This window comes from Candidatus Saccharimonadales bacterium, assembly GCA_035697325.1.
Lineage (GTDB): Bacteria > Patescibacteriota > Saccharimonadia > Saccharimonadales > Saccharimonadaceae > JALRBM01.
Window position 1 is genome coordinate 110,875 of record DASSDB010000002.1, and the last position, 57,096, is coordinate 167,970.

Consider the following 57,096-nt stretch of genomic DNA (forward strand, 5'->3'; position numbering starts at 1 on the left):
AAAGTACTTGCCGGTGTAACACAACAAGCCGATGAGGCAGCGACAACGCCTGCCCCTGATCCCGTGCCGGCGACCGAACCTCAGGAAGCTGATCAAGAAGTAGCGGAGACGCCCGCCCCAGCTGTGGCTCCAGAACCAGCCGCAGTGTCCTCTGCGCCTGCCGTAAGCCCCCTCCCTGCCGCGACAGGGCTGGACTCAATCAAACAAGATGCTTTAAGCGAGCTCCGACCGCTGGTCGACAAGCTTAATGTTGCTCCTGAAGAAAAGTTTGACACATATCTTCTTCTGATTCGCTCTACGGATGACCAATCTCTTATTGGTCCCGCCCACGAAGCCGCTCGAGCCATAACCGACGAGGCACGCCGCGCCCAAGCCCTGCTTGATATCATTAAAGAAATTGACTACCTGGCAGGCCCACAACAATCAGCCGCTTAAGCTTCCTGAAGATAAAATGGCGTAGCAAAAAGGCCACATGAAAATCATATGGCCACCCCGGACGATCCGAGGATTTAGGGTGTTGCCCCCTTGGTATTGCTGCTAGCCTAGTTGCACGAGCTTTCGCCTACTACGAGGTCACGCGACCCGGGCCAAATTTGGCGATGAGCGCGTCAGCCTTGGAGTCGGCGGTGCTTCGCTGAGCGAGTTGCTCCCTAAGCTGACTAATCTGCCCCTGCAACCGGTTAACCTCGCTCTGATGGGCGGCTTCGTTCTCGTGGATCTGCCGCTTCAGCTTTTCCTTGTCGCCGGCGAGTTCCTCGACGATCGCCACCAAAGACGCGATACGATCATTCGCAGGCGTGTCCGGCGCTGCCGCACTTGTCGGATTGTTGGTGGTCTCCTGGCGCGACGGAACTGGTGTCGGCACCGGTGCCTTGGCGCTTCCCTCGGTCAGCGATGCCGGTTTCGAGTCAACCTTCCTTGTCTCCACCGGACCGGCTTGAGTCGACCGGTACTCACCGGCATCGTCGCAGGGGTGCTCCTCGATCACGCGCTTCAGCGCATCGACATCCAGCTCACGCGTTTCGACCGTCCACCACCAGAGGTGATTATCCTCATCCACTTTCATGTGGGAGCGAATGAGGCCCAGTCGCTTCAAGTAGTAGCGAACCTGCTTCTGCTCCACCCCAAGCATCCCCGTAGCTTTGAGAATGCCCTTGACGTTGAGAGCGACCATGTTGCCCATACGACGAACCGTCGGCTTGGCCGCATACGTCTGAAGTTCCAGATACGCCAGCTGGCAGGTCTCGATCAGTGACTCCATTTCCGACTTGTCGTCCTTCACCACCGACGAGACAGTGAACAACAGCTTACGAACCTCTTCGACGCTCAGGAGAGTCGCCACCTCATCAGGAGTCAAATCTCGAGAAAGCGAAATCGAGTAGGTTCTGGTGCGCTGTTCGTTCATGTCGCGGTTGATGCTGCCGTCCTTCTCCATCAGGAGGAGGGTGTTGCTGACGCAGGCACCGATCGCTTTGGTGTCCGGCAGCCCACAGAGCTCACGTAGCCGCGAAGCTATGCGACCTGTGGAATCCGATAGAACACCTCCTTTACGGTGCAATGCGAGCTTGATCAGGTCGCAGAGTGCGGCCTGTTTCACCGAGTAGGAGTTGCTACCTTCGGTCATGGTCCTCTCCTTCCTCTAGGGATCTGAACCAGTTAATATTATAACATCTAGGTGAACATCTGTAAATGTATGCTTTTATGCAGCATATAAAAATACTTCGGCAATATCCCGAAGTATTTTTCTACATTTTACAACTTGTTACATCATCCCCATACCAGGCATGCCACCGCCTGGAGCAGCAGCTTCCTTTTCAGGAATTTCAACCACGAGTGCCCCCATGGTCGCAGCTGTTGATGCGATAGAAACGGCGTTCTGTACGGCTTCTTTGGTAACTTTTACAGGATCGATAACACCGGCTTTCTTTACGTCGACCAAGCCTGCTGTAGGTTTCATTACATTAACACCAAAACCTGGCTTGCCAGCTTCAACTTGAGCCAGAAGCGCTTCACTATTGAGACCGGCATTCGCAGTAATCTGAAGGAACGGCTGCTTCAAAGCGTTCTTTAAGATCTGACGACCTGCGGTCACACTGTCTGCTCCGTCAGCGGTAATACCAGTAGAGAGATTGACTAGCGTTACGCCACCTCCGGCAACGATACCTTCGGCAAGCGCCGCCTTGGTTGCCGCCACTGCATCATCAACGCGAAACTTCTTTTCATCAATTTCAGTCTCGGTCGCGCCGCCCACCTTAATAACGGCAACTTTGCCACTGAGGGCCGCTGCGCGCTTTTCAAGCTGCTCTTTATCGTATTCGCTCGAAGCGTTGTCGGCTTGAGTATGAATTTGAGTAATACGTGCTTTTACATCGCTTTGCTTACCGGCACCTTCAATAATGGTCGACTCGTCTTTTGTCACGATAACCTTGCGTGCTGTTCCAAGCACATCCAGATCCACATTTTCGAACGTCATACCCTGATCGTCACTAATGACAGTCGCACCAGTAAGGATGGCGATGTCTTCAAGGATTTCTTTGCGACGGTCACCGAACGCAGGTGCCTTAATGGCGACGGTATTAAAGACGCCCTTTAATTTATTAAGGACAAGGATGCTGAGCGCCTCTCCCTCAACCTCATCGGCAATCAAAACAACGTCTTTTTTGCCGGCTTGGGCCAGTTTTTCAAGCATTGGAAGGAACTCTTGGACACTGGATATCTTCTTATCGGTAATAACGATGGCCGGCTTTTCGTATACAGCCTCTTGACGATTCACATCAGTTACAAAGAAGGTACTGACAAATCCACGGTCAAGCGAGAAACCTTCTACTACTTCTGATTCCATCTCCAAGCCCTGCCCGGCCTCTACCGTAACGACACCTTCCTTACCAACCTTCTCTATAACATTGGCAATAAGCTTCCCGATGCTTTGATCACCGGCGCTAATTGTGGCTACTTCGGCAACACGATCTTTCTTGCCTTCAATGCTTTCAGCAAGCTTGTCAAGTTGGTTTATGACTTCGGCGCCCGCTTCTTCAATACCTTTACGGAGTTCCTGAGGATTATGGCCGGCCGCAATAAGACGGTGAGCCTCCTTCAGAACATTGTAAGTAAGCACAGTTACTGTCGTCGTGCCGTCTCCGGCTGCTTTATTAAGATTTTTGGCAGCTTGCTTAATGAGCTCGGCGCCTTCTTTCTGGCCAAGAAGTGCGTCATCGTCATCTGGTAGTTCAATGCTTTCAGCAACCGTCACACCATCATGCGTTACTGTCGGACCGCCGAAACCCTTGGCAATAACCACGTTACGGCCCTTTGGTCCATAGGTTACCTTTACTGCGTCGTAGAGGGCTTTCGCCCCTGTTAGCACACGCTCGCGTGCGTCGTCATCATAAAATACTTTTTTTGCCATTTGCGTACTCCTCACTAAACGGTCGCTAAAATGTCTTCTTCTTTAATAATGAGGTATTCAGTACCATCAATAGTAAGTTCGGTCGTTGAATACTCTTTATAGATGATTTTATCGCCCTTTTTGATCCCTTTTACTTCAGGACCAGTAGCGACAACTTCAGCTAAAACAGGCTTTTCTTTTGCATTGTCTGGCAAATAGATACCGCTCGCGGTCTGAGTTTTTACAGCTTCTCGTACCGCAACAACTCGGTCCGCCAGAGGCTTGATAGGTGTACTCATAGAATTCCTCCGTTTGTTTTATTTGTGTTTTCCATTGTAGATAAAAAAATTAGCACTTGCAAGTCACGAGTGCTAATTTAGAAAAAATACTTAGGCAGATTGAAGGAGTTCACCCTTTACGGCTGCTGGGACGAAGTTTCCCGCTTGCACAAGCTCGTGGATCTCACGAAGACCCGTATCGCTACCAAGTAGTTTACCATCTTCGCCATAAAGCTCGATGGTTGCCGTCTTCTCAAGGTCATCAAATCCCACTACGACACCCCCGGCAAGCTTACTCGTAGAAATACGAGACCCCACAGCATCTTTGTCGCCATGACCGCCATCGATGACGTCCCTTCCCTGCAACCGTAGACCTTCGATGATAGCGTTGGCAATATGATGATGCGTCGGCACATACACCACTGCTACGGCTCCGCCCATAGGCAGCCAATCGGCAAGCGCTTTACCGACATTCCACGCGACATCCACAGTTAAATCGGCATCTCCTTTGCCACGAATATCAAATGCGCCAATTAATTCTTCGCTCATTGTTTCAATTGTAGCACTTATGGTTTTTGAGAGCGAAGAATCCCGGTTATCTTGTACAATAATGATTATGAATGTACGCTTTGCCGACGATACTGAAATAAAAAACTGGAATAAGCATATTCTTCTCAATCCAGATGGAGGAAATGTCGTTCAGGGATACGAGTTTGCCCAACAAAAAAAAGCGGCCGGCTGGACGATTCGTTATATCATGCTTGATTCGCTTGCTATGACCATTATGGAAAAACGCATTCCCTACCTTGGTAAGGTGTGGTACGCACCCAAAGGTCCTGGCGTGTCCACTTTGGCACAGTTGAAACAACTAAGAGAACCGCTGATCGAGTTCGCCCGAAAAGAGGGTGTTTTTACCATAAAAATCGAACCGGAACTTCCTCATACTGCATCGCTTGATGCACTTGACTTTACAAAAACTCGTCCTGTCCAGCAAAATTACGCAACTGTGCTCGTTGACATATCGCCTGATCTTGAAACCATAATAAAAAACTTTCCGCAAAAAGGCCGTCACGCCATTCGTCGGGCCGAACGCGATGGAGTAACAGTCAAAAAAGTACCAGCAACAGATGAAAACTGTCTTACTATGTACATGCTTTTAAAAGAAACTGCTACCGATGCACAGTTTGGTATCCGCCCATCCGAGTACTATAAAACATTCTATCAACGCTATGAAGCCGCCAACTTAGGCCAACTTTTCTTTGCCGAATATGAGGGTCAGGTAGTAGCCGGTGCCTTCGCAATTCATTTTGGCAAAAAAAGTATGTACAAAGACGGGGCTTCGATTCGCAAACGAACCGCCTATGGCGCAAGCCATCTCCTTCAGTGGCATGTTATTACCTGGGCTAAAGAGCACGGTGCTAAAATCCATGATCTTTGCGGTGCGCCGCCAATCGCGCGCAGCAAAGACCCGAGCCACCCCTATTATGGTATTGGCCTTTTCAAAACGAGTTTCAATAAGGAAATTACCGAGTATGTAGGTGCTTACGAAATTCCTGTCCAACATGCAAAATCAAAATTATGGACAAAATACATCGAGAAGATTATCCGACGCCTATACTATAAAAAACATCATGAGTCATATTATTAATGAATACATTCAACCGTACCGTGCTGATGTCAGACGCTCAGCACTTTAGCACGAAGCAGCCCATTAACCCCTACTATAGCGATGACGATCTCAATAATAGCGGTGCGATCCACGAGCACGAAACCATCGCGGCCATGTTCGAATCTGCCGACATCAACGTTCTACGAGTTCCCTCCCCTGTCAGCTCACAAGACGGCGTTTATACGGCAAACTGGGCACTCGTACGTGGGGATATAGCTATCCTCGCACGTCTTCCCAATGTCCGAAAAGCAGAGGAAGATCATGCTGAAAAAATCCTCACTCAGCTTGGCAAAAAAGTTATCCGAGTACCAGAATCGTATCGTTTCAGCGGCCAAGGCGATGCACTTCCCTTTGGCGATTATCTCTTTTGCGGCACAGGATATCGCTCAGATGTCGAAGCACAGGAATTCGCCGCCCAGAAGTTGGGTTATACACGCATTCAACTACAAACCATTCCTGAATTGGATAGTAAAAACAAGCCAGTTGTCAATAAAATTACTGGTTGGCCAGACAGTTTCTTTTATGATATCGATCTTGCTCTCTCTATTATCCGACCTCCCGAAGCGGGTAAAAAGGGGCTCATTGCATACTGCGAAGAAGCCTTTACCCCTGAAAGCCAAGCTCTCCTGGCAACATTCGATGCTGCTGAAAAAATCAAAATATCGCTTGAGGAAGCGACCGTGGGGTTCGCTGCTAACCTCGTTTCTACCGGCAAAACGGTCATTATGAGTGACAAAGCGCCCAAACTTGCAGCTGCCTTAAGGAAGTATGGTCTTAAAATCATGACGCCTCATATCAAAGAGCTTGTAAAAGGCGGTGGCTATATCCGTTGCACCAGCCTTAGCTTTAATTAAAAACACGCACTAGTGAAAAGATTGCCCCTAGACGATAGTCGTTGTATAGTCTCCAAAAAGATGATTAAATACTTTCGTTCACGTGCCGCATCCTACATTTAGGAGAGTAGAGTGACTAGTAAGCGGAAATTAAGGAACGAGGCCATCGAGGCAATGGCGAATCTGGCCAAAAGACGTCCCAATCTTACCTCACAGGCGATAGCTCTCGGAGAGGTTGTCTGGTTCATTCTCCGGCAAAACGGTTTCCAGCGTGAAAGCTCACTGAGACCGGAGGGAGGCTTCAGGCTCTGGCTCGATCGAAGTGACACATTTGCCCCAAACCTAGCCTTGCTGGAATATTACATCAGGGTGAACAAGGATCGTGAGGACGCACAGAAGGAGAAACTTCGAATTGAAGCCATAGAAAGAGAGACTCTTCGGCTTCATGCCTGTCTCGTTCACGCCTTCCTCCCCATACTCGGCGCAAGCAATACCGAGCTGTGCCTCCATCTCAAGCGATCCAGCTGGAGCTCAGAGGACAAGAATTCGCCTGTGGAGTCAATCCACATCACCTTTCCGCCGGAGAACCTGCTTCGGCAGCTGCGTGAAGCCGTGCTACCGTAACCGCGTGCAATCAGCACCGCCCATTGTCTTTTCGAAGCCGGCATAAATCCCGAACCTTCTCTCTCAAAAGAGTGAAGGCTCGGGATTTTTACTTGGCTAATGCCTGTAACGCCTTTCGTGCTTCTTCTGCTTCGCTCCATGGCACAGATATAACTCGCTCCGGGTCACCATCATCCTGCTTCAAGTGGCGAAGTTCAGCCGCGCGTGGTCCGGGGCGAAGGATATCTTTCTCGTGACCCTTACCTAAAAGAATAACTGTGTCTTCTTTTTTCGATACTCGCGAAAATGCAAAGATGATTGCTTCTCTGCGATCATGTACCAAAAATAAATCTCTTTCGCGCGTTTTTCCCACTTTTTCCGCACCCAAAGCGATTTCATCCATAATTTCCTGACCATCGATGTCACGATCATCTTCTTCAGTTAGGACCACCTCGTCGGCATACTTAGCCGCAATCTCTCCTTGGACGGCTCTTTTTTCTTCATCCCTTCGGCCAGCCGAACCAAATACCACAACCAGCTTGCCCTTAACAACCGGCCGCAGATCATGCAGTAACTTTTCAAAGCTATCGGGCGTATGGGCGTAGTCGATAATAACACCGAACGGCTGCCCTTCATCTATCACCGTCATGCGACCCTCCACTCCTTCAAGACTTTTGATGCCATCCTCAATTTGCTGCTTTGAAAGACCAATTTTACGACCTACGGCTACCGCGGCGAGGCTATTATATACATTAAATTCTCCAGGAATCCGGCAACGAATCGCATACGAATCTCCACCGACTTCCGCAGTATACTCACTCCCTTCGGCGGTTAATGAAATATCGTTTGCGGTTAGTTCGCCCGTTTTTATGCCATAGGCCAGCGAGTTAGGCGTAGCGGAAAGAAAGGTAGCCGCATGTTCGTCATCCGCATTTACGATTCCGAGTCGCATTCCGTGCCGTGCGGCAATTTGGAAAAGTCGTCGCTTTGCCGCAACATATCTCGCGAAAGTCTTGTGATAATCAAGATGCTCATGAGTAATATTCGTCATGACGGCAATTTCATACGGAACCCCCCATACACGGTGCTGCACAAGGGCATGGCTGGTGGTTTCAAGCACAACCCACTCTACCCCTTGAGCCTTAAACTCCGCCAAGCGTTTTTGCAATAATGGTGCCGACACGGTCGTCATATGAGCGATCTGCGGGTGGATATCGTCATTTACTCCATAGGCTACCGTCGTCAATAGCCCTACCTTCAGCCCAGCCTTTGAAAGCATCTTATGGATCATAAACGAGGTAGTCGTTTTGCCATTCGTGCCAGTTACCCCAATAACATGCATCGATTTTGACGGAAATCCATAACGAATATTCGCTGCGATCGCCTCAATAAGATGACCCATAGGCTCAATTCGTTCAAACAGGCCGATCGGTATTGCTTTTTTTACAATGCTACGAAAAGACATCTATTGATTCTCTTTTTCACCTAAAATGCCCAACTGATCTTTTTGTGAGGCGAACTCTTTTCCAATAAGCAACACTGTATCATCAAGCTTAGCTGCCCGGCCCACAATACGCCACGCTTCTTCAGGAGAAGCTACTACTTCCGCTCCTGGGAGCGCTCTCTCGTCGGCTAAGACCAATACGAGTCGATCGGCAACTTTTTTAACATACCGGATAGTTGCGTCATCACACTTAGCTGCTTCGAGAGCAACAAGAAGTCGGCGCTTACTGAGTTCTGCCGCAGAATCAACTACCATTTTTATCGAAACATCGGTGCTAGCTTTATCTACTACAACCGAATAAGGACGATCTCCCTTCAAATATTCGTAGTTATCTTCTACCGCCTCTACCGCAGCTGCGCCTTCTTCGACGGTATTAAAAGGGATGCCCAAAACATACGCCGACGCAATTGCTGCGGTTAGATTGTAAGCATTAGCCTTCCCCACCAAATGTGTTGCTGCCGTGAGGGAAGTATGATGGTCAATGGTCAAATCGACCTCTGTGCCCTTACGATATAATGTCAATTTATTAATGCGGGCTTCGGCTGTTTCTTGCTCACCATACGTAATCACCTGATGGTCAGCTATTTCCAGCAAACCCGCCTGATACGTATCTGGAATGACCGCATAATTCAGGTCTCCCGCCAGAAGTTCATCAGCCTCAGGCGATTTGCTTGTCGCTATTACTGTATCGATACCCAGAGCCATCAGCCCCCCCGACCCCATAAGCTCAGGAGTCACCTCAACGATAAAAAACTCAGCCGCGTTACGCTTTGCATCTTTCAATTGTCGTTGTAAATCCGATACTACATCCTCTGAACCTGGCACGTAGGTGACAACCACTCGTCCAGTCTCTTTTAAAATAGCCAGGAGCAATTGTGTCGTGGACGTCTTACCGTACTCGCCTACCACTACGATGACTCGCACTGTACTTGCCGGGTTTCCGTAGCGGGCACTTACCAGCTTCGCCCTTCCCTTACGGTAAAGCCCGAGTACTCGGCCGGCTAGTCCACCGGAAGCCGTCTTCTCCATATCCCCCAAAAATTCTTTCATGTCCCTATTTTACCACTCTGATCATCACTACAAAATACAGCCTATTAATGATATGATAACGGGCATTATGCACCACAAATCATTTCAAACAATATCCAGGGAAGAAGTAGTCGATCACCTTCTTAGAGGTGAGGTAGGTGTCATGCCAACCGATACGGTATACGGACTTGTCGCACGCGCCTCAGACCCGAAGGCAGTAGCCAAGTTATACGCCTTAAAAAACCGGGACCATAAACCGGGTACGGTTATCGCGGCCTCAACAGACCAACTTCTTGCACTTGGTGTCAATAAACACCATATCGACCGCGTTAAGCAGTGGTGGCCTAATCCTCTTAGCGTTGAGACCCCGCTTGGTCCCGAGCTCAATTACATGCACCAAGAGACCGGCCGACAAGGATTTCGAGTGGTGGCAGACGAAGCCGTAAGAGCCATCCTTGAAAAAACAGGGCCGCTTGTTACCTCAAGCGCTAATCATCCGGGAGCCCCAGGTTCTACCAATGTAGACGAAGCATGGGAATATTTTGGAGATCGTGTTGATTTTTATGTTGATGGCGGCGACCTCTCAAACAGACCCCCATCAACTATCGTTAAGCTTCACCAAAATGGCACGATAGAGGTCATTCGTGAAGGTGCGGTAAAACTCTCTTAGCTCCAAAAACTTTTCCATAATATTGTTACTAAAGCAATGTTATGTTTAAATTAGGCAGTACTCTCTCCCCTAGGAGGAACTGTGAGAAAAATACTCTGGTTCGTTGTACTGGGCGCAGCGGCCTTGGCACTTCTTGTATCGGGGTGTAGCGGCTCGCCCGTGCATCAATCACGCGCCGAGTACCAGGCCAAGCTCGATGCCAGTCCCATCCGTTTCGACGCCAGCACGCAGGTTATCGGTAAAGGTGGCCGGCTGTACATCAAGAAGGGCGCTTCAGCCACACAGAGCTGCCTGAAGCTCTGTGGCACAATCGAACCCAAGGATTCGGCCGATCCGCAGAGTGGGTTCAAAGTAGCGCTCCCCATCGGATTCAGAGTGGCAATGAACACACCGCAAACCCTGGCCGACGGCCTAGTCACCGAACTGACGTACTGGAATCCACTCACCCAAGCGGAAGAAGGTGTTCCTTACGAGCGCGACCGGGCTATCGAGGTGCCTTCGTCGCTCATCAGCAAGACAGTCAATGACCTGGCAGAGGTGAAGGAAGGCTTCATCCAAGGAGCCTATGTTCACCCCACGCACGATGGCAGCTGGGTAGTCGACCGCGATATCCCGCTCTGGCGTGAACCGTTAGGACTTGACTACGGCATGACCGTCACGGTGAGAATCACCGAGAACGATGGCAAGCCTTCCGTCTGTGTCCCTTCGGGTACAGTACTGAGTTCGACCGTGACGGATGACGGGATCCAGGTTTCGAGATCCTGCTAGCAGGGAGTACGGGGCAGCGGTTCGTTCGCTGCCCCACTCTCAAAACTTATGCATTCTTTTTTGCTATCCACATGCACCAGTACAAAGTTACGAGTACCGCAAAGTAGCTTAACGTCACCGAGATTAACCCAGGGTGCGCAGAAGGGTGAGCCACTATCGACCAAACGTCTCCAAAGAGACCAACCGGGTTACTCACCACATCCCAGCTATTCCACCTCAATTCTCTACCCAAATAAATTGCAAAGCTGCTCAGCAATAGCACCACCCCTACAAGTGGTGTTATTATTTTTGCCCTCAAGTGGCGTAGGTAGGCCGTATGAAGAAGCCACAGACTCGCGAAGCCCATCACAAACCCGACGATACTAAACTGCGCCAGCATTATCACATCCTGTACAATATCCACACGTTGCACCTCCGGCAAGTGAATGTAATCTGTAAAAATATAAAAACTATTTGGCAAAAACAGAAGCCAAATAATCAAAAGAGCCACCGTACGCCAGTTCTTCCAGTTATAGGTATTAAGCAGCTTCCGCAAGCCTACAGCAAGAGCAAGCGGAATTGCACCGAGAAAAAGATTGTATGGCAAATACCAATAGTCGAACGTGTGATTCCGCAGTGCGCCTACCGCAAATAAACCTATTGCTACTATACTCGCAACGATTAAACTTATGGTAAAAAGTCGGAAATTCATTACCTCTAGTATACTCCGAGAGCCCTTCTGTATTAAAGAGGTGTAATCTGCTAAAATGAGGGCAATGAAAATTTTGGGAATAGAAAGCAGTTGTGACGAAACCGCGGCCGCCGTCGTTGAAGATGGTCACCGCCTTCTCAGTAATGTCGTTAATTCTCAGATTGATATCCATGCCGCGTATGGAGGAGTCATCCCAGAGGTAGCTGCTCGAAGCCATATCGAGGTAATAGAGCCTGTTATCACCCAAGCCCTCCAAAACGCCCACGCCACGTGGGACGACATTTACGCCATTGCCGTCACTTATGCGCCGGGACTTATCGGGTCGCTTTTGGTGGGTACGCTCGCCGCTCGAACGCTTGCTATCTTAAAAAACAAACCCCTATACCCCGTTCATCACGTCGAAGGTCATGTTTACGCAAACTTTATTACTGAGCAATCGACCGATCTTTCTTTTGCGCTTCCCTCAAAACAGCCTGAATTTCCTATGCTGGCCCTTATTGTGAGTGGAGGCCACTCGCAACTAGTCCTCTTCCGCGATCATGGCGACTACACGCTCCTGGGCCAAACTCAGGATGATGCGGTAGGAGAGGCGTACGATAAGGTGGCAAAAATTATCGGCCTCCCCTATCCAGGCGGTCCCGCTGTAGATACACTCGCTCTTCAAGGTGACCCCTATAAGTATCCTCTGCCAAAAGCCAAGCTTAAAAACCCTTACGACTTTAGCTTTTCAGGCCTCAAAACAGCTGTTTTACGGGCAGTACAGCGCGAAGTGGGTGTTGACTTCACTTTTCCATCTTATGGCCTTCCAGCACGCTTAAACGACGTTCAACGGGCAGATTTTGCTGCCAGCTTCCAGCGCATTGCCAACGAAACGCTTGTCGACACGGCCTTTCGCGCCTTTTCGGCCTACGCACCCAAATCCGTTGTTATTGCAGGCGGTGTTGCCGCGAGCCAAGCCCTTCGTAAAATGCTTGCAGATCGACTCCCTATCGCCATCGAATATGCGCCTATCAAACTATGTACTGATAACGCAGCCATGATCGCAGCACTTGGCTACTACTACGCTCAAGCTAAGGAGCCTACGAGTCCTTATGATCTTGAAGTTATCCCAAGTCTCTCAATGACTAAAACAGCCTGGAAATAGCTATCGTTTTATTGCCCGAATAATCTTCTTGGCCGCCGGAAGACCGTACGTCCATGCATGGTAAAATGGCGAAAGCGGAAAATCGAATGTACCAACCATGTTGTTCTCATGATCAGCAAAACCTTGTTTAAATGCGCTGATCCCATCGTTGATCAAGCCATTGAGGTCATACTGGGAGATTCCCCACTTCTTCATCATGGTAATAGCCTGCCATTTTAAGGTGTAGTTGGCCCTCGCCTCCTGCCCTTCATCCGTCACACCCCCGTATAGTTCAAACGCGGTAAAATTACTGATAGCCAACCACAAGAAGGCAACCATTTTTTCACCATGAAATGCGGCAAATACCGGCGAATGATCACCTAATTCCTTAAAAATATCTTCATAATAGTCATCACCATGAAGTGCAAATCCGGCGCGCCGAGCTGTTTGCTTATATATAGCCAAACACTCCTGTAATTCTGTCGCTGTTTTTATCTGGCGAACAGTCACTTCTGCCGCAGATTTTCGAATATACTGTCGTGTTTTTTTTGCCATAACGGCAAGCAATTCTTCTTCAGATCGCTCCAGATCAAGAATAAGAGTCCGAGGCGCCAAGATAGTGTTTGATGACTGGCGCCACCCCTCCGGCAGGTCTGCCTTCTCCCAATTCGGTTCGATCGTTAAGACTGTCGCAGGATGATGTTCTCTAACATAGGTAACCAGTGCATTCAAAACCACCCCCCTCTTACTCTCAACACACACAGGCCCTCTCGGTATATACACCAATGCCTTAAATGGCTTTGGTAAATGGCGGATCAAAAGTTGCGCGGCTCCCGCTATCTCGCTTCCCTCTCTCGCAACAACCCTCTCAGCACGCCAACCATGCGTTGCTTTTACTTCTCCCCAACCCCAAAGTTGGAGCGGGTGCCCACCATTATCGAGTACAATCTCATCCCATTCTTCCCTGTCGTTACAAGCCCTAACCTCTGTCATATCTTCCTATTATACACCTCCGTCATGTGGTATAATTAAAGAGGAAAATAAACACGTGGTGAAACATACTGGAGGATTTGTCAAACTTTTCACGTGAAACGTTTGTTATCTTCGCTGTGCTTTTTTCACGTGAAAATTACAACAGAGAGCGACCTCTATGAAACTAGCTAAAACGTACGACCCTAATCAATACGAGCCAACTATTTATGCCCTTTGGGAGCGCTCAGATGCCTTTAGTCCAAGCGGAGAAGGGGAGCCTTATAGTGTCGTAATGCCACCCGCAAACGCAAACGGCAACCTTCACTTAGGTCACGCACTCACCATCGGCCTTGAGGATATCCTTACCCGCTATTACAGAATGAAGGGAAGGGACGTCATCTACATTCCAGGTGAAGATCATGCTGGTCTAGAGACATGGGTTGTATATGAACGCGAACTTGAGAAAAAAGGCCAAAGCCGATTTGATTTTAGCCGTGAGCAAGTATACAGCCAGGTATGGGACTTTGTTGCTATGCATAGGGGTAATACCGAATTGCAGATCCGTGCCTTAGGCGCAAGCACTTCTTGGAAAGATCTCGTATTTACTCTTGACGATAAGGTTATTGATCGTGTTTATAAAACATTCAAAAAAATGTGGGACGAAGGCCTTGTTTATCGAGGCGAAAGAATTGTTAACTATAGTACGAAATACCAAACGGGCTACGCCGATATAGAGGTCGATCACAAGTTAGAGAAGGGGACTCTCTGGAAAATTGCCTACCCAACACTCGATAAAATCGGTGAAATTGTCATCGCTACCACCCGTCCCGAAACACTTCTTGGAGACGTTGCTGTTGCCGTCCACCCTAATGATGAACGATATAAGCATCTCGTAGGCACACATGTATTGCTACCTCTTACTAATCGCGAAATTCCGGTAATTGCTGATGAATATGTTGACCCCGAGTTTGGTACCGGAGCGGTTAAAATTACTCCGGCTCACGATCCTAACGATTTTGAAGTGGGGGAGCGTCATAACCTTGAGCGTATTCAGGTTATCGACTTCGACGGCAAGATGATAAACGTGCCACAACAATTCGCGGGACTTGAGGTAGAAGAAGCTCGCAAAAAAGTTCTCGCAGCCTTAAAAGCTGGGGAGTTCCTGCGCGGAGAAGAAACGATCGAACACAGCGTGGGATACGACTATAAGAGCGGACTTCCAATTCAGCCCCTTATAAAAGAGCAATGGTTCCTCAACATGAAACCGCTTGCCGAGCGTGCTATTAAAGCTATTGAAAACGGGGATATCGCATTTACGCCAACAAGTAAAAAATCGGCGTTGGTTAATTATCTCAAAAACATCCGAGACTGGAACCTTAGTCGACAGATTCCTTGGGGGATTCCTATTCCTGCCTTCCAAAACGAAAATAACCCCGAAGATTGGATATTTGATACACGAGTCGACGAAAAAGCAATCGTTGTTAATGGTACTACATATAAGAGATCGGAAGAGACGTTCGATACGTGGTTTTCAAGCGGTCAGTGGCCGTTTGTTACAACAGACTATCTTGATGGCGGAGAGCTCAAACGCTTTTATCCTCTCAACGTAATGGAGACCGGAGCAGATATTCTCTATGCCTGGGTGGCACGCATGATCATGTTCGGACTATACGCGACGGATACCGTGCCGTTCAAAGACGTCTATCTCCACGGGCTCGTTCTAGATGAACACGGCCAAAAAATGAGCAAAAGCAAAGGAAATGTCATCAATCCGATGGAACTCGTTGCCGAATACGGCTCTGACGCTCTTCGTCTCGGCATTATCGCTTCTCGCAGCGCCGGCCAAAATCAGGCATTTTCAACTAGTAAAGTGATTGCCGGACGCAACTTCTGTAATAAGCTGTGGAATATTGCTCGCTTCATAGAAGGGAAGTTGGGAGACTCCTACACACCTGAATCACCCCAGCCTCAAACTCTTGCCGACCACTGGATTATCAAAGAGCTTACCGATGCCGCTAGCTCGATCGAGAAATATCTTGAAAGCTATCGTTTTGCCGAAGCAAGCGAAGTAGTTTACCACGCCGTTTGGGATAGTGTTGCCGATTGGTATATCGAAGCCAGTAAAACTACCGAAAACCCTGCCATGCTGGCCTGGGTACTCGATACGAGCCTCAAGCTTGCTCATCCGTTTGCGCCATTTGTTACCGAAACCATTTGGCAATCGCTCAGCTGGCACAACGATAAAGAGCTTCTTATTGCCGCTTCATGGCCCTCTGAGACCGCGTATAACGATATAGCCGCTGCCGAGTTCGAACAGCTCCAAACACTCATCGTAGAGGCCCGTTACGTGATGTCTGAGCTGCCTGGTAATGAGAGATATCCTCTTGTTTACCAAAACGACGCGCTTGTTGGCGATAACGCCGACCTTATCCAGCACCTCAGTCGCGTAAAAGAAGTCCGGGAAGAAGCTCAGCCAAAAGGCCTGCGGCTTGCAAGTAGCAACCGCGAAGCTTGGCTGGAGATCAGCGAAGAAACAATGTACGAACACCAAAGCAATCTTGAAGTACGCCTCGCCGAAACCAAGCAGTTTATCAAAACTCTTGAAGCACGCCTAAGTAACGAAAGTTACACCGCAAAAGCGCCCGCTCATCTTGTAGAAGAGTCTCGTAAGCAACTCGAAGAGAAAAAGACGTTGCTGCAACGCCTTGAGACCGAGCTGGCAGTTTTAAAGTAAGCGTCATCCGCTTCTTAATAGACCAAGGCTGACACACCATCTCTCGAACAATGGACTCCGCGCCAAGAATTTCACGAATCAGCGATGTAAATTCTTGGGCTCTCGTATGTTGTTCTCAAGAGATGCGTCAGCCTCTACACGAGCGGTAAATTATAATTATCAAAAGCATGATGACCTTTAGGCGCATACTTTTGAAGAAGATGCCTTCGATCTTCGCTACGAGGCTGGATACCTGGCGTTGACGTCTGATACGATCGCATCGCCTGCGAAAACGACGTTCGCTCCGCATGGGGGTGAGTATCGTTCGTTATTACTGGTTTACCCGAAAGATCATATTGCACAGTAGGAGCTGTCAAAAACGTCGCCGTTGCTTTATCGAGTTTCGTATCATGAATAAAAATACCCGATGCCGTGCCTATGCTAAGTAAGAAAGTAAAAATGCTAATAAGTGATGGTGTCATGTTTATTTTCGTAAGGTTACTTTATTAAATTAGCATAAGTTTTATATATTGTCAATTAGGTGTCTTCGATTACCTTATCCATTTACACTCTCCATACTGAAAAACGATCCCTTGGATATGGCTTCTACCAAGGAAGGGGTGAGGCATGTCCCAGCCGGAAATCTACGCCAAGCATATTCGAAGCGGATTCATCTTTTGGCATAACAACAAACACCACAGAGCCCGCCTAGACGCAAAGAAGTGCAGTCATCCCCAAGAGATCCCGCTAAAACTACTTTGGCGGGTTTTCTCTATTCATGGTGATACAGACCGCCGTGTGAGATTTCTTGCGCCCGATAAAGCTGCTCTACAAGAAGCAGACGAACAAGTTGATGAGGGAAAACAAGAGGTGACAGTGACCACACGCTGTCCGCCCTCGCATGAACTGATGCATCAACGCCATACGCGCCCCCTATAATGCACACGATTCGGCGAGAGGACTCCAAAGGCGCAAGAAGTAACCTGGAAAAGGCGACTGAATCAAGTAGTTTTCCTCGCTCATCTAATAGAATCACAAAATCATCGCCTTTAAGTGCTTCTAAGATCCTTGCCGATTCTTCACGGCGAGCTTCGTCTTTTTGGCGTGAGGAGTGGGGCAAGAGCAGCCACGAAGCCATGAAAGGTTTTCGCAACCGCGCCTCATATTTCTCAATACCATCTGCCACCCAGGCTTCGTGTTTTTTACCGATTGCAATGATTTGAATGGGCATTAGATTCGGAGCTTCTCGGCTACGGTCGCTAATGCAGTGTGATCGGGCTCCGCGTTCATATCTTGAGGTGCCTTAAACTCTTCTACAATATTAAAGGGTATGAGCTGAACATGAGCATGCGGAACGTCGACGCCAATAATTTTTTCGCCTACATAGCGAACACCCAGCGTCTTGCGCAAATGAAGGGCAAGCTTTTTTGTCACATCCATCACCGCGCGGTAATCTTCATCTGTAAGATCCCATACAAACTCAACTTGCACTTTAGGAATTACCAGCACATGACCGGGCTGGACAGGGTGGATATCGAGAAAAGCAAGTACTCGCTCGTCTTCATAGATTTTATGAGCCGGAATCTCACCATTTATAATCCTAGTAAAAATAGACGCTTCCATAGAGGTATTGTAGCATTTTTGCTACAATGACAGATAGGTAAGGAGAGGTGCAGGAGTGGTTGAACTGGCCGCTCTCGAAAAGCGGTGAATCGCTAAGGTTCCGAGGGTTCGAATCCCTCTCTCTCCGCCAAGAAAGGTATTATTATGGCAACTAAAGAAACAAAGCAACAAATAGTGCAAGCCGAAGCTCAAGCACCTCAGCCGAGTGACAACTCACTTTCAATTATCTCTGTCGTTCTCGGAACGGTATCACTTATAGGACCGGGGCTCCTTTTAGGTATCCCGGCAATTATCGTTGGTGCGATAGCGCTCAAAAAACAGCAAGGCGAAAAAGGTGTTAGCATCACCGGTATCGTTACTGGTGCGATCAGTACAGTTTTCTCCGTTATTATTCTCGCTCTTGTCATTTGGGGATTTGTATGGGGAATGAATCACCCAGAAGAAATGCGTGACAAGCGCCGCATACCGACTCAAGAACAACGAGAACGATTCGATTTGCAGCGATCATAGAAACCCGACAGGATATCGCTTCGCTCCTTCGTTCATTTACGAAAAATGTAAACACTTTTTCGTTTCACTCACTACGCCGAACCTTACGGTTCTTGCAGAATACTACCAAGAAAATAACCTCACATAAAAGTGAGGTTATTTTCTTGGTACACCCGACAGGATTCGAACCTATGGCCTTCGGCTCCGCAAGCCGACGCTCTATCCAGCTGAGCTACGGGTGCAAATACGGCGCTGAGCTAAAAGTCCAGCGCCGCGTTTCGTGTAACTAGAAGGTACTTTCAGCTACCAATTTGCAGCGAACATGGGTTATTGTACCACGTATATGTATGTTGCGGCAAGAGATGACGTGCGTTAGATTCGCAGTTTTCGAATGACCTTATCAACAAAATCAAGATGAAGTGTCAACATGGGGAGCCTAGCACCGAGGCTATCAACGATGGCTTCGCCCGCATCTTCAGGGAAGTACACCACAATTCCTGGGCGAAAACGTTTCACAGGAATAAGCATAACTGAATACTCTTCGCCGTCCCGGATAACCCCGAATCCTTTGAATTCGGAAAAAGAATAGAGATGATCATTCACGTGGAGGCCTTGCTTACCAAGAGAGTAGTCGATTACACGCGGTGGTCTATGGATGTAAACCAGGAGGGCCGCCGCCATGACAGGTACAAGGATCGCAAAAGAAAGCGAATCCATTAAAAAGATAGCCGCCGCCACAAGTATGGCGATCACAACACCAAAAATAACGAACCAAAGAACGTTCTTCTCTCGATGGATATACTCTTTTGCCTGCCAATGCACCGGCTCACTTAATGCGTTTTTAGATGGAGGCACTTCCGGTTGTTGGTTTGGGGCTGGTTGCTCAGGACTGAGGGATACAACAGGGGCCGGTTTTTGCGTATCTGAATCAGCAGCATACGGTGCTTGCGACGGCTGCGTTGGAGGCTCTTGCCATGTATCATCTTCGTGATTTGGCTGCATATTTTCAGTATAACATGAGTGGAATAAGAGAAAAGTGACAAATATTACCCGTGGGTAACTCCCATACGCGCAGCAACACTCTCGGGGCCGTTAAAGAGTGAATTGCCACGGCTGACAGCATCTTGGATTATGCCAAACATCGTCGTTCTATCTTCGCAAATCTTCTCGACAAGTGCGCGGGGCGCTTCTGAAAGGGGATCGGTCTCCGAGCTCCACCGGGACATTTCAAGCAACATAGGAATAAGCTCTAAGCCTTTTTCAGTCAACACGTACAAGTCTTTGCGCTTATCGTCTTCGCAGCGCTTTTTTTCAATGATGCCACGCTGCTCCAGATGAGCCAACCGTGAAGCAAGAATATTAGTAGAAATACCTTCTCTCGAAGCCAAAAATTCCCCATAGGTGTGCTTGCCCCAAAACACAATGTCCCGCACAATAAGAAGTGACCATGGATCGCCAAACGATTCGAGTGCAAAATTGACCGGACAATGTGATTTTATATCTGTTCGCTTCATACGAACAATGTATCACACTTGCATAATAAAAGTAAATACGATGTCTCAAAAAACTGAGGAAGATTGCAGCGGAAGTTATACTGCGGATGAAAGCAAGATATACTTCTTACTATTAGCCCTGAGATAAGATGACCCAAACAAAAACACCATGTTTATCACATGGTGCCTATGCTTGGCGGAGGAGAGGAGATTCGAACTCCTGCTACAGGTCTCCCCGTACTAACGATTTAGCAAACCGTCCCCTTCAGCCACTTGGGTACTCCTCCGTAGATTTACGGCTTGGTTTATTGTAACACAAAACAGAGGCGAGAGGTAGACTTTACCTCATTTTTTGCTATAATTAAGACTATGTGGTCTAAGCGCATAAAAACAATTCGCTTTTTGTTTTTGCTTGGCAGTCTCTTCCTTGCTATTGCTCTTTTGGCGGCTATTCCTAGCACTACTTTTGCTACTGGTTTTGACATGGGCATGCTTGATGGTGCTAACTCCGCCAGGGGCATCGACCAAGCCACGACACTGTTTGGCTCTACGGGTATTTTTACGACCATTAGCAATGTCATGCTATTTCTCGTAGGCGCCATTAGTGTGATCATGGTTGTCATTGGTGGTATGCGCTATGTTATTTCCGGAGGAAATACAGCGAACGTCGGTGCAGCTAAAAACACCATTCTTTATGCTATTGTAGGGCTCGTGATCTCTATTCTTGCCTATGCAGTTATTAATTTTGTTATCGGTAGTTTTGTTCCTGGTGGAGAAGTGAGCGGGACAAACGTATAGGGAAGTAGCGAGAAACTTGTATCGGATCCACGATACATTTGTTTTTTTATAGTATTATGTTATTATATATACTGACCTAACCTACGTCACGGGAGACGGTATGTCTTTGGATCTGAGAGTAGCCCCGTTCGAGTCCAACCCTCTCATGCAGTGGGCGCTCAAAACGGTAAAGGCGGCCATTCCGAGAGGATATGAAGCCGTATCACTCGTGGCCTATCAAGATGATTTGCCGCGAGTCGACGCCACTGCTTATGCCCTCGACAGGGAGGGCAATGAAGTGGGTCGTTGCGCCCTCGTCCTTGAGGGCGAGGTATGGCAAGCTGCTTTCTTGCTGCTTTCCACTCAACTCATCATCGACAGGGTACTCAGGGATCGGTACGAGGACAGAAAGGTGGAGTACGAGGCTTACCAGGCTGAAGTGAGGCTCGCAAATGAGCCCTGGCAGGCAGCGAACGTCGACGTCAACTACATGCCAGATCGGGACCGGATAGGTATCGACTTGGTAATCTCGAGATAGCCCGAGAGTAGTACGGTCACCCCTCGACGAAATGAACTGCTCTTTTAGTTCTTTCGTCGAGGGTTTCACCATATTTAGATGATGCACCAAGAAAATAAGATGATCCAAAAGATCATCTTATTTTCTTGGCGGAGAGAGTGGGATTCGAACCCACGGTGCCGTTGCCGGCACGACGGTTTTCAAGACCGTTACCTTCAACCACTCGGTCATCTCTCCAGGTTGCTTGGCCCATAATAACAGATACGGCCTTTTTAGTCGAGAGGCTGGCGAGCGATCGCTGCCACCCACACGTCAGTCGCGCCTGCTTCCCGAAGTAAACGAGCGGCTGCTTTTATTGTCGCACCCGTCGTTACAATGTCGTCAACGATCAAAATCGTTTTATTTTCACAGCTGCCCCGCGCCGCAAAAGCAAGTGCGGCCTGTTCTGATCGCTTTCGCTTTGTTTTTCCTGTTTGCACCGAGTGTGTTCGTCGTTCTAAAAGTCGCTCAGGTTTTCGATTGTTCAGCTTGGCAAGCTGCCGGGCAATTAAGTATGTATGGTCATAGCCACGCTGGCGAATATGCGCAGGATTGCTAGGGATAGGGACAACGCTACATGCTTCGGGTAAAATACCAATCCTCTGGAACAGTAGGTCCGCAAGCACCCGGGAGGCCGCTCGTTTCCTTTGGAACTTGTAATCATTGGTGAGAAGAAGGAGCTCATCGGCACGCTCGCCGACATACCAGGCCCTCGAAAAGGGAGGTTGACACTCTTTGCAAACACCTTCACTAGAGCACACGCATCCGCATAGTATACAGGTGCTAAAATCCTCACTTATGATGTTATATTTACAATTATCGCATAAAAGCGCACCCGTTTTTCCGCAAGAATAACAGAGGTGTGGAGCGAGTGTGGAGAGAAGCATATCAATCATTGTGTTTTTTACGTTTTGCACATTCGTTTTATTGATTATACCGTACATGTTAGTTATAATTGAAGGGACTATTTGTCAATAGAGCCTAGAGAAAAAGTGGAGGATATCATGGCACGCAAACAAAATGACGATCTGTTGATCGAAGATGAACTGGCCGCCGCGTTCCTAAATGACGACGAGCTCAGCGAGCAGCAACAAGCGGCCGCTCCAGCAGCAGTAAACGATAACGCGGCATGGGAAGAGTCAGAAGAAGACTTCCCAGGACAACTTGCCGTTGATGTATATGAAACCGACGAGAAACTCATTGTTAAAGCCCGCACCGCAGGTGTTAACAAAGAAGATCTCGACGTCAGTATCAGCGACGGAATTCTTACAATTAGCGGTACGCTCTCAAGCGGAGACGACACTGAAGCGACCAACTGGCATATCCAGGAATGTTACTGGGGTGAATTTAGCCGTACGCTTGCGCTTCCAGTTCCTGTAAAGGAAGACGAGGTTGAAGCAGTTCTTAAAGATGGTGTACTTACCATCAGCTTCACCAAAGTCAAACAAGAACAAGCCAAAAAGATTACTATCCAGTAGTAAGAAAAAGTTTTCCCTATGTAAAAGCACCCCAATTGCGAGGAGAGGGGTGTTTTTATTTTATCGCCTCCCAGCACCTAATAAAATAGCCACTCTTTGTAAGTGGCTATTTTATTAATTTAGCTAGAACCTAGGCGCCTGAACCGCTAGCCGAGAAGCTTGATACGACGAAATTGACCAACGCGTAAGCAAGAATTGATACGACAATACCGATAACAGCGTAGAGAATCGTGTTCTTCGCGCTTGTTACCGCCGCCGAGTCACCATTTGACACGGTGTAGCGGATACCACCGATGATCAGCATGATGACTGAAATCGCACCAATGATAAAGAGGAGCACGTTAGTAATGGTCTTAAAAATACCCTGGTCGCCGAATAGCTCGGCCTGCTGATCTTTACCTTTAGATGAATCTGCGCCATCCTGAAGACCTTTGTCGAATGCCGCATTTGCAGGGGTAGCCTGAAATACTGGGGCAACAAAGCTCACACCAAGCGCAAGTGCTGGTACGATCAATAAGCTTTGCAAACCTTTTTTGATTATACGTTTCATTGTTTATTCCTTTCTTAGGATTACTCTACCTTATGTTATATCAAACAGCCGTCGTTTTGTTAAGGCTTTAACCCTACTTAAATGATGTGACGACAAAGTTAACGATGGCATATGCCAAAATAGCAACGATCAGACCAATGACGGAATAAAGAATGGTATCTTTGGCACCTTTAACTGCGCTTGTATCACCGTTTGAAGTCGCATAACGAATACCACCGATGACGATCATTATAACTGCGATTGCTCCGAGGATGAAGAGAAGGATATTAACAACAGTCTTAAGGTTATCTTCTAGAGAAGTGCCGCCGTTACCACCCACGGCATTAACGCCACCCTGGATTTCGGATGCCGGGTCCGCATAGGTAAGCGATGGCATTAATACGATCGCACTGAGTGCCATAAATACCGTTACTATCGCGAGTTTGATTTTTTTCATAGTACCTCCTTTTTAAGCTCCGATAAATCTTCCTAATACGAAGTTGACAATAGCATACGACATAATTGCAATTACCAATCCGATAACCGAATAAAGAATCGTATCCTTTGCTTCCTTAACCTGGCTAGCATTTCCATTCGAAAGCGTGTAACGGATACCGCCCACGATAATCATAATCACCGCAATGATACCAACCACGAACAAAAGAATATTAATAACAATGGTGATCATGTTCGTGGCGTTGTCGCCCTGAGCCTTACATACGGCAGCATCCGCATTTGAGGCACATTGGTCAAATACGTTTACCGCAGACGCCGAAGGGGTAAAAATAAATAATCCTCCGAGCCCTAGCGCCACCACGAATGCGCTTATAAGTTGTTTCCACTTTTTCATTTAAAACCTCCCCAAGATAAATTGCGTAATAACGAATGCCATAATAATAACAACGAGTCCAACTACGGCATAAATGATCGCCTCACGAGCCCGCTTTGTATGTGATGGATTTGCCGTTGACGTCGTATAAAACAAGCCGGCGATAATAATAGCCAGCACACAAATAATACCCGCCCAGGTATATACCGTGGTTAGCACGGCACTCAGTGTCGCGTTCGGATCTGTCGCAGGGTTTTTAAGCCCAATTTCATCGGGTGTGATCTTATCGATTGCAAAAAGAAGAAATTGATTCATTACACAGCTCCCGCCACAATATTAACGATAGCTATTGAAAATATAGAGATTATCAAACCAATAACCGCGTTAAGAATGGTCTTGCGTGCCTTTACGATATCGTCGGGGCTACCCGTACTCGTAAGATACTTAAAACCACCCGCAATGATATAACCTACGGCGATATATCCGACAAGCTGGAGCATTACCTCAATAATATTAAGACCTATTTTTGCGATAAACGTCGGCAATCCACCCACATCATTTGGATTTTTAATATCACAGCTATCGTTAATGATACCGCGATACCATGCCGGAAAGGTAAGAAGGCGATCGTTACAAGCTGCCATGGCCGGTTGTGGCGCAGCAATAGTAAGTGCTGTGCCCCCAAGACTTGCGGTAAATATAATTGCGGCTATCCAGTTACGAATTATCTTCTTCATATATTCTCCTTATGCAAAAATGCCGCCAGGAATTAGGTAGTTCAGCACCAAATACATCAGGCCATAGGCGATTAACCCAATGACAACATTTCGAATAATCTCGATAGCTTTTTTGGTCTGTTCAGAGCTATCGCCGGCACTTGTGTAGAGGATAGAACCATATACAATACCGCCTACCGCAGCGATTCCTACGCCCGCCGTCATAATATTAAGAACAATGAGCAAAACACCCCACACACCGTTTTCTTTAGCATTTGGCCCCGAGCTCGATTGGGGACAAGAAATGATAGCAGTTTGCGCACCGCCACAACTCTCGGCCAATACAGCAGGTGCAGCAACGCCAGCCCCTACGAACGACGCGACAACGACAGCCAAACCAATGATTTTTTGTTTTATATTCATACCTACCTATAAAATACGATAAAAGCTCTGTAGGCGCAAGCAGAAACCACCGCGATTAACAGTATACTCACACCCTGTGTAAATGCAGTCCATTTGATTGACTTTTTTGCCATAAAGTGGTAGCATTAGCACTGATATGGTGGAATTGCGAAAAGCCTTTCTGCCCGGTAGTATATCGGGACGGAAAATTCTTTTGTTCGCCACAAGTATGCTCGTGGCCGTCTTCGCATTGCTTGGCATTTCTCCCACTGCCTACGCAGCCGACGCTACCTGGCAGGGCAATTCTATAACCTATGCCCAAAAGCAATATATTAAAACCGGAAATGCCGGCAGCAATGACCCTCGCGGTTTTGCCAAAGACACTCAAATATATGCCTACGTGGAGCCCATTGTATCGGGTTCTTCAAACCCAACCCAAAAAGCTCACCTAATCTATTTTGCTCCAGGTACAGACCCTACCAAGGCAACGACGGCATCGTATGTCGTGTACGATTACACGCCGCCAGACAGCTACACCAATCCCTCAGGGGCGACGCAGATCACCCTTGATCCTCAACCGGCAAATGCCAACGAAAACACTACCTCTTGTGCGCTAGAAGGTATTGGCTGGATTGTGTGTCCAGTCACTAAATTTTTGGCCGGGGCCATGGACTGGATGTATGGCATTCTCGCCAGCTTCCTTACCGTGCGTCCAGTACAAACGAGCCAAGATAATTCACTTTTCCGCATTTGGGCCGTTATGCGAAACTTTGCTAACATCGTCTTCGTTATCGGCTTCCTCGTTATTATTTATTCGCAAATAACCAACGCCGGTATCTCTAATTATGGTATAAAACGTTTGCTCCCGCGCCTTATCGCGGCGGCAATTTTGGTGAATTTATCATACTGGATATGCGCCATCGCGATCGACGTCTCAAATATCTTAGGTAATTCCATACAGGAATTGTTTATCAGCCTGCGTAATGTATTGGTGGGCCGAGAAGGGAACAACTGGGACATTATCAGCTGGGAGAGTATCTCCAGTTTCATTCTTTCTGGCGGAACAGCGGCCGTACTTGCGGGTATCGGAGCAAATATTTTACTCGGCGGTACGATTACCGGTTCGATCTTCATGCTCGTGCCGGTACTAGTAACGGTGCTCGTAGCCGTGTTGGTGGCACTGCTGGTTATGGCGCTTCGCCAAGCGCTTATTACTATACTAGTGATCGTATCGCCGCTGGCATTCGTAGCGTACTTGCTACCAAATACCGAGAAATACTTTGAAAAGTGGCGCGAGCTCTTCATGACAATGCTGCTGCTTTTTCCGATCTTTTCGGTTATTTTTGGTGGATCACAGCTGGCGGGTATGGCAATTATACAAAATGCCAATTCGATCAACCTCATTCTCCTTGGTATGGCCGTACAAGTTGCTCCAATTATTATTACGCCTTTACTTATTAAGTTCAGCGGATCACTACTTGGCCGCTTTGCCGGCATGGTCAACAACCCAAACAAGGGACTTATCGACCGCACTCGCAACTGGGCAAAGGATCGTGCCGAAAACCAAAAAGCTCGCGTACTTGCTGGCACACCGCGTGCCGGCTGGCGTGGAGCCGCCACCAGGCGCTCGCAAAACATTGAAACCAAGCGCCGCAAGCGCGAGGGCTGGCGCGCAGCCAATACCGCGCTGGCTGATGCTGCGTGGGCTAATAGCGAAGAATACTCAAAAATTCACCAGGCCAACCAACGTGCCGCACTTTCTAAAGAAGCAGGTGAAACAGCCGCGCAAGTACGCTTTGAAACCGCCAAAACAACCAATGCCGCGTTGCAGCACATGGACGTTGAGGCGCGAGCTGCTAAATTGAATTTGGATGTTACCAAGGCTAAAGTAGACGCCAATTGGCAAGAATTGATGGCGGGTAAGAGAACTAATGAAAACCTCCTCGACTTAGAGGCGCTGAATCCGGCAGAAGTTTCTCGTCGAGGTATTGGCAACTACCAGGCCTATCGCAACAATATGGTTGAAGCTATCAAACAAGCCTCGATCGATAATAACCTTGAAAAGCGCCGTGCCCACTCCGCTGAACATGTACGTCAAGAAGATATGACGAAGCTCATGCTTTCAGACAACTTAATACGTGAACGTGCTAAGGGTATTGATCCACACGGTGCCGATACAGCCCTAGCAAACGCCGTTGCCGAAGATCGAACTGCCTTTGGTAAATCTGTGGAAGAAGCAAAGCATGTATTGAAGCACTTTAACGTCAGCGCCGAAAAGCGAGCTGACCTCTTAAGAGGTGAGACTATTCACGTAACCGATAGCTCGGGACACCCGCGTGACTTCAGCCTTAAGGATACGTTCATTACCGAGGCTGCAATTGAAATCCAGATGAAGGAAGGAAGCTTTAGACAGAGGGAAGATATTATTGCCGAATCTGGTAAAGGCGGCAAGCTATATGCTCACCGAACCACTATTGGTGATGAAGCTAAGGCGAACAAGATCGGCGAAATGGCCGCTTACTTTGGTGGTTCCGCTATCGACCGTATTAAACAGGGTGAAATTAAGGGTAATGCTGGAATCGACCTGAACATTGCGCACACCATCCGTAGCGGTAAGCTCAAGGCCGCCCACCTTGCCGATATGGATTGGGAAGCCGTCCAGCGAGTGGTTAAGGTTGCACGAGCTAATGCACCTGCTGAATTCAATGCTGCACAGGTGGCCGAATACGAGCGAAACCGCGCTCAACTGGGCACACTGGCGAAGGAAGCACTCACGAACACCAGCCTTCGTGGCCGCGTGGCAAGGAACTCTCTAGAACACTTACAAAACCTTATACAAGACTTTCCTCCACCTCCAACACCGCCTAATAACCCTTAGTGCAACTTAGTTTTACGCCCCGGTCTGTTTTTACAGACCGGGGCGTTTACTTACTCGGAGGAGACGATAATAATCACTACGATCACGACAAGCGTGAGAATGATTCCCGCAACTCCGAGACCCTGAAAAACCTGGCCTGGGTCCATCGAGACCGCATCGTCATCCATAGCCGCACTGCCCAAAATCAGTGAGAGGACAGACAAGCCACCAAGGACAACGAGGGTCAGCAGAATCCAGATGAAAGCTCCTTCCTTTCGCCGCTTCGCCCGGTGAGGCGGGTCCGGCAAGTCAAACGGGTCGTCAGTCACAGGTCTTAGCTCCCTAGTGAATATAGGCACCTTCACCCTAACATAATAAACTAGAGTCAAAATAAAAAACTAATTAAACTTGCATTTCACCCGATAAAGTATATAATTACTCTGTCCAATCAGATACGCAACAGAGGCGGTGAAGTATGAGTTCTCTGGACGATTACTACGCGCGGCAAGATGGCGGTAAACAGGAGCGGGCCGACGATCTGCACATCCGGCAGTACAACCGCTGGGTCGACATCGTGCTCGAGGCCGTGCGGGAGTTCGCCCGTGCGGCCCAGACCCGCCCGCCCGCAACCTGCGAGTGGGTGTACGAAAATGGGCAGCGCACGGCTTCGTGGGAGCTCCTCAAGGAATACGACGACACCTACCGCATCAACTTGATGCAGGACGGCCGACTCGTGTACGTCAAGGGGTCGTACTACTCACTGAAGCCGCCCCCAGAGGGTCACGTCACCAATGTGATCCATCTGCGCCACATCTCCCACCAGTCGGAAGAGCAGGCAGTGGGGGTGGGATGGAGTACGCTGAGCGATCTGTGCAGCAACATCGTCACCAGCGGTTACCTGCGATTCCACATGCCGTCGCCCAGCCATTTGCACGACGATCTCCTCACGCACTGGTCTCGTACTCACCCGGCCGACGATCAGTCGAAGCGGTAGCACCCTGAATTGGACACCCGTCGCGTAGAAAAAACGCGGCGGGATTGTCCCTGAAGTTATTTCTCACCCCTGTATACACTTTTGATGTTAATATACATACGCTATATGTAGTGTATTAAAAGTATTTAAAACCCCTTGCGTTTTTAAGGGTATTAATGTATAATACAAAGGCAATAGGTTACTTATGCTGCGCGTTTCGCGCTAAGGAGCACAAAATGACTATTGAAAACCCCCATGCAAATCGTCTTAACGAACAAGGGGGTGTCATGCCTCCTGAAGAAGTAGACCAATCTCGTGGTACTGGAGAGATTCCTTACCAACAAACTGTCCATAACAACCCCGACACTTATCATATTCCTCAAACAGAAGAGGAAGAGCCAGGATTCCTCAAACGCCATTGGGGTAAAGTAGCTCTTGCTACCGCTGGTGTTGTCGCAGCAGGTGCCTACTACTTAGGCAACGCCACCGCTAACGATTCCGAACCCAAAAATATCCCAGACACCGGGTCACAGCCGGTTGCCACTGCTGAACAACACCCTGGTGGAAGCGCTCCAGCTACTTCAGCAGAAGCACCCGCCTCCAGCCCTGAAGCCAACCCTGCTGACACCGGAGTATCATTCGGCTCGCAGCACATGACCGTTGAAACAGCCAAAGCGACACTTTTTGAAGTTTCCGGAGCTAAAGCACCCTCGCCTAATGAAGCAGCTAAGCAATGGGCTGTCGCTCTTCAAAACGGTATGAAAATGAACGCAAGCCGCGAAGCGGTATCGCAAAACGGTGGTGTTGAAGCAACCGAAAAAGCCAACCTCGATCTTCTTACCGGTGCAGATGGAATTCTGCTTGGTCTTGGAAAGGATCATAACAGTGTTACTGATGCCGGAGCCGACTTTATGCAGCCAGCAACGCTTGTATATGAAGCTAATAAGGCGAACGTTGAAAACGAAACATTCTCACGTGTATATCTCACCAACATGCGCGTTACTGGAAGCGAAAGTGGTGGCTACACCGTGCTTGGCGACCTTACTGTCACGACAATGCGCGGAGAAGAGCCGCTGAGCAGTAGGGGATACAAGGCTGAGATCCACCAAAAGCTCGACCCCCAGACCAACAAGTGGGATTACACAGGTTCTCACGTTCTCAAAGATAACGGCTAAGCCTCTTACTTAACTATTGTTTCAAACTGCTATCGGTTTTATACTGATAGCAGTTATGTTTATGTGGCGTGATTTATTTTCTAACATAAGACGTCGAGTTCTTGTTTTAGCTGCCGTGCCGCTTTTGTCGCTCCTTAGCCTTTACACGCCATTTTTTGCAAATTCCGCCTATGCCGTTACGGCAGATGATGTCCTTAACCGCGCTCGTGCGTGGTCAATTTTGCAGGCGGTGATTGATAAGGCAAGTCTTCTTGATTCAAGTATTAGTAACGAAGACGCCAGCAACTGTCATATTTTTGGTGGTTCAGACAATGATGCGGTGTATGTTGGCCACTGGGCGACAGGTGATAACGATGATAACGGCACCGTTTACTCCAACGGAGGATCGTGGGACGCACTCGAAAACAGAGTGGATCTTGCTAATAATGCACTGGCTTCTGTGGGAATTCAGGGTGGCTGCCGAGGTTTGCTTGAAAAACTAGGCTACACCTCTAGCGGCGGCGACATGAATCAGCCAAAGGATTATAGTAATGGCGATGGCGAGGTCCGCGATAAACTCCAAGCTGCTCTTAAGGCTGATGCATTTTTTGGCAGACGGCTAAGCGATGGTTCACCTGGTGACGCAATTTCTTATGCAATGCTTTATTATGCGCTCACTAACGTATGCGGTTGGGCATATCGAAATCCTTTTGTACCCAACGATACATCACCGGGAGACGACGGAAGTAGAAACCGCGAAGCTCAAAACAACGGCTGGAGCGGTGATAGCCGTAACAGTCATTTTCATACATATACATATGAAAACGGTAAGGCAGGCGAGAATACATACTACAAAGGCGGAGGCCGCGAAGATGATATCCGTGTCGGCTCAAAAACCGGGTTTGCCAACTCTGGGAATAACGATGCTATCACCGACTGTGGCGACAATAACGCCGATACAATTGGAGCAAAGCTAGGAGATAACCCCCGTTTTGCAGATGCGTACGCGGCGCTTTTGAAGCCAGGCGGTCAATATACTCCAGGAACGTGTGGTGAAAAGTATCCGGCAGCCGGTACAGACGCAGAAGTCCAGCGAGCAAACGCTCTTCGAGCGGCTTGTGACGACGGTTTCAAAAATAAAACGGCTGGATATTGTGACAAATATAATAGCGATAAAGGCCTAAAAGACGCCTGTTTATACGGGCAACAGACCGCCACGGGTCTCTCCACAGATACGACGCCTGCCCAAGAAAAAGATCCTACTAAAAAAGAAGATAAAACCACGTGTGCCATCCCCGGTATCGGCTGGATCGTCTGCCCAATACTGAATTTGCTTGCGCAATTGGTAGATGGCGCATATAGTTTTGTTGCGGCTCTGCTTAAGGTACAGCCAGTTGTGATGGATACTAACTCCGGATTGTTCAAGGCGTGGTCGGTTATGCGAAACTTCGCCAATATTGCCTTTGTTATTGCCTTCTTGTTTATTATCTTTTCACAGGTGACCAGCTTTGGTATATCTAATTATGGTATTAAACGAATGCTGCCGCGGCTTATTATTGCGGCGATATTGGTCAATGTATCTTTCTGGATATGTTCGCTTGCTGTCGACCTTTCGAACATTGGTGGCGCATCGCTTAAATCTCTCTTTGATGGCATCGGGCAGGGATTAAGTCTTCCGAATACCGACAATGGATTCAACTCCGGTACTCAATGGCAGGGAATCGTTGGTGGACTACTTGGTGGTACCGTCCTTGTTGGAGCGGCTCTGTATATTGGGCTTTCGGCACTTATTCCGGTGATACTCGCTTGTCTTATCGCTATTTTGGCTGTATTCCTCGTATTAGTTATTCGCCAGGCATTGATTGTGCTATTAATCGTTATATCACCACTGGCGTTCGTGGCGTACTTACTACCTAATACCGAATCATTATTTACAAGATGGCGGAAACTATTTACGACTCTCCTTATCCTTTATCCTGTGGTATCGATCATATTTGGCGCTTCGGCTCTGGCGTCTAAAATCGTCATGGGAGGAAGCTAGCATATGAATGGTGTCGTAAAATGGGTACAAACGGTGATGGGCGCCGGTATTGGTATTATTCCTTTGTTTTTAACCTACATGCTTGTCATGGCTACTTTAAAGGGCCTGGGAGCTATTGGTGGCGCGGTTTTAAGCGCTAGCGACAGAAGCCAAAAGGCAGGAAAGAATTTTGCGCAGGGTATTCGTGATGACCGCAAGAACATACGTCGCCGCAATGAACTTGAGGGTAGGGGGATGGTAGGTCGTCGCGCTATTACACAATGGGGTGCGAGGCGCGCTGCCAAACGGGCTAGTAATGAAACAGGTGCTAAGCGTGCTGAAACAGAATACGTTGCCGATACAGCCGTAAGTAATGATGCATTTGCAAGTGCGCTGGCTGGTGGCGACGAAGCTCGTAAAGCAGGTGTGGTGGCTGCCGCTGTTAACCAGCAAAAGAAGGCTTTTCAGGAAGATGTCAGTGACATGGAAGCACTTATTAAAATCAAGTTCGACAATGACCCGGAGAAGGCTCTTAAGGACGCCATAGAGAGCGGCAACAAGGCACAGGCTGTTGCTGCCCAAAATATGCTGTTTGCTAAGGGCGGTTCGGGTGTTAGTAAATTCCGTGAAATTGTAGAAGAAAGTGAGAAAACCACAGAAGGTCAGCAAAAGCTCGACAATGTTTCAGGTAGTTTGCGCGAAAACCTTCAGGAACGCCATGGTAAGCAGGCCAAAGACAAAGGCGCCGACCTCGTTACATGGGCAGGTAAAGGCGGCAAGCTCACTGACGCAAAGGCGGGAGCAATGTCCGACAACGATTTGGCCGGTCAGCATGCTGCGAGTATCGAAAAGATGGTCAATCAAGGAGGTGTTATTTCTGGCGATCAAGCGCGACGCGTCCTCTCTGATCCACGAGTGAGTGCCAACCTTAACGATGACCAGAAAAAACAACTTGTTCGTGCAGCCGGCGGAGACCTTCGCCCAGCACCGACCGATAAGGAGCTTACTATCGCTCATGAAGAAGCTGATGTTCAAAATAAACTCCATGACATGGAGAACAACAATCCGTCGGAACCACGGCAAGGTCCATAAACTTTGCTATACTAAACCTACATGGCAGTATACAAAGTACCTCAGGATGTTGAAGCCGATGACAAGTTGATCGGTCCATTTAGCTTTCGCCAGTTTATCTATATTATTATTGCGATTATTGCTATCGGTCTTGCCTGGGGACTTGCTCAAATATTTGTAGGGCTAGCCTTAATACCACTACCTTTAGTAGTACTTTTTGGTGCGCTCGCGCTGCCGCTTCGTAAAGACCAGCCCATGGAAATATATCTCGCAGCGGTAGTGTCATTTCACTTAAAACCCCGCAAACGCCTTTGGCTCCCGGATGGGATTCAATCACTGGTAGAGATTACGGCACCTAAAGTTGTTGAAATTCAACGTACAAAGGATTTATCTCAGTCTGAAGCCGAACAAAGGCTCTCTTACCTTGCAAATATCGTTGACACTGGCGGCTGGGCTGTGAGGGGAGTAAGTACCCCAACTCCTGATAGCGCTATGCAAAACGACGTTTACTACGCCGCTCAGCAAACAGAAGATGTTCTCGATACGAATAGTGGCGTCGCCCAGTCTTTCAATACAATGATCAACCAAGCGGAAGTTGAGCGGAGAGAAGAAATGATTGCCCACATGAAAGAGGAGCCAAAGACGACAGCTATCGTCCCTCAGGTGCCTGATCCATATGCAAGCCTGGCGCCCTCGGCACCTTCCCAACAGACAATGCCAACCGCCTCAACGCCTGTGACGGATGATCCGCACCTTACGTATAATCCGTATCCAAATAGTATTCACCAGACGGTTATCAACCCCCTAGGAAGCACTCCTCGGTCCGTGCAAGCACCAATATCCGCTCCATCGACAGCTGCCGCTCCACCGTCTGTGCCGACGGCAGTACCCGCGCCCGTGCAAACTGCGCAAACAAACACTAGCGAAGCGGTAGTGTCACCTGATATAATAAACCTTGCAAATAACTCTGATTTATCTATCGAGACGATTGCGCACGAAGCCAACCGTATTCACGAGAAGGAAGAGCAAAAACTTCCCGACGATGAAGTGGTCATTTCATTGCGATAACAGATAGATAGTCGGCCGAGGAGAAGAGTGGGACGTGCCGCCAAATAATCAACAACCTCTACAACCAACCCCAGGGTCTGCTCCGAATATTCAGCAGCCTGTTCCTGCCGCCCCTCAAGTCCCCCTGCCACCCCAGCCTCAACAGCAGCCAAACGCCGTTGGGTCGGGTCAACAAGCTCAGCAGGCTAAAAAACCAGCAAACCCTAATACAACCCAAAATAGTCTTTTGATTTCTGAAATACGGGAAGGGATGGCGATTATGAGCGACGGCAGTTTTCGTGCGGTCGTGGCCTGTAAATCTATTAACTTCGACCTTATGAGCTCTCGCGAGCGGGAAGGTGTTGAGTATAGCTACCAGAACTTCCTTAACGCACTGTATTTTCCAGTACAGATCTTCATTCGCTCACAGCGTGTCGATATTGGTCCGTATCTTGATCGGCTTGCCAATATCCGCCGATCTCAAGATAATATGCTTCTGAATGTACTAATGGATGATTATATCAATTTCATCGATGTGCTTTCGCAGGAAGCAAATATTATGGATAAGAGCTTTTTTATTGTTATTCCATACTATCCGACGGGCGATCTTAATAATGTTGTTGAACAAAGTAAAGGCTTCTTTAGTAAGATCTTCGCCAAGGCTCCTACAACTGCGACCAAAATTGATAAGGTCGCCTACGACAAGGCGAAGGATGAGATCAAAAACCGTGTTGATTCTGTAATGAGCGGTTTGTTCCAGATTGGCATTAAGAGCGTTCAACTTAATACCAAGGAACTCGGTGAACTTTATTACAATATGTACAACCCCGATACAGCCGTACGGGAACCACTTGGTGATTTTGAGAACGTAACAAGCATGTACGTTGCCAAGGGCCAGGGAGAAGCTCCTCGTCCACACCTGCAAGAAGGGGGTATGTAGAAATGGCCAAGAAAAAACTTGATCCAATTGACATTGCTGCTCAGCAGCGCGCCCGCGAACAAGCCGAGGTAGAACAAGCGTTCTTAAAAGGAATGACGACGCTTCGTGACCTCATTGCGCCAAGTAGCATTGAAATTCACTCCAGTCACTTTAGGCTCGGGACGAAATATGGTCGTACGCTATATATTTATGGGTATCCGCGCCAGATCTACACGGGTTGGCTGAGCTCACTTATTAATATCGATGAAGTACTCGACATCAGTATGTTTATTTATCCGGTTGAAAGCCAGGTGGTACTTAATAATCTTCGCAAAAAGGTGACTCAGCTTGAAGCAACCATGTCCATCAACAGTGAAAAGGGAAGAACTCGTGATCCAGGGCTTGAGGCAGCCTTGCAAGATGCCGAGGAACTACGCGATCAGTTACAAGTGGGTGCCGAACGCTTTTTCCGCTATGGCCTGTATGTCACCTTATACGCCGATAGCATGGACGAGCTGAGCTTTGTACAGCACAAAATTGAAACGATATTCGGTCAGCAGTTGATCTTCAGCAAAGTCGCTTCCTCACAGCAGGAGCAAGGGTTAAATAGTACGATTCCTCAGATGACCGACCAATTGCAAATTCGGCGCAATATGAACACCGGCGCAATCAGTACTAGCTTCCCATTCACAAGTGCTGATCTAACCCAAGAAAAGGGCGTATTATACGGTATAAACATGCACAACAACGGATTGGTTATTTTTGATCGGTTCTCTCTTGAAAATGCCAATATGGTAGTGTTTGCAAAATCTGGTGCCGGTAAGTCGTTCACTGTAAAGCTTGAGGCACTTCGCAGCATGATGGTTGGCTGCGACGTGATTATCATCGACCCTGAAAACGAATATCAAAAGCTCTCTGATGCGGTAGGGGGAAGTTATATTCGTCTTAGCCTTAGCGCGGATACACGTATTAATCCATTTGATCTTCCTAGGGTTATCGACAGTGATGAAGCAGATGATGCGCTTCGCGCCAACCTTGTGACACTTCACGGCTTGTTCCGGCTGATGCTGGGAGGAACGCAATCAACCGCGAATGGGCAGATTATGTCTGCCCTCACGCCAGCCGAAGAGGCCGACCTTGATCAAGCTCTTATCGATACGTACGCGCGTGCCGGTATTACCAGTGACCCGCTTACGCATCACTCAAAGCCCCCTACAATCGCCGACTTATACGACACACTGCTCCATATGGGCGGCACTGGCCCAGCGCTGGCGCAACGCTTGCGCAAGTATACCAGTGGAACCTTCGCCGGTATTTTCAGCCAGCAGTCAAACATCGACATCAACAACAATATGGTCGTCTTCAACATCCGTGACCTTGAAGATGAACTTCGTCCAGTAGCTATGTATATCGTACTATCGCACATTTGGAATATTACCAGGACCGACCAGCGAAAGCGCATGCTTATCGTGGACGAGGCGTGGCAGCTCATGAAATACGATGACTCTGCAAACTTCCTCTTTAGCCTCGCTAAGCGTGCTCGTAAATATTACCTTGGACTTACAACTATTACGCAGGACGTTGAGGACTTTATGGGAAGTAAAATGGGACGTGCGATTGTCGCCAACTCCTCTATGCAACTTCTCTTGAAGCAATCATCGAGTGCCGTTGATGTGCTTTCCGACGTCTTTAAGTTAACAGAGGAAGAGCGCAAACGTCTCGCTAACTTTCCGGTTGGACAAGGTTTATTCTTTGCCGGTCAAAACCATGTTCACATTCAAATCGTCGCCAGCCAAACCGAGACGGGACTTATTACCACTAATCCAGCGGCGGCGCAGCCTCAGGCGCCACAACCCCCACAGCAGAATCCCGGTGAGCCGATGGCAACCAACGGCTACATGAATCCTGGCGAATTCAGCGTATAATAGAGCATAATCATGGAAACCAAGACTCCAAATACTAGGGAAGAACAGGATCAAGCCCACAACCCTTCTCAAAGGAATATTGATCGTGAGTTCCAGCATATCGCCGACAACAATACGTTCGACGACATGATGAATAGCAATGGTCTTGGTCAAGAGCTCAAGGATATGGAGCAGCGTGTCGGCAAAGAAGCGGGGAATGCTGACAATGGAAGTTCGAATAACGCTCCAGACGCATCGAAAAACATCAGCAATGCGAAATCCAGCGAACAAGCCTGGAATACGGACGTATCTGCGGGCAATAAATCCGCTAAACAGAAGCAGGGATTTGGGTCACGCGTAAAGGGCATTTTCAAGAAACAGCTTCCTACGGCACTCGTTGGAGGTGGATTACTGACCGGTGGTGGGTTGCTTGGCTTCTTTGGCCTTACGCTTATGCCGGTTACTATAGCCGAACACTTCACCAATGACACGAACGATGTCAATGACTCAAGCCAGCACAAGTCACTCAACCTTATTGGTAAACAGCTTGGCGGTGACGCGCGCAAAAAGCTAAGTATTTGCAATAAAGCTATTTCAATCCGCTGCAAATTTAATTCGATGGATAAAGACCTGGTAGCCAAGTACGAAGAGAAGGGCTTTAAATTTGGCGAAAAGCAGGTAAGCACAGACGGCAAGCGCGTAATGTTTACGTCCATCGAATTTCCGACAGGGGAAGTTGCCCATAACGTACAAGAACTCACGGCCATTTTAAAGAACTCAGCAGTTGCCAACGCCGCTTTTAACGCCGTGTACAGCCTTAAGAATTCTCTATTCTTGGTGGGAAATTTCTTTAAGGGAGTTTTAACAAGCTTGAATCTTACTAAACAGAAAAAAATTGAAGGAAAAAACAAGGAGGAAGCGGACAAATCGTTCGAGGACTCGGCAAAAGGCGAAAAGGGGACCGTCAGTACGGAGTCCGTCGCAAAACAAGCCGGCGATAACGCGAGTGAGGAGGCTAAGAAGGATGCCCAGGCGGCCACAGACGCCGGGAATGATACGTCGAGACAAATAAATGAGGCGATCGCCAAAGGCTCCAAGCTAAAGTCGTTATCCTTGAAGATTACGAATGCTTTGGCAATACCTCAGCTGGCGTGTCTTACCTATAATATGTCGAGCTTCATAGCCACCATGGCAAAAATCAAAAAAGCTATGCGCTTTGCGGCATTTGCCATGATATTTCTCACGATGGCAAGTGCAATAAAAGCCAATGCCTCTACTGATGCCGAGGTGACGAAGGGAATGAGTATTCTTGCGCCATCGACCTACCCTCAAAAAGTTGAAGATCCTGAAACGGGAGAAATGATAGATAATCCTAATATCGGCAAAAATGCGCTGGATGCCGAGGCCTATAAAGTGGTGGCCTACGGTGATCAGATAAATCTTACAGGACTCGCTACCCGATTCTTTATCGCTAGCGGATTCCTTGGTGTTCTCGAAAAAATTGTCACGTGGCTTAACGACAATATTGGAAAAGAAACGATTAAGCTCACCTGTAAAGCGGTAAATAATAAGGTCGTCCAGATCATTAGCTTTTTGGCCGCACCAATTTTCAGTGCAGTTATCCTTGGTATTACCAGCGTGCTACCTATTGAAGAGTGGGCAGCCGAACTTGTAAACGTAGCGATTGATGCCGCGGCAGGTGTCGATCTTACGACAGGCGTTACTGGAGTGGACGCAGGAAACGTCATATTTATCGGTGCCGCTGTTATTTTGGGAACGACGGCTATGAAATTCGGGCTAAAACCAGGAAAGCTTGCTGCTATTAAAGCAAACATCGCGGCAAACAACGAGCTTAATCAGCAGGACATAGCCATGAAAACATACGAAGCTTCAAAAACACCTTTTGATATTAATAATCGCTACTCATTCTTAGGTGCCATGGCGACATCACTCGCAGACTACATGCCTTCTATTCAGCAGCCGTTCATATCGACAATTGGGAAGACCTTTGCAGCCATTCCAAATTCGCTAACCATGCTGACAAATAACACTAAAGCAGCATACAGTATGCCCACGGCAAACTATAGCGAGACTCGGTTTAGCCAGTGTAAAGATGAGGTGTACGCGACATTGAAGGATAAAATGGACCCTGATATGTTTTGCGCCGTACGATACGTACCTCATGAATACGTTGATTCGGACGTCGTTCTTGATTATATGGAAAGCAATAATCAAATTGATGAAGTCTCGGGTAGTCCTAAGCCAGATACATACCTTGATAAATACATGAAATACTGTGTCAATCGCGAAGATCCGTGGGGTAGTACAAGTGTCGCAGCCGAAGAACAAACGGATGAAGCAACGTGGTATACCGGCGAAAAATGCATGGACGACACAACCGAGAATAAAATGTCGAGCGAATACAATGGCTATCTCATTTCTCAGACAAACCAAGATGAAGCAGGCTCAGGATCAACGGCCACCTCAGCCTACTCCGACGACCCAGGCAAAGCCATGGCAGATCTTTCTACACCACAGGCACTTTCACTAGGAATGGCATATGCAATGGGAGGACTCAGCCAGTGATAAAATTATCAAAAAAAATAACGTCGATCGTGCTTGCATCCTTAATTGTCAGTTCCATCTTTACGGGATGGGCGCATGCTGAAGGAATCGACCAGCAATTTTACTCTGGTAATGATATTCTTTTTTATGATCCTAGCGCGACATGCGTTCCTGGTACAAGCGGCTCCGTTACGCCTGGCAGTGCGGCAAATCCGGCTCCAGCGGACTTTCCTAAAACGGTTTGGTCATTCCTCCTTGGCAAAGGCCTTACCGCAGAGCAAGCTGCTGGAGTTATGGGAAACATCCAGCAAGAATCTACTTACAAGGGCTATCCTTTCAATCCTGAAGCAGAAGAAAAGCCAGGCACTGGCACAGGTGGTTATGGTATTGTGCAATGGACAGGTCCGCGCCGCCAGAGCCTTAACGCCGCTGCCGCAAAGCAAGGTGTTCCCGTGTCGAGTCTCGCATTTCAGCTTGAGTATCTTTACCAAGAAAGCAACGCTCGAACCGCTAAAGCATCGTATGGTGGCGGTAATGAATGGGACGGACTAAAAAAGCAAGCGACGATTATCCAGGCGACAGTATACTGGCATGATAATTTTGAGCGATCAGCAGATTCGCCCGAAGCCGTCCGAACCGTTCGTGGCGGCTATGCCCAAAAGTGGTATAACGAGTTTAATGGCAAGGTTGGACCAGGAAGCTCCGCCGGCTGCGGTGTCGCCGATACGTCATCACTGACCGCAACTGCGAAATCGTATGCTTGGCCCGACTATCGAGGTCTTACCATCGTCGCCAAGCCCGAGTATGTGACGGCACTCAATAAAGCACGGTCGGAAAGACGCTATATTGGAGGAATCAGTTACCCGGGAATCGACTGTGGTGGTTTTGTAACAACCGTCATGTACGACTCTGGTTTCGAAAAAGCCTACAATTCAAATGCTCGCGGCGGAGCAACTCCCGCGCAAAAAGCATGGCTTGATAAAAACTGGACTAACCTTGGGAATGGCGCTTCTATAAACGTCGGCGACCTTCGGGCGGGAGACGTTGCAATGCTTCCTGGCCACACATATGTCTATGTTGGAGACAAAGGCAAAAAGCCGGAAGGATTTGATAGCGTCATCGCCTCAGCATCGCTTGACGAGCGCGCTCCAATGGCTGGACGTGAGAAAATTACCGCATCCGACACGACATGGTATCGAAAGAAATAGGAGGAATATGACACCGACATTGTTTACACGACACAGAATACTCATTATCAGCCTTCTGGTTATAGCTGTCATCGTCATACCTGTTTTCTACTTTGTTTACACATCGATCGAGAGGGCTGGAAAAACCCAAGTGACGCTTATCGCGCTTCCGGAAGACGCTTCACTTACTATCGATGGCAAACCGACAGGTCCAGGAACGCTCTACCTTAAGCCCGGCTCTTATACCATCAAAGGCGAGAAGAATGGTTTTACAACCTACGAGCACAGAGAAGTCATCGAAAACGATAACCGAACGATCACCGTAGTCCTCAACCCTGTTTCAGATGAAGCAAAAAAATGGACACAGCAGAATCAGACCAAATACCTTGAAATAGAAGGAAAAGCCGGCTTAGCCGCCAACCAAGAGGGCGAGGCATTCCGCAAGGAAAACCCTATTGTGAACGACCTCCCTTACAGTAATTATTTATATACGATTGGATACCAAAACGATAATTCAGACCCTTCCGGAAATTCCATTATCGTCACAATTGACGCCCCAAGCGGCTATCGAAATGCCGCCGTACGACAGATACGCGCACTTGGCTATGACCCCGCCACATTAAAAATAGAATTTAGAAACTACGAAAGCCCATTCTAATATGAACAAAAGAATTATCATCACAATAGTAATCGTCGTGGCACTTCTTATTGCTGCTGCCAGTGTCACTTTTTATCTGCTTTCTTTTCGAAACGTGACCTTCACATTCAAAAAAACGGACCTTACGGCGAATATTTATCGTTCGGACGATACGGATAAAAAAAATAAGCTCGCCGATGTAAAAAATAATGAAACCATACGGCTCCAAGAAGGTAATTACGCAGCCTTCGCTTCGGGCGATAATTACGACCGAGCAGCGGTTTACTTTTCCGTTAACAAGGGAGATGCAACCGTCACTATTGACCCGAGCTATTCGGATACGTATCTGAAACGCGCACTTACGGGAGAACTGCCGGCCATAAAGGCCGCACTCATCAAAGCATTTCCTTTTGTTGCGACATCATTCGATATAAATGATGGCAAGCTCTACAAGGAAGGGGAGTGGTATGCCACAGCCCTCACGCAACGTCCTGCCGACCCACGCGACGAAGGCGACGTTTACTACACAATACTAAAAAAAGAAAACGATACGTGGACAGTCATCGGAAAGCCTAGCCTTGTGCTTACAACTGTCGACTTCAAAGATGTCCCTGCCGACATCATCAAGGACGCCAATCATATTGGTGAATAGCCTACTCTAATTTGGTAATAATACTCGCAGGAATACGGCTGCCACTCGTGGCGGAGGTAATGATAATTTGATGAGATTTCGTGAGCGTAGTTAGCTGTTTTTGGCGCTCTTCGTCAAGCTCGCTAAAAACATCATCAAGAAGTACGACTGGCTTTTCGCTTGTTACCTGCTCGATAATATCGATTTCGAGAAACTTAAGTGCCAGCACGATACTCCGCACCTCACCTCGTGAGGCCACCGAAAGAGCAGGGGAACCATTAAATTCAAAGAGAACATCATGACGATGCGGTCCAACTGACGTGAATCCCAGCACAAGATCCTTCTGAGTTGCATGGTGAAGCTCGCTCAGTAACTTCTGCTGAATTGAATCACCTGCTGAAAATGAATAGCGCATCGAGACCGTATCCGGCTTGTGTGCAATTGCATGATAGGTTTCATTCAAACGCTCGTTGAGTTGTTCAATAAAATGGATTCTTTTTTCAATAATCGTTGCGCCATATTCGCTCAAGGTAAGGTTCCATGCAAAAAAATCATCGCTTGATGCCTGCTTTTTAAGAAGAGCGTTGCGCTGCCTTAAAGAGCGCTCGTAGCGGCGCAGTACTGATGCGTAAGAAACATCGATTTGTGATATGAACTGGTCTATAAAGCGTCGCCGTCGCTCTGGCGAACCATTGAGCAAACGAAGATCATCGGGCTCAAATAAAACAACCGGGTAACGGAGTGCGGGCGGAAGACGATACTGATTTTTGTCATTAATATTGAATTGCTTTCGCCCAGTCTGTTTTCGGCTATCAAATTTAACCGTGCGCACGGTACCATCATCAAACCCCACATCGATTCGATACCACTCCTTAGTACGCTCGACGATATCTTTATCCGATCCCTTAAATGAAGAGCCTTGAAGCGCCACATAAAGCGCCTCAAGAAGTGAAGTCTTGCCGCTTCCATTCGCTCCAGTAATGACGGTAACGTCCGGGGCAAGCTTCAATGTGAAATCGGGGTGGGCCCTTACGTGCCGAACATGCAATGATTGGATCCGGGGCATTCTAGCTCTTCAGCGGCATAATAATATGCCTATAGTTCACATTATCGCCCTTGGCGGCTAACACGCATGCCGCAAGCTTACCACTAAAGCGGAAGGTAACTACGTCACCCTCAATCACAGCAAGCGCATCGCTAAGGTAGCGCGAATTAAGCGTTACTTGGCCATCATCAGAAATCTCGGCATCTGCGCTTGATGTATTCTCACCCAATTCAGATGCTATAGAGTGAATAGACAGCTGTTGGTTTTCCTTATCGGCCGTCAGCGTCACACTTCCACCGGATTCACGTGCAAATAGTCCGGCAATTTTTGTTACTCGTACGAATTCACTCGCGTTCAGTGTTGTATTCGTATCCGATTTTTCAGGGATAAGCTGGCGATAATCCGGATAGTTTCCGTCGATCAATCGGCTGGTTACCTCGCTTTCGCCAACACGGAATCGCACCTGTGTCTCATCAAACAGGATATCCACTTCCGAGACATCATCGGTCAGTGTTCGAAGTACCTCTTGGAGCGTCGTTGTTGGAATAATCGCCGCCACCTCGCTGGTCGTCTCAACCAACCTTCGCTCCGCAAGACGATATCCGTCCGTAGCCGCCAGATACAGACTTCCCTCAAAAGAGTGCCAATACACGCCCGTAAGCACTGGGCGCGTGCTATCATTGCTTGCTGTAATAATAGTTTGAGAAACTGCCTGCTTGAAATCTGTGGTACTGATGCTGTATTGAATCGAAGACGTCTCGTCGATTGTAGGGAGCTCGGGAAATTCGTCTGCCACCACACCGTTGATAACGGATTTGAAACTTCCTGATGAAATATGGAGGTGGCTATCATCGGTTACTTTTAATTCGACTGTACCTTTAGGAAGGCTCGACACAAACTCACTCACTAAGCGGGCGGGGATGGTAATTGCTCCTGGAGTCGCTATTTTAGCGCCGATATGCTGAGTAGAAGCAACTTCAAGGTTTGTCGCTGCTATGAGTAACCGGTTGCTATCTGTTCTTAGTAAGATGTTACTGAGTATGGGGAGTCCTGTCTTACTGCTTGCTACTCGTCCCACGTTACTGAGTGCTTTGGCGAGATTTTCTTGGGTAACGGTGAGTTCCATTATTATATACTGCCTTTCTTTCTTTTTCCTTTGGTAAAGGTAATAGTAGGTGCTGTGGAAACTGGGTAAAAATAGTGTTCACCCAGAGGTAAAAGTTGCATTTTTGGTGTGGATAGATGCTGTGGATGAATGAGGGTAAGTGTGTGCGTAGCTCGGACTTTTACACGGTCTATAACTTTGCTTAGTTGCCTAGTAAGGCAAACTGGGGAAAGTTGTACTATGGTTTTACGCTGTTGTTTACTCCGGAAACGCACAGCTTTTCCACATACTTTAAGCATACAACTTCTCCCGTATTTCAGCCACTTGCTCCCTGACTAGCAGATCTAGCTTAACGGCTTTTTCAATTTTCTCAACTGAATGAATTGCGGTGGTGTGGTCTTTTCTGCCAAGTTCGCCCGCGATCCTTGGAAAACTAAGGTGGAGCTCGCTGCGAAGTAAATACATAGCGATTTGTCGGGGAACAACGATGTGTTTGTCGCGTTTGGCGCTACAGATCTCTTTTATTTCGATTTGGAAGTGGCGCGCAGTTTTATCGATGATTTGCTTGGGTGTGAGGTGCTGGGGTCGAGAGTGTCGTACGTTTCCGATGATGCCTTCGGCGATGGTAATATCTGGCGTGACGCCGCGCATTTCTGCATACGCAAGCAGCTGGTTGAGCGCGCCTTCAAGCTCGCGGACGTTGGTTTTTATATTATTTGCCAAGTATTCGGTTGTTTCGCGGGCAAGCTCAATACCTGAAAGCGAAGCTTTTGTTTGTACGATCGCGCATCTTGTTTCAAAATCAGGCATTTGGATATCGATAGCCATGCCCCACTCAAAACGGCTACGAAGACGCTCGGTCAAGGTGGGAATACTCTTTGGCGGCTTATCGCTACTGATAATGAGCTGCTTGTTAGATTGATGAAGCGCATTAAAAGTATGGAAGAATTCTTCTTGAGTTTTTTCTTTGCCGGCAATAAATTGCATGTCGTCCACAATAAGAACGTCAACATTACGGTATTTATCGGAAAAACCCTTTTTTTTGAAACGAATACTCTCAAGGAACTCTTTTACAAACGTTTCGGTACTTATGTAAAGAATACGCGAATCCGGCTGAGTTTTTGCAATTTCATTTCCTACAGCTTGCATGAGGTGTGTTTTACCAAGGCCGACGCCGCCATAAAGAAAGAGGGGATTATATTTAACTCCAGGATTACTTGCGACTGCTTGACAGGCCGCATAAGCTAAGTCGTTACTTCCACCGACAATAAAATTTGAAAAAGTATACCGTGGATTCAATCCGGTCTCGCTACCGCCCGACGTTGTAACGCTTCGAGGGCGGGGAGCAGAACTAATAAGTTCATCAACTCGATTTTCGGCTGTCGTTGTTTCTCGGCTGATTGTTTTTTTGCCCGTTGTTTTTATCGTGTAAACGATATTTTGAGGAGTAAGACCATTTTTTTCGAGAACTGTCTTGACTTGATCGTTAAACTTAACTTCAAATTGTCGCTTGGCAAAGATATTTGCAACGGCGATAGTGACGGTATCATCAGAAACGTCAATAAGTTCTGTATTTTTGAACCACGTTGTGAAGATACCATGTGATACCGACAGTTCAATTTCACCTAAAACACTTTGCCACAACGCATGTTGCATAATTAAAAACCTTCCCCCTAGGAGGTATCCCTCAAATCTCGTACTTCTTTTACTATAGCGCCTGGACGAGTTTTCCACAACCATAACAGGATATAGAATTTAGGGGCTGTGTAGAGGGACCATTTTTCCACAGCCGCTGCCTATATCATATAAACTTGTGGATAAAACGACCAAATATGTGGAAAAACTAGTGAGCGACAGAGAGGGGACTTGCGAAAAGCGGCAAAATTAGCTACAATATATCAGATATGCCAAAGCGAACACACCAACCACATACCCGACACCGCGCTCGTACCCATGGATTCCGCGCACGCGTCGCCACGAAAGCCGGTCGCGCCGTTATTAAGCGCCGCCGCGCCAAAGGTCGTGCACGGCTGACTGTCTAGCGGTAGTCTCACAAATAAGAATACACCTCTTTTGCGAGGTGTATTTTGTTTTTTACAGTATAATAAAACTACTTTATGTTATCATTCCAGCACAGATTTCACGGACATGGCAGTTTGCGGTATGTTTACAAAAACGGAACGGCCATTCGATCACATCTTTTTACAGTCAAGTACGTGTCTAACCCTCATCGTAGGCATTCGCGTTTTTCTATTGTCGTAAGCAAGAAGGTGTATAAGGGTGCAGTTGGGAGAAACCGCATTCGCCGCCGCTTGTATGAGATTATTCGTGCAGAACTTCCAAAGATAGAGCGTGTTCACGATGTTGCGGTTATAGTCTCCTCAAGTGAAGTTATGTCACTGCCTTTCTCTGAGTTAGAAGAATCGCTAGCGGCTGCTTTTGATCAGGCCGGCCTCTACAAAAAACGATAAAACTGATATAATAAGAGTAAATATTAGTTCTGGAGTAACACGTGAATATCTTTGACATATTAATTGTGCAGCCGATCTTCAACCTTTTGATCGGTCTCTACAGTATTATCCCCGGTGGTGATTTTGGAGTGAGCCTTATTATCTTTACGGTGCTGGTGCGTTTTGCGATGTACCCGCTTGTAAAGAAGCAGCTACACCAAACGAAGGCAATGCGAAAATTGCAGCCTGAACTTGCCAAGATTAAAAAAGCGGCAAAAGGCAACAAGCAGCTTGAAGGCATGCAGATGCTGGAACTTTACAAAAAACATGGTGTAAGTCCATTCCGTTCCATCGGTATCTTGCTGGTTCAGTTTCCGATTTTTATCGCGCTCTATTACGTGATACAAATCTTTACGCTTCACCGTGATCAGATTGCTAAGTTTACCTACGATTTTATGGAAGGTATTGGCCCAATCAAAAATCTTATCGAGCGTCCCAATGAGTTTAATGAGAAGCTGTTTGGCCTTGTTGATCTCACTAAATCCGCATTTGCTCAGGGACACGTTGATATTATTCTTATCATCTTGGCAGTAGTTGCGGCAGCAACTCAGTACTTCATGAGTAAGCAAACAATGCCGCAGACTGAAAGCAAGAAGCGTCTTCGTGATGTTATGAGTGAAGCTGCCGACGGAAAGTCTGCTGATCAATCAGAAATGAATGCAATCGTTATGGGTAAAATGATGAAAATCCTTCCGGTGTTTATGTTCTTTGTGATGATCAGTGTGCCTGGTGCGTTGGCGCTTTACTACTCTGTTTCCAACCTCGTAGCCGTTGCTCAGCAAACCTACCTGCTTCGCCAGGATGAAGAAGAGCTTGAAGAGATTGCTGATGAGCCTGCTAAAAAACCAGGCAAAAAAGCAACCGCGAAAGCGCGTGAAAAAGTAGCTAAGGAAGCAACGGTCACTCGTGTCGTTGCTAAAGATACGAGGAAGAAAGGGAAGAAGTAATGAACGCTGATGAATCTGTGGAATTTGCAAAAAAATATCTCGAGGATCTCCTTTCATTTTTTGGCATAAATGTTTCCGTAGAAATGAGCGTCGAAGATGACGTTATAGAAGCCTCTATTCCGTCATCCGAAAGCAATAGCTTGCTTATTGGTCGTAGTGCCGAAACACTTCGCAGTATTCAGTACCTTGTCTCCACGACACTCCGCAATAAAGAAGCAGCCCTTACTCGTATAAATGTTGATATTGCCGACTACAAAAAACAACGTGCCGAGAAGATCGCTGCCCAAGCCCGTGAGTGGATTGAAGAAGTTCGTCGTACGGGCGATTCATACGTAGCAAATCTTAATGCGGCTGATCGTCGAATCGTCCATCACGTTGCCGCTGAGTACGATGATATCCGGACATTCTCCGAAGGCGAAGGTCGCGATCGTCGCTTAATTATTGCTCAACGAAGCTCTTAACTTTTTTTCAGTGCATTCATGTAAATGGCGTGGGTTTGTGAGGCCATTCTTTGCCATGAATATTTTTTAATTTGTTTGGCGCCCTTTTTGATGAGATCTTTACGAAGTCTTTCATCTGCGAGAATATCATCGATAGCGCGAGCAATATCGTTCGTATCGAGAGGATTGAAATAGTGGGCGGCATCTCCGTACACTTCAGGTAAACAAGTTGCATTGCTGCTTGCTACCGGAGCGCCATATCCCATTGCTTCGAGGGCTGGGAGGCCAAAGCCCTCCATGAGTGAGGGGAAAGTGTATACAGCACAGTTTGCGAAGAGCCAGTCGCGTTCAGCATCTTCAATAAAACCGGTAAAAAGGATATTTTTATAATCTTTGCTTTTAAAATAGGTTTCGTTTTTAAGATGTGCAGGTGTTTTTTTGCCGACCAAAATCAATCCGAGGTCAGGATACTTTTCTAATAGCTTTTGATGAGCGTCGCCGAGTCTTTGAATATTTTTATAATCACTTTGTTGCCCTACGTAGAGCAAAAAACGTTTGAACGGATTTTTATACAGTGAGATTTTATCAACAAAAATATCGGCCGCCTCATACGTAACTGTCACCTTGCTTTCAGGTATACCGGCAAACCGAACGAAATCATCTTTTACATAGTGAGTTGGCGTTATGATATGGCTACTTGTTTTGGCGATTTTCTTGAAGACATATCGTCCTACTGATTGCTTGGCGTGAAAGACGAGCCAGTTCTTATCGGAGTTGTAGGTATTAAGTAGTGTTAAATCATGAACTGTCGTGACATGATTTCCCTTATAGAGGACGGGCTGCTGGGGCATGCAAAAATGAACGAGGTCGGTCTGTAAGTCATCGAGAAAAGTTTTGAACGTGGTTTGTTCGGCGAAGGAATAGTTTTTAAAATCGGCCGCTTTTACGGTGAAATTTTTATTGCTGGGCGTGAAGAAACCGAGGTCCTTCGTGGGCAAAAGAATTGTGTAACGATTAGTAGTGTCAATTTCCTGAAGATAATGAACCAGGCGCTCAACGTAGCGACCGGTGGATGAATTCATAATACGAGCATCAATGACGATATGCTTGCTATCTTTGGTGGCCATCGTGATATTCCTCGACAAAATAAAGCGGGCGCCGTTTTGTCTCGTTGAAGATGCGGCCAATGTATTCGCCAATAACGCCCAAACTCAAAAGCTGGACGCCGCCAAGAAAAAGAATGACAGCCATCATCGATGGGTACCCTGCGAGATCACTTCCAAAAAAGATCGTTCGTATAACAAGGTAAACAATGTAGACGAACGCGGCGAATGATACTAAAACGCCTAGTATGGAAGAAATGCGAAGAGGCGCGGTCGTAAATGAAGTAATGCCATCGATGGCAAAGTTGGTAAGTTTTATATAATTCCATTTTGTTTCTCCAGCTGCGCGAGGATCGCGGTCGTAGAGAAGCTCTTTCTTTTTGTAGCCAATCCAGCTGAACATTCCTTTAGTGTAACGCTCGGATTCACGAAATTCTTTCAATGCTTCGACACATCGTCTACTAAGCAGGCGGAAATCACCCGTATCGCGCTGAATGGGGATATTGGTTGACTTTTGAAGCACTCGATAAAAAATCTCCGACGTGATTTTCTTAAACCATGATTCACCAGCGCGGCTGCGGCGCTTGGCGTAGACATCATCATAACCTTCTTCCCAGTATGTAATCATTTGCGGAATAAGCTCCGGCGGATCCTGAAGATCGGCATCAATGATAACTGTCGCATCACCTGTTACATGATCAAGCCCAGCGATCATGGCGACTTCTTTGCCGAAGTTTCGAGAAAGATTGACGTAGCTAATGCGAGCATCGTCGTTGCTATAAGCTTTTATCATTTCCAAGGTTCGATCCCGGCTGCCGTCATTCACGAACAAAAATTCAAAATCATAACCATCTGTTTCCCCCGCAAGTTTCACGAGACGTTCGTAAAGGTGGCGCAACACCTCTTCTTCGTTGTAGGCGGGAATAAGGATGCTGATCTTCTTTTTCTTGCTCATAGTAGCTCTATTATATCACCCCACGCTCTTGATCAGCTCTGTTATGCTAGTGAAGGTCTTCGCTCCTGCGCGCCTTAGGGCCTCAGTTTTGGCTGAGGCAGACTCGTTACTGTCGCTTAGTATGGCACCCGCATGACCAAGCTGAACATCTTTTGGGGCATGGTGCCCAACGACATACGCATAGACAGGTTTTGTCACGCGCTGCTTTATATATGCGGCTGCCTCGTGTTCACTGGACCCTCCGATTTCCCCGATTAACACAATTGATGTGACACTCGGGTCGTCCTCAAAAAGCGCTAGGCACTCCGTGAAGCCTATACCATGAACTCGATCACCTCCTATCCCGATAATATAACGCTGACCGGTATTTCTCGCAGTAAGGCCGGCGGTAACTTCGTAGGTTAATGTGCCCGAACGACTCACGATACCAACGCTGCCAGGAAGCCCAAGTTGGGCTGGTATAATACCTAGTTTATTTCCGCCTGGAATGAGAATGCCTGGACAGTTAGGCCCAATAAGTGTGCAATTATTTTGCTTAGCTTTTTTAAGAATGTCGAGCATATCGTGGATGGGAATTCCTTCGGTGATACAAATGATAAGGGGGATTTTGGCATTTATGGCTTCGATAATGGCTGCTTTAGCAAAAGCGGCGGGCACGAAGACGACACTGGTGTCGATCATGAAATCCTTTTGTATATCCTCAATAGTTTCGTATACGGGTATGCCATCGACAAATTGCCCGGCCTTATTTGGAGATGTTCCTGCTATAACGTGAGTACCATTTGCACGCATTGCTGCCGCATGAAACGAACCATGGGCACCCGTAATGCCCTGAATGATGACGTTTTTTCCTTCGAGAAGTTGCCTATCCATGCACTGCTTTCCTGGCCGCAAGCAGGCATTCCTCAAGGGAAGCAAGTCTAGGAATCTCATGTTCGGCAAGTAATTGAACAGCTTCTTCGAAGTTTGTGCCAGCTAGACGAATAAAAAGCGGAGGGAGATTTGGTGCATTTGCTCGCGCCTCAACGATAGCCTTGGCGATTTCATCGCAGCGAGTGATACCAGCGAAAATATTGATAACAATCGCTTTGATGTTGGGAAACTCCATAATCTTCGAGAAGGCTCTGAGAACGCTTGCCGTTGTTGCCCCGCCCCCTATGTCGAGAAAATTAGCCGGTGTCATCCCAAAATCCGCAACGGCATCGACAGTTGCCATAGCTAAGCCTGCGCCGTTTGCGATGGTTGCTACCGAACCTCTTTCGTTCAGTTTTACAAAGTTAGCATCAGGTGGCGGCTGGCTCATCAATTCGGCGTGTCTGAATAGTGATGCGTCGTCGATTTCTATTTTGCAATCACCGCATAAAAGTTGGCCGCTTTTGCTTAAGATGAGTGGATTTATCTCAAGTAGCGTGGCATCAGAATCCACAAATGCTTGAAAGAGGTTTTTAAGAAGAGTCGCGATACGTTGCTCGTCGTAGCTAAATAGCACGGCAAGATTTTTAGCGCGCTCGGAAAGGAAATCGTCAGACAGCGAGGAGTGAAGAAAATCTTGCGAAGCGTTACCTTCTACCTCAATACCACCCTGGCTATGCGCCAAGAGCTGGATCTCACCTGATGATCGATCGATAAGAAGTGCGAGATAAAACTCCTTCTTTATTGGAATGAGTTCTTCGGCCAAGATTGCCACGGGAAGGTGACCTTGTATTTGTAAGTTAAATAAACGCACGATAGAGGTTTTTAGCTCAGTTGTATCTTTAACAATAACAATGCCACCCGCCTTGCCTCGGCCACCTACCGGAACCTGCGACTTCAGGACGACGGGCGTACGAATTGCAGGGTCTTCATTCTTTCTCACTAGGATGCCTTCAGGAATTGGAATACCATGTTTTTTAAGGATATGCTTGGCCTGGTATTCAAGTAACTTCATTCGTTATGCTTTTCCGGTGAAAAAACGGCGAAGCCTTCGGATGCCAGTTTGATCAGGAGGAAGATCGGGCCATAAAAGTTGCCTAATATGGAGAGCCGATACTTTTTTGTTTTTTTGGATACGCCATCTTTCGCGAAAAGAATGGGGAATCAAGCCGATAGATTGGATCATACCCCTTAGTGCAGCGCTGCCATTGCCATTTTTTATGGCATTGCCTAGCATGAGCGTATAGGCAAAATAAAACCTGACTCCGATTGAAAACAATAATTGGCGCGGAACATCTTTTATGAAAACAACCGGTAAGTTTTTGAACGTTTGACGTACGGCGAACCCGCTGGGCATACGATTACTAGTTGCTCCCTGCTTGTGGTATGCGATAGCTGCGGGCGTATACCACACAGAGTAACCCGCAAGCTGCGCCCTAAAACTGATATCAACATCTTCGTAATACGCAAACAAAACATCGTCGAACAGTCCGATATTTTTAAATAATTCTGCCGTATAAAGACTGCCGCCTCCCGTCGCGCTAAACACGAATTCGGCTGCCGGTGCATTGCTGGCGTTGTCACCACGATTACGCGGAAAGGGGAGGCCCCAGGTTGAATACCAGTCACCTGTGCTGTCAATAGTATCGCCGTGTTCGTGAAGGAGAAGCCCGGTCGTAATGCCTGATTTTTTAATCTTTTGTGCTTTTACCAGCTCTTCAAGCCAGGTCGGCTCGGCAATGGCATCGTTATTAAATAGGGCGATGCCGTCAAACCCATGATCGAGCGCCCATCGGATGCCTGTGTTGACGCCACCGGTAAATCCAAGATTTTCTTGGTTGTAGAGCGCTTGTAGCTTCTGACCGTATTTGGCTTCCAGCTTTTTAAATTCAGCTACAGACGTGTCACCGGAGCCGTTTTCCACAGCCACGATTTTAAAGTGTTTAAAAGTCTGTTTCTCGAGAGATTTAAGGCAATTTATAGTGTCTTCAATCCCTTTATAATTCAATACGACAACGGCAACTCTATTCATAATGCTGTATATATCTTATAATGTTTTGCAGGTAATATGAAAATCTCGAATATAATTTCCCGTCGAAACCGTATTTTATTACGCGAACTCGTTGTGACAGATTTTAAATTGCGATACCAGGGATCGGTACTCGGTTACCTTTGGTCGCTGCTTAAGCCGTTGCTCCTTTTTGCAATCCTGTATGTTGTATTTGTGAAGTTTTTAAAGTTCGGTGGGGACGTCGAACATTATCCCGTGTACTTGCTTTTGGGTGTCGTAATGTGGAGTTTCTTTATCGAGGCGACCAGTCAAGGCATGCAGGCTATCGTAGGGCGAGGGGATCTTATTCGCAAAATCAATTTTCCAAAGTACATCATCGTTATATCAGGTACGATTTCTGCGCTTATCAATCTTCTTCTCAACCTTGTCGTCGTCTTTATCTTTGTGGCTATAAATGGTGTCGATCTCCATCTGTCTGTTTTATGGCTGCCGCTTAATATTCTCGAACTCTATGTATTCTCCCTGGCGATTGCCTTCCTCCTTGGCGCGATGTTCGTAAAGTATCGTGACATCAGCCATATATGGGAAGTATTTTTGCAAGGTGCGTTTTATGCAACGCCGATCCTTTATCCTATCAGTATGGTCATCACTCAAAGTGAGGTTGCGGCAAAGTTACTCATGCTTAATCCGGTCGCCCAAATCATCCAGGATGCAAGGTTTAATCTTATTACGCATCAATCGATTACAACAGATAGTCTGATCGGCAATGTTTGGATCGCCGCCATACCTTACATTATCGTGCTGCTGGCAATCGTATTTGCAAGCTGGTACTTCAAGAAAACTCAGAAATACTTTGCGGAGAATGTGTAATGGATACCGAACCAGCTGTTATCGTCAAAGATTTATACAAAACGTTTAGGCTTCCGCACGAGCAGCATAGTGGTCTCAAGCAACGCATCGTGAATATCTTTAATAGTACGCGTGGATACGAACTTCAGCACGTACTCGACGATGTGACGTTTACGATTAATAAAGGTGATTTCTTTGGAATCGTCGGTCGGAACGGAAGTGGAAAGAGTACACTATTGAAGCTGCTTGCTGGTATTTACGCCCCCGACAAAGGCCTGGTGCAAGTACACGGAAGCCTTACGCCGTTCATTGAGCTTGGAGTCGGTTTCAACCCGGAACTGACAGGGCGAGAAAATATCTTTATGAACGGGGCGCTTCTTGGGTTTAGCCGCAAGGAAATGGAAGCGATGTACAATGACATCGTTGAGTTTGCGGAACTTGTTGATTTCATGGATCAAAAACTCAAGAATTACTCTTCAGGAATGCAAGTTCGCTTAGCATTCTCAATTGCGATCAGGGCTCGTGGCGATATTCTTCTGCTTGATGAGGTATTGGCGGTGGGTGACGCTGCATTCCAGCAAAAGTGTTACAATTACTTTGAAGAGCTGAAGGCACAGAAAAAGACGGTTATTTTTGTGTCGCACGACATGGGGGCGGTGAAGCGGTTCTGCTCTAAAGCTATCTACGTAAAGCAAGGCAAGATCATTGCCGAGGGTACGCCGTCGGAAATCGCCGATATCTATGCCTCTGAAAACATCGATGTACCAAAAACGGATGATGAGAAGAAGGCAGATGCTCAAGCGGCACTTTACCAAGTGAAGTCAAAGGTCAGTCAGCACCCAGAGAACGTCACGCTGAAAGTCGATTATAAAACAAAAGATCCAGCCGCCGAAAAAATGTATGTCGGCATATCGTTGATGAAGGACGGCGTCTCGGTGGCAGAAATAAGCACGCCTAAAGACATGATCATTACATCAGATAGCTCTATAGAATATACGCTCGATACAAGAATGCTTAATGCTGGAACATATGGTATCAATGTGGCGATGTTCAAGTGGCGAAATCGTGAACTCATGGCAATTGCCAAAAGCAAGAATCAGTTCGTTATAAAGGGAGACGATATAACAAGGGGTGGTGCCTTTAGGCTAGAAAATACCTGGACAATAGAGTGACAGGTAAATGAAGGCTTCTAGAGAGGAAGAAGCCTTGGGGGTTGTATGCATAAGGAAAAAATCAATGTGACGAAGACGTTTCTTCCGCCCGCGGAGGAATATGCGGCTCACTTAGAGGGTATCTGGAGTCGAGGCTGGCTCACTAATCAGGGCCCCCTTGTTCGGGAGCTGGAAAAGAAGGTAGGGGATTATCTTGGCCTCCCCGAGCTTCACTTTGTCAGCAATGGAACGGTCGCGTTACAACTTGCATTGAAGGCGCTTGATATCGAAGACGGAGAAATAATCACCACACCGTTTTCCTATGTTGCTACAACATCAGCCATTATGTGGGAGCGCTGTAAGCCTGTGTATGTTGATATCCGAAGAGATACGCTATGTATTGATGCTGATAAGATCGAGGCCGCGATTACGCCCAGCACCCGTGCAATTTTAGCAGTTCATGTTTTTGGCCAACCCTGCGATGTTGATAAGATCGCCGCCATCGCCAAAAAACACGACTTGAAGGTTATTTATGATGGCGCGCATGCCTTTGGCGCCGTTCATAAGGGAAAGGCTTTGCTAAGTTACGGTGATATCGCAACCGGTAGTTTCCACTCCACTAAGTTGTTTCACACAGTAGAGGGTGGATGCGTCATCACCCACGACAAAGCGACGAGTGATAAAGTGGAGCTGCTGAAGCGCTTTGGTCATGAAGGTGATACGCACCACATGCTCGGTATCAATGCAAAAGCGTCTGAATTTCACGCGGCTATGGGTCTCTGTAACTTGAAGTATATTGACGAGATCATCCACAAAAGAAAGAGTATTCACGAACTTTATCATAAATTGCTTCGAAAAGAGATCAAAAAAATCGAAGTTCAAAAAGAAACACAGCATAATTACGCCTATTATCCGGTTATCGTCGATAGCGAGGAGCAACTTCACAAGATAGTCGGCGATTTAAATAAGGAAAATATTTTTCCTCGTCGCTACTTTTATCCCTCACTTAATAAGCTCTCGTACGTTAATTCTGAACACGGCTGTCCAGTATCTGAAGATATTGCCAGCCGTATCCTTTGCTTACCGCTCTATCACGATCTAGCAGACGAGACGGTACATAGAGTGAGTAGTATCATTAATAATGCGTATGAAATTTAGGTTCCTGCGAAAAACCATTCGCGACGACTTTGTTGTTATCGACTCGCAATTTCCCCAAGAAATCCCTATGGGGTTTCGCAATACGGAAATTAACGAGTATTTCAAGCGATTAAAAAATGTAAACTCGTATGCGATGCATCCCATGAAACCAGATGATAAAGCATGGTTTTCGCATGGATATGGCGTTGATAAAAAAGCATACGAGACTAACAAAAATGGGTATTTGAAATTATTTCCTCAAAACAAAGATCGCGTTCGGTATCTTGATAAAAACATGAACTATCGTTTTAAGCTGGCGTATTCTTTTTTCTTGGCAGAAACGTATACGCTATTGCCTTTTTACGAGAAAAATCGGATTCCTTTTGTTTTTATCCTCTATCCGGGTGGTGCGTTTGGTCTTGATAACTCCTCTTCTGATGCGATGTTGCAAAAACTATGCGGAAGCCCTTATTTTCGAGGCGTCATCGTTTCGCAAAAAATTACCAAGAATTACTTAGTGAAGAAAAAGCTTTGCAACGCTAAAGACATTGGGTATGTCTATGGAGGCTTCGTGCAGTTCAACCCTAAAGATGTGCGTCCAAAGCGATACTACAAGAAAGATAAAAAGACATTTGACATATGTTTCGTGGCGGCGAAGTATACTGATAAAGGAGTAGACAAGGGATATGATGCATTCATCGCAGCGGCAAAAATAATTGCCAAACAGACGAAGGATGTTCGTTTTCATATAATTGGCAACTTTGATAAAAACGATATCGATATATCTGAGTTGGGGTCGAGAATTGTATTCTATGGATATCAAAAAGCAGATTTCT

Annotated in this window: 61 protein-coding genes and 4 tRNA genes (2 of these 65 cut by a window edge); 32 read left to right on the forward strand and 33 right to left on the reverse strand. The window is 47.3% G+C overall.

The genetic code is table 11. From position 1 onward, the window contains the following. Positions 1-435: the 3' portion of a hypothetical protein gene (locus tag VFH06_00970; GenBank protein HET6746661.1), read on the forward strand. The gene continues 54 nt to the left of window position 1, outside the view; only the last 435 of its 489 coding nucleotides appear in the window; its start codon lies off the left edge, out of view; its stop codon occupies positions 433-435. A 130-nt stretch (positions 436-565) separates the two neighbouring features. Here the strand turns inward: VFH06_00970 and VFH06_00975 are convergent, their stop codons facing one another. The 4 genes from VFH06_00975 to VFH06_00990 all read right to left on the reverse strand — a co-directional run bounded on the left by VFH06_00975 (position 566) and on the right by VFH06_00990 (position 4,212). Then, a complete protein-coding gene (locus VFH06_00975; protein HET6746662.1) occupies positions 566-1,624 on the reverse strand; it encodes a hypothetical protein in 1,059 nt (352 codons plus the stop codon). Positions 1,625-1,762: 138 nt separating this feature from the next. Beyond that, a complete protein-coding gene (gene groL / locus VFH06_00980) occupies positions 1,763-3,406 on the reverse strand; it encodes a chaperonin GroEL (protein ID HET6746663.1) in 1,644 nt (547 codons plus the stop codon). Positions 3,407-3,420: 14 nt separating this feature from the next. Then, the gene (locus tag VFH06_00985) at positions 3,421-3,684 is read right to left on the reverse strand and encodes a co-chaperone GroES (GenBank protein ID HET6746664.1); all 264 of its coding nucleotides are present in this window, start codon (positions 3,682-3,684) and stop codon (positions 3,421-3,423) included. A gap of 90 nt (positions 3,685-3,774) precedes the next feature. Next, on the reverse strand, positions 3,775-4,212 hold the full coding sequence (locus VFH06_00990) for a hypothetical protein (GenBank protein ID HET6746665.1): 438 nt from the start codon (positions 4,210-4,212) through the stop codon (positions 3,775-3,777). A 67-nt stretch (positions 4,213-4,279) separates the two neighbouring features. Between VFH06_00990 and VFH06_00995 the strand changes: the two genes are divergently transcribed. From VFH06_00995 to VFH06_01005, 3 genes are all read left to right on the forward strand, one after another. Further along, positions 4,280-5,311 carry a peptidoglycan bridge formation glycyltransferase FemA/FemB family protein gene (locus tag VFH06_00995; protein ID HET6746666.1) on the forward strand — a complete coding sequence of 344 codons (1,032 nt, stop codon included), beginning with the start codon at positions 4,280-4,282 and terminating at the stop codon, positions 5,309-5,311. Continuing rightward, positions 5,311-6,186, forward strand: a complete 876-nt coding sequence (locus tag VFH06_01000) for a hypothetical protein (GenBank protein HET6746667.1) — start codon at positions 5,311-5,313, stop codon at positions 6,184-6,186. The genes VFH06_00995 and VFH06_01000 overlap by 1 nt, the downstream gene beginning before the upstream one ends. Before the next feature lie 111 nt (positions 6,187-6,297). Then, positions 6,298-6,789: a hypothetical protein gene (locus VFH06_01005; protein HET6746668.1), complete on the forward strand. Its 492-nt coding sequence runs from the start codon at positions 6,298-6,300 to the stop codon at positions 6,787-6,789. Between the two features lie 88 nt (positions 6,790-6,877). On the opposite strand, the gene VFH06_01010 is transcribed toward VFH06_01005, so the two are convergent. Next, positions 6,878-8,233, reverse strand: a complete 1,356-nt coding sequence (locus VFH06_01010) for a UDP-N-acetylmuramoyl-L-alanyl-D-glutamate--2,6-diaminopimelate ligase (protein ID HET6746669.1) — start codon at positions 8,231-8,233, stop codon at positions 6,878-6,880. Beyond that, a complete protein-coding gene (locus VFH06_01015) occupies positions 8,234-9,322 on the reverse strand; it encodes a Mur ligase family protein (protein HET6746670.1) in 1,089 nt (362 codons plus the stop codon). A gap of 67 nt (positions 9,323-9,389) precedes the next feature. Here VFH06_01015 and VFH06_01020 point away from each other — a divergent pair, with 67 nt between their 5' ends. Together VFH06_01020 and VFH06_01025 are read left to right on the forward strand one after the other, a co-directional pair. Further along, positions 9,390-9,971 (forward strand): L-threonylcarbamoyladenylate synthase, encoded by a 582-nt coding sequence (locus tag VFH06_01020; GenBank protein ID HET6746671.1) that lies wholly within the window; start codon positions 9,390-9,392, stop codon positions 9,969-9,971. 81 nt (positions 9,972-10,052) lie between these two features. Next, positions 10,053-10,739 (forward strand): hypothetical protein, encoded by a 687-nt coding sequence (locus VFH06_01025; protein ID HET6746672.1) that lies wholly within the window; start codon positions 10,053-10,055, stop codon positions 10,737-10,739. Positions 10,740-10,785: 46 nt separating this feature from the next. On the opposite strand, the gene VFH06_01030 is transcribed toward VFH06_01025, so the two are convergent. Next, positions 10,786-11,430 (reverse strand): DUF1361 domain-containing protein, encoded by a 645-nt coding sequence (locus tag VFH06_01030; GenBank protein ID HET6746673.1) that lies wholly within the window; start codon positions 11,428-11,430, stop codon positions 10,786-10,788. Between the two features lie 64 nt (positions 11,431-11,494). Between VFH06_01030 and tsaD the strand changes: the two genes are divergently transcribed. Continuing rightward, entirely contained in the window at positions 11,495-12,574 is a 1,080-nt protein-coding gene (tsaD, locus tag VFH06_01035; protein ID HET6746674.1) for a tRNA (adenosine(37)-N6)-threonylcarbamoyltransferase complex transferase subunit TsaD, read from the forward strand. On the opposite strand, the gene VFH06_01040 is transcribed toward tsaD, so the two are convergent. Further along, positions 12,575-13,546 (reverse strand): peptidoglycan bridge formation glycyltransferase FemA/FemB family protein, encoded by a 972-nt coding sequence (locus VFH06_01040; GenBank protein ID HET6746675.1) that lies wholly within the window; start codon positions 13,544-13,546, stop codon positions 12,575-12,577. Between the two features lie 157 nt (positions 13,547-13,703). Between VFH06_01040 and VFH06_01045 the strand changes: the two genes are divergently transcribed. Then, entirely contained in the window at positions 13,704-16,259 is a 2,556-nt protein-coding gene (locus VFH06_01045) for a valine--tRNA ligase (GenBank protein ID HET6746676.1), read from the forward strand. Between the two features lie 134 nt (positions 16,260-16,393). Here the strand turns inward: VFH06_01045 and VFH06_01050 are convergent, their stop codons facing one another. From VFH06_01050 to VFH06_01060, 3 genes are all read right to left on the reverse strand, one after another. Then, entirely contained in the window at positions 16,394-16,720 is a 327-nt protein-coding gene (locus VFH06_01050) for a hypothetical protein (protein ID HET6746677.1), read from the reverse strand. A gap of 290 nt (positions 16,721-17,010) precedes the next feature. Next, a complete protein-coding gene (locus tag VFH06_01055; protein ID HET6746678.1) occupies positions 17,011-17,469 on the reverse strand; it encodes a 23S rRNA (pseudouridine(1915)-N(3))-methyltransferase RlmH in 459 nt (152 codons plus the stop codon). Beyond that, positions 17,469-17,861 (reverse strand): HIT domain-containing protein, encoded by a 393-nt coding sequence (locus VFH06_01060; protein HET6746679.1) that lies wholly within the window; start codon positions 17,859-17,861, stop codon positions 17,469-17,471. Before VFH06_01060 ends, VFH06_01055 begins: the two co-directional genes overlap by 1 nt. Positions 17,862-17,902: 41 nt before the next feature. Between VFH06_01060 and VFH06_01065 the strand changes: the two genes are divergently transcribed. Both VFH06_01065 and VFH06_01070 read left to right on the forward strand, forming a co-directional pair. Then, positions 17,903-17,991, forward strand: a tRNA-Ser gene (locus tag VFH06_01065). 14 nt (positions 17,992-18,005) lie between these two features. Next, a complete protein-coding gene (locus tag VFH06_01070; GenBank protein HET6746680.1) occupies positions 18,006-18,371 on the forward strand; it encodes a DUF4190 domain-containing protein in 366 nt (121 codons plus the stop codon). 144 nt (positions 18,372-18,515) lie between these two features. On the opposite strand, the gene VFH06_01075 is transcribed toward VFH06_01070, so the two are convergent. The 4 genes from VFH06_01075 to VFH06_01090 form a co-directional block, all read right to left on the reverse strand. Next, positions 18,516-18,592: transfer RNA gene (locus tag VFH06_01075), tRNA-Arg, on the reverse strand. Positions 18,593-18,722: 130 nt separating this feature from the next. Beyond that, the gene (locus tag VFH06_01080; protein ID HET6746681.1) at positions 18,723-19,352 is read right to left on the reverse strand and encodes a hypothetical protein; all 630 of its coding nucleotides are present in this window, start codon (positions 19,350-19,352) and stop codon (positions 18,723-18,725) included. A gap of 44 nt (positions 19,353-19,396) precedes the next feature. After that, a complete protein-coding gene (locus VFH06_01085) occupies positions 19,397-19,864 on the reverse strand; it encodes a helix-turn-helix domain-containing protein (GenBank protein HET6746682.1) in 468 nt (155 codons plus the stop codon). A gap of 173 nt (positions 19,865-20,037) precedes the next feature. Then, positions 20,038-20,130: transfer RNA gene (locus VFH06_01090), tRNA-Ser, on the reverse strand. An 82-nt stretch (positions 20,131-20,212) separates the two neighbouring features. On the opposite strand from VFH06_01090, the gene VFH06_01095 reads away from it, so the two are divergent. Further along, positions 20,213-20,641 (forward strand): hypothetical protein, encoded by a 429-nt coding sequence (locus VFH06_01095; protein HET6746683.1) that lies wholly within the window; start codon positions 20,213-20,215, stop codon positions 20,639-20,641. A 202-nt stretch (positions 20,642-20,843) separates the two neighbouring features. Here the strand turns inward: VFH06_01095 and VFH06_01100 are convergent, their stop codons facing one another. The 3 genes from VFH06_01100 to VFH06_01110 all read right to left on the reverse strand — a co-directional run bounded on the left by VFH06_01100 (position 20,844) and on the right by VFH06_01110 (position 21,937). After that, entirely contained in the window at positions 20,844-21,266 is a 423-nt protein-coding gene (locus VFH06_01100; protein ID HET6746684.1) for a hypothetical protein, read from the reverse strand. Between the two features lie 18 nt (positions 21,267-21,284). Continuing rightward, positions 21,285-21,374: transfer RNA gene (locus tag VFH06_01105), tRNA-Ser, on the reverse strand. Positions 21,375-21,409: 35 nt separating this feature from the next. Beyond that, a complete protein-coding gene (locus VFH06_01110; GenBank protein HET6746685.1) occupies positions 21,410-21,937 on the reverse strand; it encodes a phosphoribosyltransferase family protein in 528 nt (175 codons plus the stop codon). 243 nt (positions 21,938-22,180) lie between these two features. Here VFH06_01110 and VFH06_01115 point away from each other — a divergent pair, with 243 nt between their 5' ends. Further along, complete coding sequence (locus tag VFH06_01115) at positions 22,181-22,654, forward strand: Hsp20/alpha crystallin family protein (protein ID HET6746686.1); 474 nt, start codon at positions 22,181-22,183, stop codon at positions 22,652-22,654. 130 nt (positions 22,655-22,784) lie between these two features. Here the strand turns inward: VFH06_01115 and VFH06_01120 are convergent, their stop codons facing one another. From VFH06_01120 to VFH06_01145, 6 genes are all read right to left on the reverse strand, one after another. Continuing rightward, entirely contained in the window at positions 22,785-23,204 is a 420-nt protein-coding gene (locus VFH06_01120) for a hypothetical protein (GenBank protein HET6746687.1), read from the reverse strand. Positions 23,205-23,277: 73 nt separating this feature from the next. After that, entirely contained in the window at positions 23,278-23,640 is a 363-nt protein-coding gene (locus tag VFH06_01125) for a hypothetical protein (GenBank protein ID HET6746688.1), read from the reverse strand. Between the two features lie 12 nt (positions 23,641-23,652). Further along, positions 23,653-24,033 (reverse strand): hypothetical protein, encoded by a 381-nt coding sequence (locus VFH06_01130; GenBank protein HET6746689.1) that lies wholly within the window; start codon positions 24,031-24,033, stop codon positions 23,653-23,655. Then, a complete protein-coding gene (locus VFH06_01135) occupies positions 24,034-24,327 on the reverse strand; it encodes a hypothetical protein (protein ID HET6746690.1) in 294 nt (97 codons plus the stop codon). It lies immediately after the preceding gene. Further along, positions 24,327-24,749 (reverse strand): hypothetical protein, encoded by a 423-nt coding sequence (locus VFH06_01140; protein ID HET6746691.1) that lies wholly within the window; start codon positions 24,747-24,749, stop codon positions 24,327-24,329. The genes VFH06_01135 and VFH06_01140 overlap by 1 nt, the downstream gene beginning before the upstream one ends. A 9-nt stretch (positions 24,750-24,758) precedes the next feature. After that, positions 24,759-25,151 (reverse strand): hypothetical protein, encoded by a 393-nt coding sequence (locus VFH06_01145; protein HET6746692.1) that lies wholly within the window; start codon positions 25,149-25,151, stop codon positions 24,759-24,761. Between the two features lie 136 nt (positions 25,152-25,287). Here VFH06_01145 and VFH06_01150 point away from each other — a divergent pair, with 136 nt between their 5' ends. Then, positions 25,288-28,008: a hypothetical protein gene (locus VFH06_01150; GenBank protein ID HET6746693.1), complete on the forward strand. Its 2,721-nt coding sequence runs from the start codon at positions 25,288-25,290 to the stop codon at positions 28,006-28,008. A 50-nt stretch (positions 28,009-28,058) separates the two neighbouring features. Here VFH06_01150 and VFH06_01155 read toward each other — a convergent pair whose 3' ends face one another. Then, positions 28,059-28,316, reverse strand: a complete 258-nt coding sequence (locus tag VFH06_01155) for a hypothetical protein (protein ID HET6746694.1) — start codon at positions 28,314-28,316, stop codon at positions 28,059-28,061. A gap of 146 nt (positions 28,317-28,462) precedes the next feature. Here VFH06_01155 and VFH06_01160 point away from each other — a divergent pair, with 146 nt between their 5' ends. From VFH06_01160 to VFH06_01210, 11 genes are all read left to right on the forward strand, one after another. Next, complete coding sequence (locus VFH06_01160; protein HET6746695.1) at positions 28,463-28,981, forward strand: hypothetical protein; 519 nt, start codon at positions 28,463-28,465, stop codon at positions 28,979-28,981. 215 nt (positions 28,982-29,196) lie between these two features. Then, a complete protein-coding gene (locus tag VFH06_01165) occupies positions 29,197-30,135 on the forward strand; it encodes a hypothetical protein (protein HET6746696.1) in 939 nt (312 codons plus the stop codon). 55 nt (positions 30,136-30,190) lie between these two features. Beyond that, positions 30,191-32,155, forward strand: a complete 1,965-nt coding sequence (locus tag VFH06_01170; GenBank protein HET6746697.1) for a hypothetical protein — start codon at positions 30,191-30,193, stop codon at positions 32,153-32,155. A 3-nt stretch (positions 32,156-32,158) separates the two neighbouring features. Then, complete coding sequence (locus VFH06_01175) at positions 32,159-33,226, forward strand: hypothetical protein (GenBank protein ID HET6746698.1); 1,068 nt, start codon at positions 32,159-32,161, stop codon at positions 33,224-33,226. Between the two features lie 21 nt (positions 33,227-33,247). Continuing rightward, positions 33,248-34,273, forward strand: coding sequence for a PrgI family protein (locus tag VFH06_01180; GenBank protein ID HET6746699.1), 1,026 nt, complete (start codon positions 33,248-33,250; stop codon positions 34,271-34,273). Between the two features lie 34 nt (positions 34,274-34,307). Next, entirely contained in the window at positions 34,308-35,192 is an 885-nt protein-coding gene (locus tag VFH06_01185; protein HET6746700.1) for a hypothetical protein, read from the forward strand. Between the two features lie 2 nt (positions 35,193-35,194). Then, positions 35,195-37,096, forward strand: coding sequence for a DUF87 domain-containing protein (locus VFH06_01190; protein HET6746701.1), 1,902 nt, complete (start codon positions 35,195-35,197; stop codon positions 37,094-37,096). 12 nt (positions 37,097-37,108) lie between these two features. After that, complete coding sequence (locus VFH06_01195) at positions 37,109-39,661, forward strand: hypothetical protein (protein HET6746702.1); 2,553 nt, start codon at positions 37,109-37,111, stop codon at positions 39,659-39,661. After that, complete coding sequence (locus VFH06_01200) at positions 39,658-40,848, forward strand: phage tail tip lysozyme (protein ID HET6746703.1); 1,191 nt, start codon at positions 39,658-39,660, stop codon at positions 40,846-40,848. Before VFH06_01195 ends, VFH06_01200 begins: the two co-directional genes overlap by 4 nt. Before the next feature lie 7 nt (positions 40,849-40,855). Beyond that, complete coding sequence (locus VFH06_01205; GenBank protein ID HET6746704.1) at positions 40,856-41,485, forward strand: PEGA domain-containing protein; 630 nt, start codon at positions 40,856-40,858, stop codon at positions 41,483-41,485. 1 nt (position 41,486) lies between these two features. Beyond that, positions 41,487-42,116 carry a hypothetical protein gene (locus VFH06_01210; GenBank protein ID HET6746705.1) on the forward strand — a complete coding sequence of 210 codons (630 nt, stop codon included), beginning with the start codon at positions 41,487-41,489 and terminating at the stop codon, positions 42,114-42,116. 1 nt (position 42,117) lies between these two features. Here the strand turns inward: VFH06_01210 and recF are convergent, their stop codons facing one another. From recF to dnaA, 3 genes are all read right to left on the reverse strand, one after another. Further along, positions 42,118-43,161 carry a DNA replication and repair protein RecF gene (recF, locus tag VFH06_01215; protein HET6746706.1) on the reverse strand — a complete coding sequence of 348 codons (1,044 nt, stop codon included), beginning with the start codon at positions 43,159-43,161 and terminating at the stop codon, positions 42,118-42,120. A gap of 1 nt (position 43,162) precedes the next feature. Then, complete coding sequence (gene dnaN, locus VFH06_01220) at positions 43,163-44,266, reverse strand: DNA polymerase III subunit beta (protein HET6746707.1); 1,104 nt, start codon at positions 44,264-44,266, stop codon at positions 43,163-43,165. Positions 44,267-44,536: 270 nt separating this feature from the next. Then, positions 44,537-45,901 (reverse strand): chromosomal replication initiator protein DnaA, encoded by a 1,365-nt coding sequence (dnaA, locus tag VFH06_01225; GenBank protein ID HET6746708.1) that lies wholly within the window; start codon positions 45,899-45,901, stop codon positions 44,537-44,539. 248 nt (positions 45,902-46,149) lie between these two features. Here dnaA and rpmH point away from each other — a divergent pair, with 248 nt between their 5' ends. The 4 genes from rpmH to VFH06_01245 all read left to right on the forward strand — a co-directional run bounded on the left by rpmH (position 46,150) and on the right by VFH06_01245 (position 48,163). Next, on the forward strand, positions 46,150-46,287 hold the full coding sequence (gene rpmH, locus VFH06_01230; protein ID HET6746709.1) for a 50S ribosomal protein L34: 138 nt from the start codon (positions 46,150-46,152) through the stop codon (positions 46,285-46,287). Positions 46,288-46,362: 75 nt separating this feature from the next. Further along, positions 46,363-46,716 carry a ribonuclease P protein component gene (gene rnpA, locus VFH06_01235; GenBank protein HET6746710.1) on the forward strand — a complete coding sequence of 118 codons (354 nt, stop codon included), beginning with the start codon at positions 46,363-46,365 and terminating at the stop codon, positions 46,714-46,716. Positions 46,717-46,757: 41 nt separating this feature from the next. After that, entirely contained in the window at positions 46,758-47,702 is a 945-nt protein-coding gene (locus VFH06_01240; protein ID HET6746711.1) for a YidC/Oxa1 family membrane protein insertase, read from the forward strand. Continuing rightward, on the forward strand, positions 47,702-48,163 hold the full coding sequence (locus VFH06_01245; protein ID HET6746712.1) for a R3H domain-containing nucleic acid-binding protein: 462 nt from the start codon (positions 47,702-47,704) through the stop codon (positions 48,161-48,163). Before VFH06_01240 ends, VFH06_01245 begins: the two co-directional genes overlap by 1 nt. On the opposite strand, the gene VFH06_01250 is transcribed toward VFH06_01245, so the two are convergent. Genes VFH06_01250 through VFH06_01270 form a run of 5 tightly spaced genes read right to left on the reverse strand, consistent with a single transcriptional unit; the run spans position 48,160 to position 53,144 of the window. Continuing rightward, positions 48,160-49,269, reverse strand: coding sequence for a glycosyltransferase family 1 protein (locus VFH06_01250; protein ID HET6746713.1), 1,110 nt, complete (start codon positions 49,267-49,269; stop codon positions 48,160-48,162). The two genes, VFH06_01245 and VFH06_01250, sit on opposite strands and share 4 nt — an antisense overlap. After that, the gene (locus VFH06_01255; protein HET6746714.1) at positions 49,253-50,200 is read right to left on the reverse strand and encodes a glycosyltransferase family 2 protein; all 948 of its coding nucleotides are present in this window, start codon (positions 50,198-50,200) and stop codon (positions 49,253-49,255) included. The genes VFH06_01250 and VFH06_01255 overlap by 17 nt, the downstream gene beginning before the upstream one ends. Positions 50,201-50,215: 15 nt before the next feature. Continuing rightward, positions 50,216-51,073 carry a succinate--CoA ligase subunit alpha gene (gene sucD, locus VFH06_01260; GenBank protein ID HET6746715.1) on the reverse strand — a complete coding sequence of 286 codons (858 nt, stop codon included), beginning with the start codon at positions 51,071-51,073 and terminating at the stop codon, positions 50,216-50,218. Further along, on the reverse strand, positions 51,066-52,127 hold the full coding sequence (locus VFH06_01265) for a succinate--CoA ligase subunit beta (protein HET6746716.1): 1,062 nt from the start codon (positions 52,125-52,127) through the stop codon (positions 51,066-51,068). Before VFH06_01265 ends, sucD begins: the two co-directional genes overlap by 8 nt. A gap of 3 nt (positions 52,128-52,130) precedes the next feature. After that, on the reverse strand, positions 52,131-53,144 hold the full coding sequence (locus VFH06_01270) for a glycosyltransferase family 2 protein (GenBank protein HET6746717.1): 1,014 nt from the start codon (positions 53,142-53,144) through the stop codon (positions 52,131-52,133). 36 nt (positions 53,145-53,180) lie between these two features. On the opposite strand from VFH06_01270, the gene VFH06_01275 reads away from it, so the two are divergent. The 4 genes in view from VFH06_01275 to VFH06_01290 are tightly spaced (at most 45 nt apart) and all read left to right on the forward strand, a layout consistent with a single transcriptional unit that may run on beyond the window. Then, positions 53,181-53,993 carry an ABC transporter permease gene (locus VFH06_01275; protein HET6746718.1) on the forward strand — a complete coding sequence of 271 codons (813 nt, stop codon included), beginning with the start codon at positions 53,181-53,183 and terminating at the stop codon, positions 53,991-53,993. After that, on the forward strand, positions 53,993-55,144 hold the full coding sequence (locus VFH06_01280) for an ABC transporter ATP-binding protein (protein ID HET6746719.1): 1,152 nt from the start codon (positions 53,993-53,995) through the stop codon (positions 55,142-55,144). Before VFH06_01275 ends, VFH06_01280 begins: the two co-directional genes overlap by 1 nt. Positions 55,145-55,189: 45 nt before the next feature. Next, positions 55,190-56,281, forward strand: a complete 1,092-nt coding sequence (locus VFH06_01285) for a DegT/DnrJ/EryC1/StrS family aminotransferase (GenBank protein HET6746720.1) — start codon at positions 55,190-55,192, stop codon at positions 56,279-56,281. After that, positions 56,271-57,096, forward strand: partial view of a glycosyltransferase gene (locus VFH06_01290; GenBank protein HET6746721.1) — the 5' portion only. The gene runs 374 nt beyond the window's last position; 826 of the gene's 1,200 nt are visible here — the first part of the coding sequence; the start codon lies at positions 56,271-56,273; its stop codon lies off the right edge, out of view. Before VFH06_01285 ends, VFH06_01290 begins: the two co-directional genes overlap by 11 nt.

Coding starts and splice junctions, on each gene's coding strand:
- VFH06_00975 (HET6746662.1), bottom strand. CDS start 1,624: ATGACCGAAGGTAGCAACTCCTACTCGGTGAAACAGGCCGCACTCTGC.
- groL (HET6746663.1), bottom strand. CDS start 3,406: ATGGCAAAAAAAGTATTTTATGATGACGACGCACGCGAGCGTGTGCTA.
- VFH06_00985 (HET6746664.1), bottom strand. CDS start 3,684: ATGAGTACACCTATCAAGCCTCTGGCGGACCGAGTTGTTGCGGTACGA.
- VFH06_00990 (HET6746665.1), bottom strand. CDS start 4,212: ATGAGCGAAGAATTAATTGGCGCATTTGATATTCGTGGCAAAGGAGAT.
- VFH06_00995 (HET6746666.1), top strand. CDS start 4,280: ATGAATGTACGCTTTGCCGACGATACTGAAATAAAAAACTGGAATAAG.
- VFH06_01000 (HET6746667.1), top strand. CDS start 5,311: ATGAATACATTCAACCGTACCGTGCTGATGTCAGACGCTCAGCACTTT.
- VFH06_01010 (HET6746669.1), bottom strand. CDS start 8,233: ATGTCTTTTCGTAGCATTGTAAAAAAAGCAATACCGATCGGCCTGTTT.
- VFH06_01015 (HET6746670.1), bottom strand. CDS start 9,322: ATGAAAGAATTTTTGGGGGATATGGAGAAGACGGCTTCCGGTGGACTA.
- VFH06_01020 (HET6746671.1), top strand. CDS start 9,390: ATGCACCACAAATCATTTCAAACAATATCCAGGGAAGAAGTAGTCGAT.
- VFH06_01030 (HET6746673.1), bottom strand. CDS start 11,430: ATGAATTTCCGACTTTTTACCATAAGTTTAATCGTTGCGAGTATAGTA.
- tsaD (HET6746674.1), top strand. CDS start 11,495: ATGAAAATTTTGGGAATAGAAAGCAGTTGTGACGAAACCGCGGCCGCC.
- VFH06_01040 (HET6746675.1), bottom strand. CDS start 13,546: ATGACAGAGGTTAGGGCTTGTAACGACAGGGAAGAATGGGATGAGATT.
- VFH06_01045 (HET6746676.1), top strand. CDS start 13,704: ATGAAACTAGCTAAAACGTACGACCCTAATCAATACGAGCCAACTATT.
- VFH06_01050 (HET6746677.1), bottom strand. CDS start 16,720: ATGACACCATCACTTATTAGCATTTTTACTTTCTTACTTAGCATAGGC.
- VFH06_01055 (HET6746678.1), bottom strand. CDS start 17,469: ATGCCCATTCAAATCATTGCAATCGGTAAAAAACACGAAGCCTGGGTG.
- VFH06_01060 (HET6746679.1), bottom strand. CDS start 17,861: ATGGAAGCGTCTATTTTTACTAGGATTATAAATGGTGAGATTCCGGCT.
- VFH06_01070 (HET6746680.1), top strand. CDS start 18,006: ATGGCAACTAAAGAAACAAAGCAACAAATAGTGCAAGCCGAAGCTCAA.
- VFH06_01080 (HET6746681.1), bottom strand. CDS start 19,352: ATGCAGCCAAATCACGAAGATGATACATGGCAAGAGCCTCCAACGCAG.
- VFH06_01085 (HET6746682.1), bottom strand. CDS start 19,864: ATGAAGCGAACAGATATAAAATCACATTGTCCGGTCAATTTTGCACTC.
- VFH06_01095 (HET6746683.1), top strand. CDS start 20,213: ATGTGGTCTAAGCGCATAAAAACAATTCGCTTTTTGTTTTTGCTTGGC.
- VFH06_01115 (HET6746686.1), top strand. CDS start 22,181: ATGGCACGCAAACAAAATGACGATCTGTTGATCGAAGATGAACTGGCC.
- VFH06_01120 (HET6746687.1), bottom strand. CDS start 23,204: ATGAAACGTATAATCAAAAAAGGTTTGCAAAGCTTATTGATCGTACCA.
- VFH06_01125 (HET6746688.1), bottom strand. CDS start 23,640: ATGAAAAAAATCAAACTCGCGATAGTAACGGTATTTATGGCACTCAGT.
- VFH06_01130 (HET6746689.1), bottom strand. CDS start 24,033: ATGAAAAAGTGGAAACAACTTATAAGCGCATTCGTGGTGGCGCTAGGG.
- VFH06_01135 (HET6746690.1), bottom strand. CDS start 24,327: ATGAATCAATTTCTTCTTTTTGCAATCGATAAGATCACACCCGATGAA.
- VFH06_01140 (HET6746691.1), bottom strand. CDS start 24,749: ATGAAGAAGATAATTCGTAACTGGATAGCCGCAATTATATTTACCGCA.
- VFH06_01145 (HET6746692.1), bottom strand. CDS start 25,151: ATGAATATAAAACAAAAAATCATTGGTTTGGCTGTCGTTGTCGCGTCG.
- VFH06_01150 (HET6746693.1), top strand. CDS start 25,288: ATGGTGGAATTGCGAAAAGCCTTTCTGCCCGGTAGTATATCGGGACGG.
- VFH06_01160 (HET6746695.1), top strand. CDS start 28,463: ATGAGTTCTCTGGACGATTACTACGCGCGGCAAGATGGCGGTAAACAG.
- VFH06_01165 (HET6746696.1), top strand. CDS start 29,197: ATGACTATTGAAAACCCCCATGCAAATCGTCTTAACGAACAAGGGGGT.
- VFH06_01170 (HET6746697.1), top strand. CDS start 30,191: ATGTTTATGTGGCGTGATTTATTTTCTAACATAAGACGTCGAGTTCTT.
- VFH06_01175 (HET6746698.1), top strand. CDS start 32,159: ATGAATGGTGTCGTAAAATGGGTACAAACGGTGATGGGCGCCGGTATT.
- VFH06_01180 (HET6746699.1), top strand. CDS start 33,248: ATGGCAGTATACAAAGTACCTCAGGATGTTGAAGCCGATGACAAGTTG.
- VFH06_01190 (HET6746701.1), top strand. CDS start 35,195: ATGGCCAAGAAAAAACTTGATCCAATTGACATTGCTGCTCAGCAGCGC.
- VFH06_01195 (HET6746702.1), top strand. CDS start 37,109: ATGGAAACCAAGACTCCAAATACTAGGGAAGAACAGGATCAAGCCCAC.
- VFH06_01205 (HET6746704.1), top strand. CDS start 40,856: ATGACACCGACATTGTTTACACGACACAGAATACTCATTATCAGCCTT.
- VFH06_01210 (HET6746705.1), top strand. CDS start 41,487: ATGAACAAAAGAATTATCATCACAATAGTAATCGTCGTGGCACTTCTT.
- recF (HET6746706.1), bottom strand. CDS start 43,161: ATGCCCCGGATCCAATCATTGCATGTTCGGCACGTAAGGGCCCACCCC.
- dnaN (HET6746707.1), bottom strand. CDS start 44,266: ATGGAACTCACCGTTACCCAAGAAAATCTCGCCAAAGCACTCAGTAAC.
- dnaA (HET6746708.1), bottom strand. CDS start 45,901: ATGCAACATGCGTTGTGGCAAAGTGTTTTAGGTGAAATTGAACTGTCG.
- rpmH (HET6746709.1), top strand. CDS start 46,150: ATGCCAAAGCGAACACACCAACCACATACCCGACACCGCGCTCGTACC.
- rnpA (HET6746710.1), top strand. CDS start 46,363: ATGTTATCATTCCAGCACAGATTTCACGGACATGGCAGTTTGCGGTAT.
- VFH06_01245 (HET6746712.1), top strand. CDS start 47,702: ATGAACGCTGATGAATCTGTGGAATTTGCAAAAAAATATCTCGAGGAT.
- VFH06_01250 (HET6746713.1), bottom strand. CDS start 49,269: ATGGCCACCAAAGATAGCAAGCATATCGTCATTGATGCTCGTATTATG.
- VFH06_01255 (HET6746714.1), bottom strand. CDS start 50,200: ATGAGCAAGAAAAAGAAGATCAGCATCCTTATTCCCGCCTACAACGAA.
- sucD (HET6746715.1), bottom strand. CDS start 51,073: ATGGATAGGCAACTTCTCGAAGGAAAAAACGTCATCATTCAGGGCATT.
- VFH06_01265 (HET6746716.1), bottom strand. CDS start 52,127: ATGAAGTTACTTGAATACCAGGCCAAGCATATCCTTAAAAAACATGGT.
- VFH06_01270 (HET6746717.1), bottom strand. CDS start 53,144: ATGAATAGAGTTGCCGTTGTCGTATTGAATTATAAAGGGATTGAAGAC.
- VFH06_01275 (HET6746718.1), top strand. CDS start 53,181: ATGAAAATCTCGAATATAATTTCCCGTCGAAACCGTATTTTATTACGC.
- VFH06_01280 (HET6746719.1), top strand. CDS start 53,993: ATGGATACCGAACCAGCTGTTATCGTCAAAGATTTATACAAAACGTTT.
- VFH06_01285 (HET6746720.1), top strand. CDS start 55,190: ATGCATAAGGAAAAAATCAATGTGACGAAGACGTTTCTTCCGCCCGCG.